At 58.9% G+C, this 53,962-nt stretch carries 65 protein-coding genes, 2 tRNA genes and 1 CRISPR repeat array (1 of these 68 cut by a window edge); of the genes, 31 read left to right on the plus strand and 36 right to left on the minus strand.

Translation table 11 applies throughout. From position 1 onward, the window contains the following. Positions 1–39: 39 nt before the first annotated feature. Positions 40–396: direct repeats of the CRISPR family, unit length 30 nt; unit sequence GCTTCAACCCAACTAGGGTTCGTCTGTAAC. Between the two features lie 401 nt (positions 397–797). Continuing rightward, the gene (locus C440_RS04690) at positions 798–1,316 is read left to right on the plus strand and encodes a hypothetical protein (RefSeq protein WP_008318754.1); all 519 of its coding nucleotides are present in this window, start codon (positions 798–800) and stop codon (positions 1,314–1,316) included. 477 nt (positions 1,317–1,793) lie between these two features. Next, positions 1,794–2,825: a tyrosine-type recombinase/integrase gene (locus tag C440_RS04695; protein ID WP_008318758.1), complete on the plus strand. Its 1,032-nt coding sequence runs from the start codon at positions 1,794–1,796 to the stop codon at positions 2,823–2,825. 49 nt (positions 2,826–2,874) lie between these two features. Here the strand turns inward: C440_RS04695 and C440_RS04700 are convergent, their stop codons facing one another. Further along, on the minus strand, positions 2,875–3,519 hold the full coding sequence (locus C440_RS04700; protein WP_008318761.1) for a hypothetical protein: 645 nt from the start codon (positions 3,517–3,519) through the stop codon (positions 2,875–2,877). 114 nt (positions 3,520–3,633) lie between these two features. Further along, the gene (locus C440_RS04705; RefSeq protein WP_008318763.1) at positions 3,634–3,891 is read right to left on the minus strand and encodes a hypothetical protein; all 258 of its coding nucleotides are present in this window, start codon (positions 3,889–3,891) and stop codon (positions 3,634–3,636) included. Positions 3,892–3,992: 101 nt separating this feature from the next. On the opposite strand from C440_RS04705, the gene C440_RS04710 reads away from it, so the two are divergent. Beyond that, positions 3,993–4,619 (plus strand): BglII/BstYI family type II restriction endonuclease, encoded by a 627-nt coding sequence (locus C440_RS04710; RefSeq protein WP_008318765.1) that lies wholly within the window; start codon positions 3,993–3,995, stop codon positions 4,617–4,619. Positions 4,620–4,631: 12 nt separating this feature from the next. Here C440_RS04710 and C440_RS04715 read toward each other — a convergent pair whose 3' ends face one another. Next, positions 4,632–5,378, minus strand: a complete 747-nt coding sequence (locus C440_RS04715; protein WP_152417825.1) for a BglII/BstYI family type II restriction endonuclease — start codon at positions 5,376–5,378, stop codon at positions 4,632–4,634. 141 nt (positions 5,379–5,519) lie between these two features. Here C440_RS04715 and C440_RS16985 point away from each other — a divergent pair, with 141 nt between their 5' ends. After that, positions 5,520–7,706 carry a pentapeptide repeat-containing protein gene (locus tag C440_RS16985; protein WP_083893988.1) on the plus strand — a complete coding sequence of 729 codons (2,187 nt, stop codon included), beginning with the start codon at positions 5,520–5,522 and terminating at the stop codon, positions 7,704–7,706. Positions 7,707–7,708: 2 nt separating this feature from the next. Here C440_RS16985 and C440_RS04725 read toward each other — a convergent pair whose 3' ends face one another. The 6 genes from C440_RS04725 to C440_RS04760 all read right to left on the minus strand — a co-directional run bounded on the left by C440_RS04725 (position 7,709) and on the right by C440_RS04760 (position 13,897). Then, complete coding sequence (locus C440_RS04725) at positions 7,709–9,304, minus strand: ATP-binding protein (protein WP_161605911.1); 1,596 nt, start codon at positions 9,302–9,304, stop codon at positions 7,709–7,711. Between the two features lie 166 nt (positions 9,305–9,470). After that, a complete protein-coding gene (locus C440_RS04735) occupies positions 9,471–11,099 on the minus strand; it encodes a DNA-methyltransferase (protein ID WP_008318773.1) in 1,629 nt (542 codons plus the stop codon). 94 nt (positions 11,100–11,193) lie between these two features. Next, on the minus strand, positions 11,194–11,385 hold the full coding sequence (locus C440_RS04740; RefSeq protein WP_008318774.1) for a hypothetical protein: 192 nt from the start codon (positions 11,383–11,385) through the stop codon (positions 11,194–11,196). Then, on the minus strand, positions 11,385–11,597 hold the full coding sequence (locus C440_RS04745; RefSeq protein ID WP_049915347.1) for a hypothetical protein: 213 nt from the start codon (positions 11,595–11,597) through the stop codon (positions 11,385–11,387). The genes C440_RS04740 and C440_RS04745 overlap by 1 nt, the downstream gene beginning before the upstream one ends. A gap of 196 nt (positions 11,598–11,793) precedes the next feature. Then, the gene (locus C440_RS04750) at positions 11,794–12,636 is read right to left on the minus strand and encodes a hypothetical protein (protein ID WP_008318776.1); all 843 of its coding nucleotides are present in this window, start codon (positions 12,634–12,636) and stop codon (positions 11,794–11,796) included. Between the two features lie 751 nt (positions 12,637–13,387). Continuing rightward, entirely contained in the window at positions 13,388–13,897 is a 510-nt protein-coding gene (locus C440_RS04760) for a hypothetical protein (protein WP_008318777.1), read from the minus strand. 652 nt (positions 13,898–14,549) lie between these two features. Here C440_RS04760 and C440_RS17255 point away from each other — a divergent pair. Together C440_RS17255 and C440_RS04765 are read left to right on the plus strand one after the other, a co-directional pair. Beyond that, a complete protein-coding gene (locus tag C440_RS17255) occupies positions 14,550–14,747 on the plus strand; it encodes a hypothetical protein (protein WP_152417826.1) in 198 nt (65 codons plus the stop codon). 145 nt (positions 14,748–14,892) lie between these two features. Beyond that, complete coding sequence (locus C440_RS04765) at positions 14,893–15,141, plus strand: hypothetical protein (RefSeq protein WP_008318778.1); 249 nt, start codon at positions 14,893–14,895, stop codon at positions 15,139–15,141. Between the two features lie 2 nt (positions 15,142–15,143). On the opposite strand, the gene C440_RS04770 is transcribed toward C440_RS04765, so the two are convergent. From C440_RS04770 to C440_RS04780, 3 genes are all read right to left on the minus strand, one after another. Then, positions 15,144–15,377 carry a hypothetical protein gene (locus C440_RS04770; RefSeq protein ID WP_008318779.1) on the minus strand — a complete coding sequence of 78 codons (234 nt, stop codon included), beginning with the start codon at positions 15,375–15,377 and terminating at the stop codon, positions 15,144–15,146. 5 nt (positions 15,378–15,382) lie between these two features. Further along, a tRNA-OTHER gene (locus tag C440_RS04775) sits at positions 15,383–15,493 on the minus strand. Positions 15,494–15,678: 185 nt separating this feature from the next. After that, a complete protein-coding gene (locus C440_RS04780; protein ID WP_008318780.1) occupies positions 15,679–16,290 on the minus strand; it encodes a site-specific integrase in 612 nt (203 codons plus the stop codon). A gap of 270 nt (positions 16,291–16,560) precedes the next feature. Between C440_RS04780 and C440_RS04785 the strand changes: the two genes are divergently transcribed. Further along, positions 16,561–16,857: a hypothetical protein gene (locus C440_RS04785; protein ID WP_008318782.1), complete on the plus strand. Its 297-nt coding sequence runs from the start codon at positions 16,561–16,563 to the stop codon at positions 16,855–16,857. Between the two features lie 196 nt (positions 16,858–17,053). Here the strand turns inward: C440_RS04785 and C440_RS04790 are convergent, their stop codons facing one another. Next, a complete protein-coding gene (locus C440_RS04790; protein ID WP_008318785.1) occupies positions 17,054–17,269 on the minus strand; it encodes a hypothetical protein in 216 nt (71 codons plus the stop codon). Between the two features lie 188 nt (positions 17,270–17,457). Here C440_RS04790 and C440_RS04795 point away from each other — a divergent pair, with 188 nt between their 5' ends. Beyond that, entirely contained in the window at positions 17,458–17,790 is a 333-nt protein-coding gene (locus tag C440_RS04795; RefSeq protein ID WP_049915352.1) for a hypothetical protein, read from the plus strand. Between the two features lie 27 nt (positions 17,791–17,817). Here C440_RS04795 and C440_RS04800 read toward each other — a convergent pair whose 3' ends face one another. The 3 genes from C440_RS04800 to C440_RS04810 form a co-directional block, all read right to left on the minus strand. Beyond that, complete coding sequence (locus tag C440_RS04800) at positions 17,818–18,342, minus strand: S26 family signal peptidase (RefSeq protein ID WP_008318789.1); 525 nt, start codon at positions 18,340–18,342, stop codon at positions 17,818–17,820. Between the two features lie 177 nt (positions 18,343–18,519). Further along, positions 18,520–19,125 carry an SHOCT domain-containing protein gene (locus tag C440_RS17260; protein ID WP_152417827.1) on the minus strand — a complete coding sequence of 202 codons (606 nt, stop codon included), beginning with the start codon at positions 19,123–19,125 and terminating at the stop codon, positions 18,520–18,522. A gap of 406 nt (positions 19,126–19,531) precedes the next feature. Then, positions 19,532–19,747 (minus strand): hypothetical protein, encoded by a 216-nt coding sequence (locus C440_RS04810; protein WP_008318793.1) that lies wholly within the window; start codon positions 19,745–19,747, stop codon positions 19,532–19,534. 251 nt (positions 19,748–19,998) lie between these two features. Here C440_RS04810 and C440_RS04815 point away from each other — a divergent pair, with 251 nt between their 5' ends. The 4 genes from C440_RS04815 (at position 19,999) to C440_RS04830 (ending at position 21,917) form a co-directional block, all read left to right on the plus strand. Then, complete coding sequence (locus C440_RS04815) at positions 19,999–20,394, plus strand: hypothetical protein (protein WP_008318795.1); 396 nt, start codon at positions 19,999–20,001, stop codon at positions 20,392–20,394. Positions 20,395–20,499: 105 nt separating this feature from the next. Next, positions 20,500–20,790: a hypothetical protein gene (locus tag C440_RS04820; protein WP_004516819.1), complete on the plus strand. Its 291-nt coding sequence runs from the start codon at positions 20,500–20,502 to the stop codon at positions 20,788–20,790. Beyond that, positions 20,783–21,181 (plus strand): hypothetical protein, encoded by a 399-nt coding sequence (locus C440_RS04825; RefSeq protein ID WP_008318797.1) that lies wholly within the window; start codon positions 20,783–20,785, stop codon positions 21,179–21,181. Before C440_RS04820 ends, C440_RS04825 begins: the two co-directional genes overlap by 8 nt. A gap of 133 nt (positions 21,182–21,314) precedes the next feature. Beyond that, entirely contained in the window at positions 21,315–21,917 is a 603-nt protein-coding gene (locus C440_RS04830) for a hypothetical protein (protein ID WP_008318799.1), read from the plus strand. A 186-nt stretch (positions 21,918–22,103) separates the two neighbouring features. Here C440_RS04830 and tatA read toward each other — a convergent pair whose 3' ends face one another. From tatA to trmY, 10 genes are all read right to left on the minus strand, one after another. Next, positions 22,104–22,337, minus strand: coding sequence for a twin-arginine translocase TatA/TatE family subunit (gene tatA / locus C440_RS04835; RefSeq protein ID WP_008318801.1), 234 nt, complete (start codon positions 22,335–22,337; stop codon positions 22,104–22,106). A gap of 48 nt (positions 22,338–22,385) precedes the next feature. After that, positions 22,386–22,940, minus strand: coding sequence for a hypothetical protein (locus C440_RS04840; protein WP_008318803.1), 555 nt, complete (start codon positions 22,938–22,940; stop codon positions 22,386–22,388). A gap of 112 nt (positions 22,941–23,052) precedes the next feature. Then, on the minus strand, positions 23,053–24,066 hold the full coding sequence (locus C440_RS04845; protein WP_152417828.1) for a hypothetical protein: 1,014 nt from the start codon (positions 24,064–24,066) through the stop codon (positions 23,053–23,055). Beyond that, entirely contained in the window at positions 24,059–24,883 is an 825-nt protein-coding gene (locus C440_RS04850) for a hypothetical protein (RefSeq protein WP_008318806.1), read from the minus strand. Before C440_RS04850 ends, C440_RS04845 begins: the two co-directional genes overlap by 8 nt. A gap of 1 nt (position 24,884) precedes the next feature. Next, positions 24,885–25,484 carry a hypothetical protein gene (locus tag C440_RS04855; RefSeq protein WP_008318808.1) on the minus strand — a complete coding sequence of 200 codons (600 nt, stop codon included), beginning with the start codon at positions 25,482–25,484 and terminating at the stop codon, positions 24,885–24,887. Further along, on the minus strand, positions 25,481–25,684 hold the full coding sequence (locus C440_RS04860; protein WP_008318809.1) for a hypothetical protein: 204 nt from the start codon (positions 25,682–25,684) through the stop codon (positions 25,481–25,483). Before C440_RS04860 ends, C440_RS04855 begins: the two co-directional genes overlap by 4 nt. A 49-nt stretch (positions 25,685–25,733) precedes the next feature. Beyond that, positions 25,734–27,557 carry a twin-arginine translocation signal domain-containing protein gene (locus C440_RS04865; RefSeq protein WP_008318811.1) on the minus strand — a complete coding sequence of 608 codons (1,824 nt, stop codon included), beginning with the start codon at positions 27,555–27,557 and terminating at the stop codon, positions 25,734–25,736. A gap of 27 nt (positions 27,558–27,584) precedes the next feature. Then, positions 27,585–27,989, minus strand: coding sequence for a hypothetical protein (locus tag C440_RS04870; protein WP_008318813.1), 405 nt, complete (start codon positions 27,987–27,989; stop codon positions 27,585–27,587). A 489-nt stretch (positions 27,990–28,478) separates the two neighbouring features. After that, positions 28,479–28,551 (minus strand) — tRNA-Pro (locus tag C440_RS04875). 83 nt (positions 28,552–28,634) lie between these two features. Then, positions 28,635–29,231 (minus strand): tRNA (pseudouridine(54)-N(1))-methyltransferase TrmY, encoded by a 597-nt coding sequence (trmY, locus tag C440_RS04880; RefSeq protein ID WP_008318816.1) that lies wholly within the window; start codon positions 29,229–29,231, stop codon positions 28,635–28,637. A gap of 106 nt (positions 29,232–29,337) precedes the next feature. On the opposite strand from trmY, the gene C440_RS04885 reads away from it, so the two are divergent. Further along, a complete protein-coding gene (locus C440_RS04885; protein WP_008318818.1) occupies positions 29,338–30,219 on the plus strand; it encodes a hypothetical protein in 882 nt (293 codons plus the stop codon). A gap of 178 nt (positions 30,220–30,397) precedes the next feature. Further along, positions 30,398–30,811, plus strand: a complete 414-nt coding sequence (locus tag C440_RS16990) for a hypothetical protein (protein WP_083893990.1) — start codon at positions 30,398–30,400, stop codon at positions 30,809–30,811. An 18-nt stretch (positions 30,812–30,829) separates the two neighbouring features. Here C440_RS16990 and C440_RS04895 read toward each other — a convergent pair whose 3' ends face one another. Both C440_RS04895 and C440_RS04900 read right to left on the minus strand, forming a co-directional pair. Further along, positions 30,830–31,606 (minus strand): ABC transporter permease, encoded by a 777-nt coding sequence (locus C440_RS04895; RefSeq protein ID WP_008318823.1) that lies wholly within the window; start codon positions 31,604–31,606, stop codon positions 30,830–30,832. Further along, a complete protein-coding gene (locus tag C440_RS04900) occupies positions 31,603–32,556 on the minus strand; it encodes an ABC transporter ATP-binding protein (RefSeq protein ID WP_008318825.1) in 954 nt (317 codons plus the stop codon). Before C440_RS04900 ends, C440_RS04895 begins: the two co-directional genes overlap by 4 nt. A gap of 335 nt (positions 32,557–32,891) precedes the next feature. Here C440_RS04900 and C440_RS04905 point away from each other — a divergent pair, with 335 nt between their 5' ends. From C440_RS04905 to C440_RS04925, 5 genes are all read left to right on the plus strand, one after another. Beyond that, positions 32,892–33,146 carry a hypothetical protein gene (locus tag C440_RS04905; RefSeq protein WP_008318827.1) on the plus strand — a complete coding sequence of 85 codons (255 nt, stop codon included), beginning with the start codon at positions 32,892–32,894 and terminating at the stop codon, positions 33,144–33,146. Further along, on the plus strand, positions 33,143–34,192 hold the full coding sequence (gene aceA / locus C440_RS04910) for an isocitrate lyase (RefSeq protein ID WP_008318829.1): 1,050 nt from the start codon (positions 33,143–33,145) through the stop codon (positions 34,190–34,192). The genes C440_RS04905 and aceA overlap by 4 nt, the downstream gene beginning before the upstream one ends. After that, positions 34,185–35,486, plus strand: a complete 1,302-nt coding sequence (gene aceB / locus C440_RS04915) for a malate synthase AceB (protein WP_008318830.1) — start codon at positions 34,185–34,187, stop codon at positions 35,484–35,486. The genes aceA and aceB overlap by 8 nt, the downstream gene beginning before the upstream one ends. Before the next feature lie 308 nt (positions 35,487–35,794). After that, entirely contained in the window at positions 35,795–36,397 is a 603-nt protein-coding gene (locus tag C440_RS04920) for a DUF4112 domain-containing protein (RefSeq protein ID WP_049915356.1), read from the plus strand. Positions 36,398–36,496: 99 nt separating this feature from the next. Further along, on the plus strand, positions 36,497–37,087 hold the full coding sequence (locus C440_RS04925; RefSeq protein ID WP_008318835.1) for a twin-arginine translocation signal domain-containing protein: 591 nt from the start codon (positions 36,497–36,499) through the stop codon (positions 37,085–37,087). 160 nt (positions 37,088–37,247) lie between these two features. Here the strand turns inward: C440_RS04925 and C440_RS04930 are convergent, their stop codons facing one another. Further along, a complete protein-coding gene (locus tag C440_RS04930; RefSeq protein WP_008318837.1) occupies positions 37,248–38,225 on the minus strand; it encodes a DMT family transporter in 978 nt (325 codons plus the stop codon). Between the two features lie 200 nt (positions 38,226–38,425). Here C440_RS04930 and C440_RS04935 point away from each other — a divergent pair, with 200 nt between their 5' ends. Both C440_RS04935 and rnhB read left to right on the plus strand, forming a co-directional pair. After that, entirely contained in the window at positions 38,426–39,709 is a 1,284-nt protein-coding gene (locus tag C440_RS04935) for a tRNA pseudouridine(54/55) synthase Pus10 (RefSeq protein WP_008318838.1), read from the plus strand. A 181-nt stretch (positions 39,710–39,890) separates the two neighbouring features. Beyond that, on the plus strand, positions 39,891–40,538 hold the full coding sequence (rnhB, locus tag C440_RS04940) for a ribonuclease HII (protein WP_008318841.1): 648 nt from the start codon (positions 39,891–39,893) through the stop codon (positions 40,536–40,538). 53 nt (positions 40,539–40,591) lie between these two features. Here rnhB and C440_RS04945 read toward each other — a convergent pair whose 3' ends face one another. The 3 genes from C440_RS04945 to secF all read right to left on the minus strand — a co-directional run bounded on the left by C440_RS04945 (position 40,592) and on the right by secF (position 43,525). Then, a complete protein-coding gene (locus tag C440_RS04945; protein ID WP_008318843.1) occupies positions 40,592–40,831 on the minus strand; it encodes a DUF7511 domain-containing protein in 240 nt (79 codons plus the stop codon). Positions 40,832–41,060: 229 nt separating this feature from the next. Then, positions 41,061–42,665 carry a preprotein translocase subunit SecD gene (gene secD / locus C440_RS04950; RefSeq protein WP_008318845.1) on the minus strand — a complete coding sequence of 535 codons (1,605 nt, stop codon included), beginning with the start codon at positions 42,663–42,665 and terminating at the stop codon, positions 41,061–41,063. After that, positions 42,662–43,525 (minus strand): protein translocase subunit SecF, encoded by an 864-nt coding sequence (gene secF, locus C440_RS04955; protein ID WP_008318847.1) that lies wholly within the window; start codon positions 43,523–43,525, stop codon positions 42,662–42,664. Before secF ends, secD begins: the two co-directional genes overlap by 4 nt. Positions 43,526–43,651: 126 nt before the next feature. Here secF and C440_RS04960 point away from each other — a divergent pair, with 126 nt between their 5' ends. Next, positions 43,652–43,993, plus strand: a complete 342-nt coding sequence (locus tag C440_RS04960) for a hypothetical protein (protein WP_008318850.1) — start codon at positions 43,652–43,654, stop codon at positions 43,991–43,993. Positions 43,994–44,020: 27 nt separating this feature from the next. On the opposite strand, the gene C440_RS04965 is transcribed toward C440_RS04960, so the two are convergent. Continuing rightward, positions 44,021–44,494: a DUF5812 family protein gene (locus C440_RS04965; protein ID WP_008318852.1), complete on the minus strand. Its 474-nt coding sequence runs from the start codon at positions 44,492–44,494 to the stop codon at positions 44,021–44,023. A 114-nt stretch (positions 44,495–44,608) separates the two neighbouring features. Between C440_RS04965 and C440_RS04970 the strand changes: the two genes are divergently transcribed. From C440_RS04970 to C440_RS04985, 4 genes are all read left to right on the plus strand, one after another. Continuing rightward, positions 44,609–45,247, plus strand: coding sequence for a GNAT family N-acetyltransferase (locus tag C440_RS04970; RefSeq protein ID WP_008318854.1), 639 nt, complete (start codon positions 44,609–44,611; stop codon positions 45,245–45,247). 178 nt (positions 45,248–45,425) lie between these two features. Next, positions 45,426–46,124: a CDP-alcohol phosphatidyltransferase family protein gene (locus C440_RS04975; RefSeq protein ID WP_008318857.1), complete on the plus strand. Its 699-nt coding sequence runs from the start codon at positions 45,426–45,428 to the stop codon at positions 46,122–46,124. Beyond that, positions 46,121–46,900: a CehA/McbA family metallohydrolase gene (locus tag C440_RS04980; protein WP_008318859.1), complete on the plus strand. Its 780-nt coding sequence runs from the start codon at positions 46,121–46,123 to the stop codon at positions 46,898–46,900. Before C440_RS04975 ends, C440_RS04980 begins: the two co-directional genes overlap by 4 nt. Beyond that, positions 46,897–47,580 (plus strand): VTT domain-containing protein, encoded by a 684-nt coding sequence (locus C440_RS04985; RefSeq protein ID WP_152417829.1) that lies wholly within the window; start codon positions 46,897–46,899, stop codon positions 47,578–47,580. Before C440_RS04980 ends, C440_RS04985 begins: the two co-directional genes overlap by 4 nt. A 15-nt stretch (positions 47,581–47,595) precedes the next feature. On the opposite strand, the gene C440_RS04990 is transcribed toward C440_RS04985, so the two are convergent. Beyond that, a complete protein-coding gene (locus C440_RS04990) occupies positions 47,596–48,183 on the minus strand; it encodes a hypothetical protein (RefSeq protein ID WP_008318862.1) in 588 nt (195 codons plus the stop codon). A 72-nt stretch (positions 48,184–48,255) separates the two neighbouring features. Between C440_RS04990 and C440_RS04995 the strand changes: the two genes are divergently transcribed. The 3 genes from C440_RS04995 to C440_RS05005 all read left to right on the plus strand — a co-directional run bounded on the left by C440_RS04995 (position 48,256) and on the right by C440_RS05005 (position 51,045). After that, a complete protein-coding gene (locus tag C440_RS04995; RefSeq protein WP_008318863.1) occupies positions 48,256–49,548 on the plus strand; it encodes a hypothetical protein in 1,293 nt (430 codons plus the stop codon). 311 nt (positions 49,549–49,859) lie between these two features. Beyond that, positions 49,860–50,201 carry a DUF6176 family protein gene (locus C440_RS05000; protein ID WP_008318865.1) on the plus strand — a complete coding sequence of 114 codons (342 nt, stop codon included), beginning with the start codon at positions 49,860–49,862 and terminating at the stop codon, positions 50,199–50,201. Positions 50,202–50,307: 106 nt separating this feature from the next. Continuing rightward, positions 50,308–51,045, plus strand: coding sequence for a CPBP family intramembrane glutamic endopeptidase (locus tag C440_RS05005; RefSeq protein ID WP_008318867.1), 738 nt, complete (start codon positions 50,308–50,310; stop codon positions 51,043–51,045). Between the two features lie 27 nt (positions 51,046–51,072). Here C440_RS05005 and C440_RS05010 read toward each other — a convergent pair whose 3' ends face one another. Together C440_RS05010 and C440_RS05015 are read right to left on the minus strand one after the other, a co-directional pair. After that, positions 51,073–51,531 carry an NOB1 family endonuclease gene (locus C440_RS05010; RefSeq protein ID WP_008318868.1) on the minus strand — a complete coding sequence of 153 codons (459 nt, stop codon included), beginning with the start codon at positions 51,529–51,531 and terminating at the stop codon, positions 51,073–51,075. A gap of 7 nt (positions 51,532–51,538) precedes the next feature. Further along, the gene (locus C440_RS05015; RefSeq protein WP_008318870.1) at positions 51,539–51,784 is read right to left on the minus strand and encodes a PRC-barrel domain-containing protein; all 246 of its coding nucleotides are present in this window, start codon (positions 51,782–51,784) and stop codon (positions 51,539–51,541) included. Between the two features lie 191 nt (positions 51,785–51,975). Between C440_RS05015 and infB the strand changes: the two genes are divergently transcribed. Continuing rightward, positions 51,976–53,778, plus strand: a complete 1,803-nt coding sequence (infB, locus tag C440_RS05020) for a translation initiation factor IF-2 (protein WP_008318873.1) — start codon at positions 51,976–51,978, stop codon at positions 53,776–53,778. 102 nt (positions 53,779–53,880) lie between these two features. Further along, on the plus strand, positions 53,881–53,962 hold the 5' portion of the coding sequence (locus C440_RS05025; RefSeq protein ID WP_008318875.1) for a hypothetical protein. The gene runs 224 nt beyond the window's last position; the window shows 82 of its 306 coding nt (coding positions 1–82); its start codon is at positions 53,881–53,883; its stop codon lies off the right edge, out of view.

The raw sequence follows: 53,962 nt of genomic DNA on the forward strand, positions 1-53,962 counted from the left end.
TTCGGTGAGATGCACCCGGCGTCGTTCGACCCGGAGGAAGCTTCAACCCAACTAGGGTTCGTCTGTAACAACACGGATAGGCTTGACGACCTATTCTCTGGGAACGCTTCAACCCAACTAGGGTTCGTCTGTAACGGACGTCCGCATCTCCGGCTTCGAGTTCGCCACCGAGCTTCAACCCAACTAGGGTTCGTCTGTAACCACGAGAACTCAGCGCCTTGAACTTCGTGGCAAGGCCGCTTCAACCCAACTAGGGTTCGTCTGTAACCGCTAAATTACTCGTTTCCTCAAAACACTCGGTGCTTCAACCCAACTAGGGTTCGTCTGTAACCGGCAGTGCTCAACACACTCCTGAGTGCGTTTGAGGCTTCAACCCAACTAGGGTTCGTCTGTAACCATGCCCAGTTCAGGGGCACACAGCCTTCTACGCACTGCCCACACTCAACAGTTTCCGTCGACCTCCAATAACCCTCAAACCCCCGGGGGTCGATGGAAATTCAGGAAGAACCCTCGAAACGAACTTCTGTGAGCCGGGTTTTTTGCGGAAGTTGAGTCAGATCCAGCCGAGCCTCACCTGACGAGTATTCTACTGGACCGCTATCGAATTATCCGATGAGTGGGTGCACGTAGTCTGCAATCGTTCCGGTAGCAGTACGCTCCCACAAAATTTTCAACCCGATATATCAACCTTCCAATATGAAAAACTCGCCCTCGTTGCCCTCCTTGCTGGACTAGTATTCCTTGCCGGGTGTTCCGGTGGTGCCGATACGTCCCCAACTGAAACCGAGAGTCCCACAATGACACCGACTGCGAGTCCAACCACCACAGTTGAGTCCACCAAGGTCGTCAAGTACAGTAAACTTAACAGCGGACAGCAAGCCGCGTTCGAGGACGCCATTCGAGATGAGGCACACTTTGTCCCGGATTCACCGTACATAAACGACTCTGCCGGATACGCCAACGTGGATTCCGACCCGTTTCGGGAACATGACTATGTCCGCTACAAGGGAGTGATATACCGGACTTCCGTCACTTGGGGCGACTTGTATGCCACCTACACGATTCGAGCATCAGTTGGCTCACCCGGTGACGACGACACCGTCGTGACATTCGAAAGCCTGCCGGCCGACATTCAGGATGAAGTCAAGACAGCTCTCACAGAGGGCGAGTACTTCGCACCAGTTGGCAAGTGGGACGTGCTTCCTGAGGTGTTACAAGACGTTGACTACGTCCGCTACGAAAACCAAACGTACGAGATGAGCCATATCGTCGGTGACGCGCCGAGCGAGGTGCTGACTGCTGAAAAAGTGGGGTGATTGCGTGGAACGAATCATCAATTCGTATATTTAGTTGCCGTTCGAATCTTTGGTTGCCCATGCAACTCGTTCAGGGGGACTCGCACGCGATACGCGGTTGCTGATCGAAATGCTCGATGACATTGAAAGTGGTAGAGAGTAGAGATGGGCCACTGTGGCTCGCTTCGCACGCCACAAGCATCTTGCTCACACCGTTCGCGGGGACGGCTCAGATTCGAACCCGACGAGACTCCGTCTCGCATCTTTACCAAGTGAAATCTCCCACACCTCTCAGACCGCTCGCTGTCGCTCGTGGTCTGTGAAAGGTGGGGAAAATATGGGCCGGCTCAGATTCGAACTTCGTTCGCTCGCTGTGCTCGCTCTCTAATCGCGCTCCCGACGGTCGCGCGATTGAGGTTACGGCCACCAACTTCCTGAAAGAAAGTTGGCTACCCAACCACCGTGTGCCGCCCATCACGCCGCAACTGGTGCCTCAGAATGACGGAACCCCAGAACCCACTCGAACCACTCGAACCCAGAACCGCCGTCGAAATGTACCTTAACGACCGACGCGGCGAAGTCTCCTCGGCGACACACCAAAGTCACGGCTACCGACTCGAACGCTTCGTCGAATGGTGTGACGAGAACGCCATCGAGAACCTGAACCCGCTCACTGGACGCGACATCCAGTCGTACAAGATCAGTCGGAAGCGAGATGGACTTGTTCCGACATCGCTGAAAGGCCAGCTCGACACGCTCAGGGTCTTTCTCCGGTTCTGCGCGTCCATCAACGGCGTCCACCCGGAACTCCCAGAAACGGTCAACAGCCCATCTCTAACCGATGACGAAAAGCGTGGAACGGACGTGATTCGTAACAGACGTGCTGACCGGATCCTCGCCCACCGTTCAAAATACGACTACGCCAGTCGCAAGCACGCCCAGTTCCGACTCCTCTGGGCGACGGGAATGCGGATGGGTGCCGCCCGGAGTATCGACCTCACAGACCTCAATATCAAGAACCAGTACGTCGATCTCCACCACCGACCCGAGACCGAAACCCCCCTGAAGAACAACGTCCGCGGGGAACGTGAGATCGCGCTCGACACGCAGACGGTCAACGTGCTCCGGGACTACATCGACGAGAACCGTGAGAACTCGACCGACGACTACGGCCGCGAACCATTGTTGACGACGGAGTTTGGCCGGGCGTCGGACAACTCAGTGCGGGCGTGGACGTACCAAATGACGCGCCCCTGTATGGCTGGGATGGAGTGTCCACACGGCCGCAAACCAGAGACGTGCGAAGCCGTCGACGGCGTCTCTCGGATGTCGGCGAGTAAGTGTCCCGACTCGGTTGCACCTCACGCGATCCGTCGAGGAGCGATCACCCACCATCTCGCCCAAGACACGCCCACGAAGGTGGTTTCCGACCGAATGAACGTCGGAATGGACGTGCTGGAAGAACACTACGACGCCCGTTCAGAGCACGAGAAAATGGAGCAGAGACGCAACCATCTCCCCGACATCTGACCGGGTGGTTCGGCACCCACCACCCAACGAGTAATCAGCAAACTGCCAGTCAGTCGGCGGTTGTCTTCTGCTCTTCCGATGGTTTCTGCCACTGTGTGACCGCTCTTGAGGCGTGGAAGGACACGTAGAGAAGGAAGAAGCCGAACAGAAGGATGATACCCTTCTCGATGAGCGAGAACGAGGAGAGCTGCGTGCCTGACCAGATGTAGAGCGACACCGAGTACTGGACTATAACGACGAATATCAGGCCACCACGGGAGACGTCGCGGGCGAGGGCGTCAAACGCGTCTCGGATGTCGGCGTGAGAATCCACAATTGACGACACGTTCATCGCTAGTGCGAACAGGACGGCGAATGCCAGCACAAGTCCCAACGGCTGAACTTGAATCGACACCACCGTGAGGACGAGAAGGGCAAGGAACGCCCCGACGTGGAACGCGACGATGCCTGAGTTGTTCTGCCGGAGAGCGTCGCCCAAGTAGTACCCCGTACCGAGTCCAATCAGGGCGATTCGGACGGGTGTGACAATCTCCTTTCCAACAACGGCAAGTCCGATGGATGTCCGCATTCCCCGGTTCAGAACGACGAGGAGCAGAATCAGGGCTACGCCGGCGACGAATGCCGGTAGGTGGTACTGCTGCAGTTTTTGAAGGATTTCGGTCTCGTCGCGTTCGTCCACCTCTTCACCTTCCATATCTTCTGAAAACGGAATGTCTTCACTTAAAACATCTTCCCGGGGTAGTACGTCGCCATCTCGATGCCGACCTTCCACGAGAAGACCGCGAGCACGTCCTCGACAGGATGTATCTCACTCAGGTCGAATCTTGACAAAGCCCGACGAAGGGGACATCTCTCCGTCGATATCGTTTAGGGAGAGGTAAAACGAATTGTACCCTTCCAACTCTCCATCGATCAGCTCGGCGATCTCTTCCGCAGTCTCACGCGACAATGCATCAGCCTCACCACCAGCGGTCACAGTAATTCCATCCGTCGGTCGGTGATGGACTGATGCGTCGTACTCGTCGATTATGTCCTCAACAGTCTCAATGGCACTATTGTCATTCATACTGTCACACCGCGGCGGGAGTACCATAAACGAACTTACTGGAGGTCACTCAGGTCTACCGATTCAGTGGTTTTATCGCGGATACATGAGGAGTGCGGCTTATGGATATTGTTCACACCTACTCACATTTTGGCGGAGCCGAAATCCTCGAAGCCCGGCACCCGACTTTGAACGATGAGATCAACGAGACGATTGAAGCGGTCGCCAACCCCGGCCGAGGGAAGATTAGTCAGGAGGCGACGAATAAGGGCGAGAAACTTTTTTCGCCGAAAGAGCTGAACACCGCGTTCGAGAAAGAGTTCGAATCGAGGGGCTGGGAGGAGGTCAGAGAGAACTTCACTATCTCCATCCCAGATTACGAACACGAGGTTAGTGGTTCGTACTTTCAGGTTGACTTCGAGAAGGATGGTATCTTCGTTGAGGTTCAAAAAGGCAAGTACTTTGCAATGTACTACGACCTTGCCAAATTCCAGTTCTTGTACAACAGAGGTGATCTGGAGGTCGGCATTGAAATCGTTCCCTCTCACTTCCTCTACAGGCAGATGTCCTCGGGGGTATCGTACGGTGAGAAACTCGTCCACGACTTAGAGCGCATCGGGGGGAATTTCCCACTGGTACCCCTGAAGGTGATTCTGATCGATATGCCTCTCGAAGGTACGGACTATATGATGAACGAGCGCAAGAAGGTTCGTGGACTCAACGGGGAAGACAGCCAACAGCGGAAATGAAGATTGTCGCAGTCAGAAGTCGGCGACGGTCTGTTGGCTGGTCACTCCGACTTCGGCTTCAAGGTTGTTGTGGTCGATACTCGGACGTTCAAACCCAACACCAATACCGACCACCGGAATCCGGTACTCCTCGTTCACGTAATCCGTTGGTAAGTGGCTAATCTCGGCCTCCAACTGCTCGTAGTACCCGACGCCAGTCGACATATCCTGAACGAGATTGTTGGACGGCAGCACCTCGATACCGAGACCAATCTTGTCGTGTTGCTGGAAGTGGCCAAATTTCGCCAGCACGTCGTAGATCATAAACGCGTACTTGCCGAACTGAATCTCTACGCAGCAACTGTTCTTCCATCCGTCTACGGTACGTTTCCCGTACCGTTCACCGGGAGAAATGTCGACTTCACACTCAGGGTCGCCGATTGACCGTGGTTCCTTTCCAATTTCCTCGATCTCGGATTTGTTGCGGCCCGCGGAGTGGTCAACAGCCCACCCATAGGTGTCGTGGAGTTGTTCGATGAGGATGTTGTGGTTCATCGTACCGGGGGAAGCGAGGAATTTCCCCGACTTCGATGCCTCCTTCGTCCGCTTGACGAAGACCTCGTCTGCCGTGTTAGATTCAATCGCTTTGACCAACTCGTCGTACTCGTCGCGGTAATCAGACTGGAGCGTTTCGAGGCCGCCACCGAAAGAGAAGATGTCCGTGACCCGCATTTGGGCATCTTCTGGTACGGGAACGATAGGGTCAGATCCGCTTGACATACCCGAGCCGACGAATTCGGCTCAGATAAAGGCAATGACCAATGAGGAAGTCAATCAATTGGCTCACGGTGAATTTAAACGGTTACCCATCTTTGTTAAACTAACCCGAAAATGACGCGCTTCCGAGGACTTCAATAAATTATGAGTGGTGAGATATGTGGTACTATTGTTGAGGCAGAATATTTGCCTAACAAGTCAGATTGGGTTTGTAAAAGAAAGCCTCAAGATGATTTCGACAAATGTGTCTGGCATCGTCGGCCCTCTGAGAAAGATGTATCAGACATTGAGAAGGCGCTTGAAGAAGATGAGGAGCCTCTGTACGGTGCAGACCTTTCGTCTATGGACATTTCAAGTTTGAAATTCGACAATTGTGACCTATCTAACGCTGATTTTTATAATTCGCAGCTACGGGATGTTCAATTTGAATCTTCACGTTTAGCACACTCAACCTTTGATAAATGTCGAATGTCGAGGGTGAAATTCATAGACAGTAACCTCAATAATGCGAAATTCAATACACCAGATACCGAATTAATAGAGTGCAGATTTGAGGGGGGAGAGCAGATTGGCGTAGAGTTCAAAAATACAGACATCGCCAAATCAACATTTTCTGACCTTTTGGTGAAAGATTCATCTCTATTTGACGCTAGCTTCAAAAGGTGTACCCTGTCTGGGTTGAGTATCTATGATAGCGTTCTAAATCTATTGTCTATCAAGTATTCTGAATTGTTTAATGTTAGAATACAAAATTCAAAATGCGAGGAATTAACGATTGATTCTGGAGAGATACAGAGCACATCATTTGACAAACTTGGCCGATCTTCAACTGTTTCGATTCAAGGAACTTCAAAAACAGATATTGAATTTGGAGGTGACAAAGTTGACGAGATTACGTTCACAGGATGTTATGATGCCGACTTTAATATTAACTTGAAGCACATTGGGTCGTTAGATTTTAATAATGTTGAAGCGGGTAGTTGCAAATTCCACATAAATAAAGTCGATGCATTTGTTGCAGATGACATATCAGTTGATAACCTTCAACTTAATATCAAAAATATAGCTCATTCTGAGATAACTGGTCTAACTGTTAACGAAGTTGGAGAACTACACGACGCGACGATTGAAGGAGGCGAGTTTAAACACGTCTCAGTCTCTGGTGGATATATTTCGGACTTCGAATTTTTGGATATAGATATTACCAAGTTAGATATAGATGGTGGAGAAATATCCGGAACTATCTTTGAGTCGGGTACATTGGCTGGTTCAAATTTCAGTGGAGCCACCATCAGTAATTCCAAGTTTAGAGAGATCAATCTTTGCCGTGTCAATCTTTCAAATGCTGTTCTTTCAGGAGAAGTCGAATTTAAAGAGGTTGATGCTACGTCTGCAAATCTGACACAGGCGAAAATGAACGGTAGATCATTTCAAGGTGCCAATCTGGAAGAGTCTGTGATGAGAGATACCGACCTCAGAGGAACTGATTTGAAAGGCGCAAGGCTGTTTGACGCTGATTTCAATACGATACGGATTAACGACCAGACCGACCTCGGTGACCGGTGTCATTATGAATATTTAGCAGATCTCGATGCAGAATGTAATGGCCCTGAACAGTCCGATTCGGTCGAAAATAATGATTTGGAATACGAAATTGATGACCTTGTAAGGAACTCGTCCTTTCTTAGTCGGCTAACTCCGACACCCATACGAACGTGCAAGCGATTTTGGAATAGATTTCGGTCAGATAGTACGGACGGCTGGGCAAAACAAAATGCTGAATTATTAAAATCATCTGCTCGTGTATATCGAGCATATCAACAGCTTTTGAGGGCAAATTCATTGCCAAGTCGAGTTAGGCATTTTCGGATTAGAGAGAAAGAAGCACGACGAAAGCAAGCATTTGTAGAGGGCGATATTATCGCGTGGATGCGTCTGTCTGCTCTCAGATGGTTCATCCAATATGGGGAACGGTACCGGAATGTATTGATCAACTCCATATTTGTTATTCTTCTCTGGGGTATCCTGTACTTACATACGGGCGGCATCAGGAACTCTACCTCCAGTGGTGATCCAATCCAAAGAGGTTCGGTTGCATTTATTCGTACAGTTGCTCGATGGATAGTCGAGATATTACCGGGAACATATGACCAGACAATACAGCTCCTGACTAGTATGTATTTCAGTGTAGTTACGTTCACTACACTTGGTTACGGCGACTTTCAGCCCGCTTCCGACTTTACTCGCCTTTTAGCTGGCGTGGAGTCATTAATTGGCGCCGGCCTCACCGCAGTTTTCATATTTATTCTCAGTCGCAGGGCCACTTGGTGACGCTATGGTTCAATAAATTCGTCATCACCTTCGTAGAATTCCTGAATAAACGAAGTCCAATGTCTTCTTTGTCTTTCATAGAACTTCTTAATCCGTTCATTTTGATAGGAAACGTCCTCAGCTTTCGCCATTGACATTAATAGCAGATCAACGTATTTTTTCACGTCTGTTGCATCCAATTCAGGATCAGATCCATCAATTCCGTTATCAAGGTGTTTGTAGAATTTCTCGTAGAACAGATGATTGGGATTAATCAAAACTCTAATCTCCTTTCCAAACCACATAACGTCGTAGAAATTTCCGCTCCTAGGCGGTTCAATGTTGATTTTGAAGAATTGGTCACCGTCAATGATCTGTGTTAATTCGTCCTCAAGTTGGCTCTTTTGCTCGTCTGTCAAATCGTCTCGATCAGATAGCTTTTCGAGTTGTCTTTCTGCCTCATCTATCTGTTCCTGTACTTCCGATTCGTCAGGATCATAACTACTCCGGGGGAGTACAGAATTCCTATTAGACGCCGTTTTTTCAGCTTGGGTTTGTCCCACGTTTTTTTCACGGTAGCGAGTGATCGCTGATTGTCTCTCACTTGAGATTGTATCCCTCAACTGTCGAAACTGAGGCGCCAATGCTTCTTCTAGTTGGCTCCGAAGCTCGTTGTCAAGAGAAAACCTGCTTTTATTCGTTTGTACCCCAAATAGATGATCAAGTTCGGATGGGAAATGGATTCTAGCTCTAAAGTAATTGAGATCGTTGTGTTTGGTGAATAAACTGAGACTAAGAGCGGATCCGATCTCACGGTTTTCACGGACAATATAGAACCCTTGCTTCTGCTGACCTATCTCTAACTTGTCTTCTGCATTACGCCGAATAATCTCGTCTATAGGTAATTTGAAAAGTTCAACAGTGACTTTTGGTGGCTCACTCCCCTTATGCTCCACCTCTGGGAATTCAAAAACAAACGGGTCTCCCCAATTCTCCGATTTTTCTCCGAGAAGGTTCACTTCTTCTGAGTTATCGATTCTGATCGTTGGGTCGTGTACTTGAACTAACTCATCATTAAGATATATCTCTCTACCGTCTGCAAGAATTTCACGTTGTACTTGTGACACATTGTTTTCAATGTACTCCACCAGTGAATCTGGGCGTTTTCTATCCGGACTTCGTAGGTGTGGGATAAGAATGATCGTTCCACTTTCGGTTTGTTCATCAAGGTGGAAATCAAAATCTTTGGAGGGTGGTTGGCGCTGCTGTTCATCCGGAATCAAGACATCATCCATACGTCCTAACTCGTCCACATCCAATCTGTTGAAATAAAACGGCTGTCCTTCAACCTTAGAATATATTTCAGTCCTATCAGCTTGACAAAATGCGGAAGATGGAAGACCGAAACCAAATTTCCCTGTTGTTTCGCGATCTCGATCAACCTTTCCTCCAAACTTGAGTACTTCAACAAGGTCATCAGGTTGTATTCCCTCTCCGTCATCCTCAACGATTAGAGTTAGCCCACCTCGATCATTTTTTTGAACCGTAATCCAGATATTGTCTGCATTTGCATCAAAACTATTATCTATAAATTCATTAATTGCATCCGTTGTATCCAAGCCCAAATCACGAACACTACGTACAAATAACTTAGGCGATATCAGACTGTTAGATTGCTGATCTGAAGCCATTATTGAGAATGTATTTTCCCTATTGACTTATCAAACCTTGCAGAACTACACCACCGAAATAGGGAACAGATACGGGACTATTCCTTGGTGTAAACTAAAAATCGCTCAAGCTTGAATTGCGCCCTGATGAAGACCCGCTATTCCCGTTCTTCTCACGCCACTCATCCTTAGGTTCCTCAACATCACATTCGAGATTCGAGATGATGGCTGGGTAGTGGTTCTTCGACGTGTTATCACGCCATTTCCCGGTTGAACGAACACTCTGTGCCCATTCCTCGACGCTTATCTTTCGTTCGTAGATGTTCTGGGTGTCGTTACTGTAGAGATACAGACTGGACGGCCAGTCCCACGCATCTGAATCGATGAGTGCGACCATCTCGGAGACCCTCTTCACCTTGATGTTGGCAACGATACCGAACTTCGAACAGGGTGCCTCGTCGGCCACCTTCTCCGCCGCCTCAGTGATCTCTCGAATCTCCTCGTCAGAGAGTTCGTCGTCCACCACCCAGTACAGGTCGTCCTCCATGAAGAGGTGGTCTTTGTCGAACTTCTCGTGATCAACGACCTCGTGAGACATCTGGAACGCCGTGTTAATACCCAACTCGTCAAGAGAGTCCGCACCAACCTCCTTACGGATCCGCCGAGTCATTTCCCGCGGATAGTTCAGTTGACGGAGCGTGCAGATGGTTTGCTCCAGCAGCTCCTGCCGGCGTTCAAGCGTGTCGCCCGCATCCATCCGCTCTTGCCAGTCATCGAGCAAGTCCTCACGGAGGCTCTCGTACATCTCTGGGTAGACTTCGCTCAGTTCGACACCGAGTGGTTTCCGCCCCATCGCCTCAGCCTGCGCGAGCACAGTACCAGATCCAGCGAACGGGTCGAACACTACATCTCCCCCGTCGGTCGTGAGGTTGGTAATTCGCTCAACCATCTCGGGTGGGAACGGAGCGGGGTGGTCGATGTTCCCATCGCCCCACGAACCCTGTGTCGGAGTCACCATCCGCCAAATGTTCGACGGCACCTTCCCACGCGGGTTGTACCGCTCGGGGTAGCCAACCCACCACTGTTTGAACTCGTCCGGGTCAGCGATGCGGATGTTGTCGAGATTGAACTTGAAATCCTTCGTCTTCGAGAAGCATAGGATGTACTCGAAGACGTTTCGGAACTGCCCCTTCCTACTCCACGGACGAGCACGCTTCTTGTCCCAGACGACGACCTCCTGCAGACGCCACGAGTTCTCCAGCGGGTCGTGCGTCCAGCCGCATTGTTCACACTCCAATTCACCCGTTTCTCGGTTCTTCACGAGGCGGTCATTACACTCCTCACACCGTTCGACGCCTTCGAGGTTCTCGCAAAGGTCGGCGATATCGAACGGGATTCGCACCATCCGCTGGTCTTTCTTGATGGTGTTGACGACCACCCAGAGCGTCCCCGTATCCTTCGTGACGTCGTACGTCTGCCTGTAAACGTCACGGAGGTCTTCGAGGTAGTCGTCGTAGGTCTGGCCGAGACCGATCTGGAGTTCCTCGTCAGCCTCGTAGTTCTTCTTGTCGGCGTACGGTGGTGACGTGACCGTTGTGTCGACAAGGTTGCCGTCCAATTCCTCCTCAGTGAAGTTCGCCGAGAGAACTTCCTTGAGGAACCTTGTGTCTCCCTGATACATCCCGTAACGCGCGTCATCCGGCAGTCCACCCGCGACTCGTGAGGCCGAATCCTGTGAAGCCATTTAATTAGTACCTCGTTTTTCCGCAGGGCATATTTACCCTACGCATAGCTCTCGACATCCGTCTAGACCCATAAAGGCTGCAATACCCACCCCTTTACTTATCCGAGGGGTGGCTGCCCGGTTCTGATCCCGGCTCAACCTCGGTCACGTCCAGCACGTGCGGGTGAACCATCTCCTCTTCCGACCGGATGACCATCGCGAGCGTGTCGTACTCGCCGTCGAACCCCTTTGCTTCCACGTAGACAGTCTCCAAATCGTCGCGGAAGGTCGATATCTCCTCCAACATCACCTGACGCGTCCACTTGTCCGGTCGCTCACCTGTCTCGATGATATTCGTGACCGTTCCGCGCAGAAGGAACCGTTCGGCGAGCTGGTCAAACGGTGGGGTAGTTCCTTCTCGAACATCTCAAGCGCACAGTCGACTTCGACATAGTCGCCTTCTGCGAGATCGTCAATTGTCTGGGCAGCACTCTCGACATCCTGCTCGGCGTCGCTCATACACGCCTCGCTACCGATTAGAAGTCCGTAAAAGGTGGTTATCTCCGCGCCGGCACCATCCGCGACCAACGCACCGGAAGCGGGTCGGAAACCCGTTCCACGCCACACTCACACCGCGCTTTGTCGCCGCAGCGGCGCACGCGTTCCCTACACTCGTGGCAGATCAGCCACGTGTCTGTGTGGGCGGTCATCGTCGTCATTCTTCGTCGCCCCCGGACTCGGCGGCCTCCAGCACGTCCCATTCGGCCAGTTCCTCGGTGTCGTCGTCTTTGTTCTCCTGTTCGTCGCCCCCATCGTCCGCCTCAAGTTCCTCGATGTGTGCGACAAGTTCCGACCGGAAGTCTTCAAGCCGCTTCGCACCCGGGTGATGTTCTGGGGCCTCGTTGACGAGCCTGTCGAGAAAGTTGAGCTTTCCTCGGAAGGGCCCGGCGGGGAGGTCGTCTCTGGACATCGCCTTGCGCGTATTCTCGATCCATTCTTCTGCCGTGTCGACGAGGTATTCTTCGTCGTCCGCGAGGATACCATCATAGTCCTCGTTGTACCCCTCTGGGAGATTGTCAGCGTCCTCGGGTGGGTGTTCATCGAGCATATCCACCACATCGGCGAGGTAGTAGTGGATGTTCCTCGGTGCGCGCTTGTCCTTGTTATCTGCACCTGCCGCCTTGCGGACGACGATGGGGTCGCCCTCGCCGAGGTGCTTCTTCAGCTGCCACCGTACACCACCTTTCTTGCTGACGCCCTCGTAGCGGCAGATGGCCGCCAGAACGCGCTTCTTGTCGGGACGGTCACGCGGCCACGAGGCGAGATGGTCGGGATTGATCGCCGGCGCGTCAAACCGCCAGAGGATGTCGCGGATCTCGTCCGTGTCGAGCGGCGTGAATCGCTCCGAGAGCGGGTCGTACGTCGCTTTGTCGTCCAGCCTGTCGTAAGCGTCGTTGATGAGGACACGCACCGCTTGCGCGTCGCTGCCGATGTTCTCTGCCTCTTTGATCGCGTCGAGGCGCTCTTTCTCTTCGTCGCTGAGGTTCCTGCGAACCATCGTTGCACTCGCCTGTAATGTAGGAGAGCTGATAAGTGTTGGTCAACAATGCTCTTTCCTATATGCTGGAAAGGTGACTCCACCCTCACCACGTCGCTGAAACGGCCGAATCTCGCCGTGTCACGACCCGTCCAATCCTCCCCCACTCGATGTTGTACATCTATCCTCTCTTCTATATCGTGAAAAGGTGTGGACTGGTCGTGAAGGCCGGTCGAGAGAGACGCCGACGTCTCGTCCTTTGCCACATAAACCCCCCCTTACCACCCTCCCCAAACCCCCACCACACCCCGTCTACCTACTACTACTTACTAACCATAAGTATTATAATAAATATACAATAGGGGGTAGGGTGGTTGTTGGGGATGGCGTGAAGAGGAGGCGTGGTCTGGGGGCGTGTTGGGCGTGGTTCGACGAGTTCTCTCGACCAACCCACACCTTTCCACGATATAGAAGAAAAAATAGTTGTACACACAGGAATGGGGAGAATCTCAAACCCGTGAAAACGGACGTTTCAGCCGTTCCGGTGGTCTTCAGAGAACCAAGAGACACCTTTTCGTGTTATAGAAGAAAGAATAGTTGTACAAACAGTCCAGAGTCCGACAGCGACCGTGAGAGCGGCGTTCTTCTCCCACGTGACCCAACCGACAGTCTCGACCGTCGAGCGCGACGTGGTGACTGTCTCCCGCCCATACGTCCACATCCGCGACTTGACCGGTCACACGTGCCAGCGTGCAAAGGCGGGAAGTCCGCATCAGTCGTCGCGGAGAATAGCGTCAATGTCCACCGCGTCCGACTTGACGAGAATCTCCTTCACCGAGTCCAACGTCCGCTGCTGCCGTTCGACCCGTGATTCGAGTTCCTGCACGCGTTCTTCGAGACCCGCGACATACGCCTCGTTTCGCTTGACGCGTCCGTCGAGTTCGGTGACCTTGCCGGCGAGTTCGCGTGGTTCGCCGGGGCGAATCACGTCCACGCGTTCACGGCCTTCGTCCGTGATCCACGCAGTCAGCGGATCCGGAAGTGCGCCACGGTCACCGTCGGTCTGGAGCCGGCCAACGTCGACCCACGGTGTCTCGTCGAGGTCGTGGAGGGTGCGTCGGATGGTTCGTCGAGACACGTCCCCACGAACGAGGTCGTGGAAATCTCGCACGGTCAGGTTCTCGTTGTCGTACCGGTCGAGGAGAGTGACGATGGCGCGGGCAGTTCCCGTGAGTTTCGTCCCCTCAACCGTCGTTGAATCGATGTCGTTCACGTCTTTCATCGTGTCTAGTTCTTGACACCGAAGGGGCATAAGCGGACATCCGTCCCGGATGTTGTCCCGGACGGTGTCCCGGCTCGCGACAATAAACACCGGCCAGACCGGGGTTCTCCCGGGCCGTGTGGCCCACCGCGACCGGGGAGAGGAGGGTTCCATCTCCACCACGAGGTTCCCTCTCCTCTCTACCGCCGGCGACGACTGGGGTTCAGGTTCCTCGTCGAACATCTCGATGGCGGTGTGTCTCCGTGCAGGCTGGGTTCCTCGTCTTCGCGCGGTGATCCGCCGAAGTTCATCGGAACCAAGGGGGTAGGGTTCCCGTGCCTCGTCGGGGGGGCTGGGTTCCCGTTTTCATTCAAGACTCGGTGTGGGGGTGGTACCGAGTCAGCTCCTCTCGGCGACGTTCTCGGGGGTTTACATTCACGACGTGGTGTGTCCACCGGCGTCGCCGCCGGCGAGATTTACATCGGAAGTGAGGGGCGGGGGGGACACACCACTTTTTCAAGTCCGGATCGCCCGACGGCGCGGCGTTTTCATCGGAAGTCGAGGGGGTGGGATTCCCGGGTTCTCGACGCGAAGCAAGGGGGTTCACCCCACCCACCTAAGTCTTAGGCTTTATAAGGGGAACGACTATCTGGGCGGCTGAGAACCGTCCCCTATGCCATCTGAATTCGACGCGAACGACCGACACACGCACGCCTACACCCGTCTGCTTCGCGGCTGGATTTCGTGTCCTGAGTGTGGGAGTACGGCGGTTCGTGTGGATCCACATCCGCCGCTGGCGGTCATCTGCGACGACTGCCAGCACGCGTGCTACGACCGGAGCGAGGACACGGAGGTGTACGAGCGTGGATGATGTGTAGAACGGGGCGTTGACGCCTGAAACTCCCGCAAGAAGGCTTTTGACTGATCCGTGCGACAACGAACGTGGGCCGGGAAGGCCCGGTGGACTTGGGGGAGTCATCCCACACTGGGGTGCCAACCCCTTTTCTGGTACGATTATGACTGACGAAGACTGGAATCGACGACGAGAAGCGGCGGAGGCGGCGGTTGACCTGCGCGATGTGATGGTGGAGATCCTCTCCGCCCCCGGCGAAGGCGACGACGACGCTACCGAGGCCAAACGGCACGCTGCGGTGGCGTTGGACGGGATCGAGGCCGCCGAGGAGGCCTTGCGGTTGTGGCGCGACATCGACGAGGAGGCGGTCGAGCTGCTTGGCGAGGAACCGTTCGAAGTCAGCGAGGAGTAGGGTCAGTCGATCACGTCGATGTGGGTGACGACCCATTCGCGTTCGCACGTGTGACAGTAGTACAGACGGGATGGGTTGATCTCGCCACGCGTTCCGATGAACTCCATCTCGTTGAGGCACAGGCTGCACCCCGGTCGGGACTTCTCCACGGCGGCGTAGCCGCATTCGGGGCAGTAGTCGTAATATTCGGCGAACCACGAGTCGCAGTTCCCGCACTGGTGGGTTGGTTCGTCCACAGGAAGGAGACGGGTGGGATTCGAACCCACGCAGGGCGTGTTATCCCGAATCTCGCGGGAGCCTCTTTTTGCCCTATGATAGGGGTACAGGCCTTTCCAGACTCGGCCACCGTCCCGAAAGCGGATTGGCCGGGTAGGGTAGTACCATACCACGTGACCACCGCGAGGGCCACGTGGCCACGGCAGAGGCGGGTGAGGCCTCACCCGTGACCCGGCTTTGGTCGGTGACGCCGGTATCGTCGGCGCTTCCGTACCAGATGGATCCGGGTTGCTGTGGTAAAAACGGCTCCCCGAAGGGGGGTCAGTCCCAGCCGGCGGAGACCATCTCGTCGCGGATCTGCTCGTCGGTGGGGCGTGTGAGATAGGGCGTCAACGCGTCAAGACTGCTCCATCCGCCAACTGTCATCACCACGTGGGGGTTGATGTCCTGACGGACGAGGAGGGTCTGTGCGTAGTAGCGGCGGAGGTCGTGCGACGACAGCCGCGACCAGTCAGGGTTCCCGGTCTTCTCTGCGAGTTCGTCGCCGAGTTCGCCGACCATCTGGCGCACGCGTCGTTGCTTGACGCCGAGTAGGGGTTCGTCGTCCTTGGCGTCGAGTTCGAACCGGATACGGAGCAGCTCCCGCTCGGCGTCGGACGGAACCCACGCGTCTCGTGCCTTGCCACCAGTTCCCGTCGTGTCTTTCCCCGACTCCTCGGGCACGCGAAGACGATAGTGGCCATCTTCGTCGCGGAGGTGGTCGTACCGCATCGCTGCGATTTCGCCGGCACGGAGGCCGACCCGTCCACCGAGAAGGGTGGTTGCGTAGTGCTTTGGACTTCGTTCCTTGGCGTGTTCGGCGAGGTGGTCGAGTTCGTCAGATGTGAGCCAGACCTTCCATTCGTTCTCTGCGGACGTGCTTTCAATCTGCATTGCTGCCGGATATCAGAGTTTCCGGCACTTATGCTCGACTCGACAGGGGGCAAACGGGGCTGCTGTCCATCCGAGGTGTCCGAAAACCGGCGTCTCGGCGGGTTCGGTTCTCTGGAACTGCCGATAATTGGGACAAGTCGGCAGCCGGTCTCCTCGCTGACGACCCACCCCCTTCGGTTCCGATGAACCGTAGATCCCTAAGTACCAAGTAGAGGCCCCAAGGTGCCCAGACAGTGCGCTTATCCGATCGACGGCCCAAGGTGTAGGTGGATGGCAAGAAAGCCCTCCCGAAACCGAAGACAGGCAGACAAGAAGCTACTCGCGGCCCACAAACAAGTCCTCGCGTTGTGGAGCGAGCGCACCCTGAAGGAACTCGACCCGCTCGTGATTCACGACCCGTTCGGCAAGCCGGAGACGCTCGGTGACCTCGAAGAGGAGTTCTACGAGGCCCGCCGACGGGAACTGGAGCGCGTCCATCTGGAACCCATCAGTTGGATTGCAACGAGTGAGTTCCGCACAAACGTCCCCGACGACTGGGAAGCGATAGTCGTCTCACGCGGCGAATAGGCCGCCCTTCTCCCCGTTTTTCATCGGAAGTTGAGGGGGTGTCACTCGGTCTCGACGTGCAGCACCTCGTCACAGCGAGGGTCGACCGCGACCTCGCACCCGCAGGCCGCGCAGTCGCGCAGTTCGCCATCATCGTCGACTCCTGTGTACACGACCCGACGGCCACCACGTCGTTCACACGTCGCTTTGACGACGCTCACGACTCCATCACCTCGTCGAGCGGTTCGAGGTCTTTCCACCGCTCTCGTCGTTCGTCGAACGACTTCTCGGGGTGCGTGAACGCCTCACGCTCACCCACCGAGATGATGTGCCGCGCTCCACAGTGGGGGCACCAGTCGTGCTGTAGGTCTTGTTCGATGTTCCATTCGACTTCATTTTCGCACGCGTCGCACGTGTCGTTGATCGTCACCATACAGGTTCGATGTCAACAGCTACACAAAAGGGCCCGCGTCGGGCTGCTCACTCGTCTACCCATCGCCTGCTCGACACCCCCTCCGGTTCCGATGAATGGTGGAACCCTAAGTATCAAGTATGGCCCGTAGAGGTCGTGAGGTGCCCATTCAGTGCCCTTTTCTGAGTGCCACCCCTACACCGAGGTGGATGGCAAGAAAGCCCTCCCGAAACCGAAGACAGGCAGACAAGAAGCTACTCGCGGCCCACAAGCAAGTGTGTGCGGTGTGGGACGAACGCACGCTGAAGGAACTAGACCCACTCGTGGTTCACTGTCCGCTCTACAGACCCGAGGCACCCAGTGACCTCGAAGAGGAGTTCTACGAGACCCGCAGGCGAGAACTCGACGCGCCCGGCGCGGAGCGTGAGATTCTCCACGAAGCGCGTCGCACTCGCAGAGAGATGGTGGCGGAGTTAGACGCGTCCTCGGGGCAGCGAAACCGGCACTGGCGGGAATTCGTTCCGAAGGCACCGCGGCGCTAACCCCTACAGAAGGAATCTGTGGGCTGCTCACGCACCTAACCACGTGATGTCCAGCCCATCATCGTCGACGATGGCCACCACGCGTCCTTCGACCCACTCCTCTCGGACGGGGCCATGGCGACCTGCGGCTTGGTCAATCCGGGGATTGTTGTCGCCCTTCGTGATCCACCCGGCGTTCGGCGCGGGGCAGTTGGCTAGTTCCTCGCAACCCGTCGCGTCGCCGAGGAACTGTGGGTCGGCGCGGTCGTACCAGTTCTCGCCGGCCTCAACGTGGAACAGGACTCGGAGACCCGTCCGGGGCGCGTCTGGTGCGTCGTAGATGACCACGTCACCACGGGAGATGTCGCCGAACCCTTCGTCGTGGACGAGTCGGTCTCCACCGTCGATGAGCGGCTGCATACTGCCGGTCGGGGCCGCGACACCCACAGGGAGTACGAGAGCAAGGAGTTGCATTCCGACGAACGCGTGGGGTGCGAACCAGCCGAGGAAGTCGTACAACGAGACGAAGCCGACGCCGGCGGCGACGGCCTGCAGGGTTCGGTCACTGATCATCGTTCTCGGAGAGAAGGCCGCCAGCAACTTCGAATCCGGCGAGTACCGCGATGGTGCTTGCTACGCCGGCAACGAGGAACAGTGGGGCTGGTAGGAGCGACTGTAAACCGAGTATGACGGCAGCCCAGACGAGGGACACTGGCGGGACTACGACGGTCACCCACACCAAGACCCGAATCATCGATCCATCACCCGCTCTTCGGCGGTCTCTTCGTGTTCCTCGTCAGCGAACTCGTCGTCAACTCTCTCCTCGAACTCGACCTCGTCGATCTCGCCGCGGATGTACGCTTCGCGGGCCTCGTCGAACGGATCATCATCGTCGGACTCGTCGGCCAGCACGGGCGTCACGTCCCACTGACGCTTCCACCCGGGTTTCTGCCGTTCGCGGATTCGGGTGATCTGCTCGTACTCGCCAGCTGCTAACGCGGCCATCGCAACTGCAGCCAATGTGATGGTCGCGATCTGGATTGTGGTTGCCCCACCGCTAGGTAGCACGGTTGCAGCACCGCTTACCAGCGCGAAGAAGCCACTCTGAATCAGGTGGTACCAATGTGGTTCTTCCGATGGTGAGGCTGGTGTTTCTGGCGGTTCGCAGTCCTTACACGTCGGGTAGTGGAGCGTGTGCCCACCACCCCTGAATCTATCCCGTATTGCGGCGACCGAGAATCTGTTGACGTAACCGCTCTCGACCGGGTTCCTGACGTGGTAGGTCTCGACCTCGTACCCGTCTCGGAGATCCGTGCCACACTCGCTGCACGTCGTCGGGATAATTCGGTCACTCACAGTCACCACCCGCCTGAGTCGACGGTATGCGCCCGCGAGTCGTTCGCGTACAGACGGGGTGCCTGCGAGGCGTGGGCACCACGAGTTGTGCTGACCGTTCCGAAGCCGACCGCACCACGGACACGTCATTCACCCCCACCACCCGCGAAGTCTCGCGCTACCCTGATCTGCTGCTGGTACACCAGCTCCAACCGGTCACGACCCGCAAGGTCGACGTCAACACCAGCCACCGCGATGGCGATGGCGGACATCTCGTGGGGTTCGATGGGGTCTTCCCCGGGGGTGGCAGCGGCGACGAGTTGGGACGCGTAGATCCGTTTCAGGGCCGTCTAGTCACGGATGTCCGACTGGGCGTGGTCACGGACGGCGGCGACGAACTCAGAGGGTTTGAGGGGTCTCTCGCCGCTCATCGGGGATCACCGCCGTGTTCGACGAGTTCGTACAGTCCGACGTTCACTTTCTCGACCCGACCATCGAGTCGGAGTTCGCGGAGGTGGTGCTGGGCGGCGTGTTTGCTGGGGAGGGATGTTTGATCTACGATGTGCTTCGGGGTCGCGCGTCCTTCACGAAGGACGGAAACGACCTCGCTTTGCTTGGGGGACAGGGCGTTCTCGTTTGCCATTCTATCCACTTACTGATACGTTGTAGTGCCACTTAGTCGTCTCGCCCGTGAGGGTGCGCAAACGTGTTATTGGGGCCTGAAAAGTGTGTTGACTGGCCACCTCGGAAACCCCCTATACGTCGTAGCCCGTCGAGGGAGAGGTTTATATGTAGGACTACCTGACATACAGATGACGACGATGATGACGACGCAAGACGGAGGTGATGACGGGGGACAGACCACGAGATAGCCGCGATACACACAGCACCACAATGACCGACGAAGAACTCAACGGCGACGAACAGGACAAGAACAAAGACGACGAGAAGTCCAAAGGCGGAATCGGTGCGGAACTCCTCGACCCCGGCGACGTGGACAGGTGCTCCCACCCGTACACCCGCGAAAACCCACTCTGGTGGGCTGACCTTGACGACTCCGGCGACCCCCGCGAGTACATCGCCGAACTCGCGCGGTCAATCCGCGAGCGGAACAACGACCCCGAGATGGTGGCTCGTCGCGTGTCCATCATCCTCGGCGTCGGGTACCACGTAGACGAGTACACCGCCGGCGTTCCCCCGAGGAATGCGTGTCAAATCCGAGATGGAATAATCGAACTGCCTGACGGGTACGACGACATCCGCGTCAAGCTCGGGGGCGTGCAGCTCTAACGCACCCGACCAACCCTCCTCGTTCGCCAACGGTCGAAACGCCCACACGGGCGTCGGCACGTGATTGGCCCCCGTGCCCTGACGAGACCGGCCAAACCTCCAGAAATGAGAGAATTCAGAACCACCGACGAGGGCGAACTCGTCGGCCCGCAAATGCACAGCGCACTCGAAAAACTCGATAACGGCGCGTACGCGTCGATGAACCAACTCGCAATCGCCGTCGGGCCGAACGGTAGCCAAGACTACGGTTACCGTGTCGTCCACCGCGTCCTCCGCAAAGGTTTCGCGGAACTCGACCCTGACCACGAGAAGGCGACGCCGAACGGCAAAGGCGCGGTCGTGCTGACGACGAAAGGCGAAGCATACCTCGACGAAGAGGGTGATTCCGATGAGTGACACCACCCACCCACCGACGTGGGAAGAGGGGGTCGTCGAGGAGACGTGCCACCCATCACACGCCCGCGAAGAGTGGGTCGCTTACATCGACGATGTGTACGCCGCCATCGCCGAGAACATCAACATCGAGGAGATGATCGCCAGCGACGAGGCGGAGGTCATTGTCCAGCCTGAGGCGGTCGTCGTGGTGGCACGCAACGACCCAATCTGGTACGACGACGTGGTTGGCGCCGTGTCGTGGGAGATGGACTACGACGAGGCGTACGCCGTGGTGGACGCGGCCTACACCGCAATCACGATGGACGCGTGTTCCCGTGTTGGTGGGGACGAGAAGTACCCGTTCGGATGGTCGAACGCGTTCGCCCTCTCGCACGAGGACGTCGACCTCTAGTTCCAGAACCAACCCCCGTTCCCATAGAACGGCCGAAACGCGGCACCGAGCCGCGTCGCGCCCACACTGGCCCGTGGGTGCCTGACGATGACCGTGGCCCGACGACGACTGGAGAACAGGCCAACGACTACCAATGTCAAGCAAGCACCCATCCACATCGACGACAGACGACAAACCAACCGTTCCCCACTGGACGCACGACTACGAACTAGTCCGGATCGGTGGTGACGACGCGGAGATCGTCGAGCTGATCTCGGGCGCGAGAGCGCAGTCCTACACCGAGAACCGAACGCGAGAGGTCATCCACGATCCTTCCCACCGAGACGCCCGAGACACGTTCAGTGTGGGCGACCGTGCCGAGGTGGCCGTCGCTCTCGCACTCAACCGGAATCCACTCGAAGCCCTTGATCTTCGGAAGAGCGAGACCGGAGATGATGGTTCCGACCTCACCCTCGGATGTGGTGCAGCGGTGGACGTGAAGGGTCACGAGAACCTTCCCATCGGTGACCCACCGAAGCTCCTCGTTGAGGAAGAGAAGGTGGAGCGAGGCGACGCTGACGTGTACGTACTCGCCCAAGTCTGGGACTCGGAATGGGCGGTCGTCCACGGCTGGACGATTCGCAAGGAACTGATGTGGCTCGGTCACGTTGAGCGTGAATGGTGGAACGAGGACAACTGGGAACTCGACGCCGAGAAACTCCGTTCCGTTGACCGACTTCGAAACTGGGACTTCTAACCGGAACCATACCCTCGCGGGCGTGCAACTTTTGTTTTCTAACCGACAAGTAGAGAACGCCGTCGTGCGACTATGCGGCGGTCGTGTTGCGTATCGCGTTCAGAAGACACCAATGCGCCATTGCAGACGGGTTCCACTCCCCGTCACCTTCGTCGCTCTGTACCCAAGAAAGAGGTTGGTTAGTCGTCAGTCCGCCGGTTCGAGGTCTTCATCGTCCACGTCTCCACCGTCTTCTGCTGCACCCTGAAGGGCTTCCTTACTCTCCTCAGCACCGCGTTTGAACTCACCGAGAGCCTGACCACTGGCCCGGGCGAGTTCGGGGATCTTGTTCGCGCCAAATAACAGCACTGCGATGAGCAACACGACCAGCAGCTCGACGCCGCCGGGAATTCCAATCTGTGCGATCGTTGGGTCAATCACGTGCGTATGTCAGTTCTGGAACAAGAAAAGCCGCGGGTGCGAACGGGTTCACATCATCTCCTCGAACTCTTCCGCGAACTCATCTGGGATGTCGAATGGGGTAGGTGATTGACTCTGGGCAAGTTCGAACTGCAAATCCATCTCGTCTAGAGCCATCGGAATCGCACTCACGACCGACATAATCTCACTTTCATCGGTGCTGTCTATTCGGAGAACCGAGTGAACAGTTTGCGCACCAGACACCTCCATAGTACCCAAATATTCCACTTCCGGGAACGCGGTTTTCGCAGGGTCGAACAGCTCTTCAATAGCGTCCCACACCTCCTCGTCAAGAGACGCGTTCATCTCCACCTTGACCTCGACACTACTGTTGATCCCTCGCCCCAAGTACCACTTCAGCTTGGCCACCCGCGACAGCTCGTAAATACGGATCTCGTCGACTGTGGCCGCAACCCTTCCGACTGTGTTTCCACGGCCCTTCATCCGCTCACGTAGCCGGTTCTCGAGTTCTACACGTGTGTCTCGAAACGAGAGCCAGTTCTGCCAGATGATGACGAACGTCCCCATCGCACCTGCGAAAAGAACCAACTCGTACGGTGTCATACCTCATCGTTACTGTCAGGATGTATGGCCGTTGTGTTCCACACCCCCTCCCCCCTCTGTGGGGGTCAAGGCGCGAGCGCGTCGCCCACGTGCGTGTGCTCGCGAAGGGTGGTCAATCCTCGTCGACGAGGTGGCGGTGGTTGTAGCAGTACCTCGACGCGTCGGGTGGATATTCCGCATCGGCTGGGCACGGGTTGCCGGCGTTCGTCTCGGCCTCGCACATCGGAGCCTCGTCGGCCTCGTCGCCGACGACGTCTTCACCGTCTTCCACGTCGAACTCGAAGTCCGCAGTGTCCATCGTGTCCCACTCGACGTTCGTGCGTGGGATCCCGTCGAGGCGCATACACACGTCTGCGACGCGGATCTCCTCGTTCTCTTCTTTCAGGCCGGTGCCGACGGTCGCCTTCTTCTTCGAGTCCTTGCGACAGACGAGGAGTTGTCGGCGAACGTCTCGCGGCACGTCGCGGCCCGTGTGGCCGATCAGGATGATGTTCCCCTCGTACTTGCGGATCAGCTTCAGAAGCTTCGAGAGAACCTTTCCCTCGTTCATATCGGCAAATTGCAAGACCTGAGCCGCCTCGTCGAGGATGAACAGCTTGCGACCGTTCGTGGTCTTCAGCCAGTGTTCGACTTCAGACCACTTCTGGAACGTCTGGAACTCGTCCTCGGTCGCGTTCGACGCGATGGAGGGGTCGGGGTAGACACGCCGGCCGATTTCCGCACCGAGGAAGTACGCGAAGTCCGACTTTCCCACGCCAACCGGGCCTTCCGGTGGTGTCGGGGCGTAGACGTACAGCGCGAACGCTGGATAGTCCCGCCAGAGGCTCTCGAGTTCCTCAATGGTGCGGTACCCTTCGAGACCGGAACGGTTCTTGCTGAGGCCCGTGAGGTGGTTGAGCGTGGGCGTGTGGCCACGGACGACACCCTCGCGGATGTTCTCCGAGACCTCTTTCTCCAAGATCCGCTGGTAACGCTCGTCGTCCGCTCCATCGGGCGAGTGTCGTTTGATCCGTAGGAGGATGTCGTGGGCGTCAGAGCCAACGAGACCCGCCTCACGAAGCGCAGGGAGGCCTACGTCAGCCTCGTCAAGGAGTTCTCGGGCTTCGCCGAAGACATAGTCACTCATCGCTCTCACCGCCGTGTTCGGCATTCTCGTCGCCTGTGTCGAGCCGTTCAAAGTCAGATGGGTCGGCGCCCGGGTTGTCTCGGAGGATCTCACGAGCCGCCTGTTCCTGCGGTGTCAGGTCATCCTGACGGACGTTCTGACGGACTTCCTGTACGCGCTGGTCAACAGGCCCGAACACAACCTCGGCGTCGTGTTCTCCCTTCTCTTCCAACTCACGCGTCTCGTTGGAGTAGTAGTCCGCCGCCATCTCGTCGCGGATCTCGGGGAGAGACTTGACCACCTCGGCGTACTCGAACGTCTTGTCGCGGAAGTGGCCACGTTGTCGCCAGATGGCGTCGGTGAACGTCTCGACCTCCACATCGGTCAGTTCTCCGATCTTGGATCGGGCGGGGGCCTGCTCAATGACAGCGACTTCCTCTTCGTCGTCCCAGTCGAGTTCGCGCACCACGTGATTCTTCGAGCCTTCCATCAGGTACGCACCGCTGGTGGCCATCGACTCGTTCCGGCGGTTCTCCCACCCGTCTCGTGGGACGAACCACGTCTGGAAGGTCTCGCGCTCGGAGTCGGCCACGGCGACCTCCTCGTACTCGGGTGGGGTCGAGAAGATATCTGCGAGCTTCATCCCGCCAATGTACCCGATGACGCCGGCGATAGTTGCCCCAATGAGAACGTCGATGAGCACCGGAGGCACCGTGAGTTCGCCACTCATCACACCGGCGGTGAGACCACCGAGGACGAGAGCGGTAACTGCCGACGAAGGGACTGCTTGCTTGAGGCGGTTCAGAGGGTCTTGAGTGTCGTCCTGTTCTTCTTCCATTTCACTTGCGCCGCCAGACCTCGTGGGCCTTGACGGGTTCTTCGAGTTCTTTGGTTCTAGATCTGTACGCGACGAGTCCGGTCACTGCGACGCCACCAATCGCGCCAAGAATCAGTGCCGGCGTGGGTTCGATGGTCGAGAGAACGTCTCCACCACCCGTACCCTCCCCCTCGATGACAACCGGCTGCCCATCGACGGAGATCTGGGTGATCTGACCGGCAGGGCCGTCCGTCGCGGGGTAGCGCGTCGTCACCTCACCCGTGCGCAGGATTGCGTCCGTCTGTACGGCGGGTGTCCTGACACCGGGTTCTCCCCGGACGGTACCACCCACGTCGGCGTACTGCACGCTCACGGGCGCAGCGTCCGGAGATATCCACCACGTCACCGCTACCTCGTCGTCGCCGACGAACTGGTAGTCGACAATGTAGACGCCGTCGTCGATCTCTGCGAGGTACTTGTCGGGGGCGCCCTCGGCGGTCGCGGTCGTGTTCGCCGAGGAATCCGAATCGGTCTCGTCGCTCTGTGCGGCCACGATACCGATACCACCGAGGGAGACGGTGGCGACGAATGCGGCCAGCAGCAGCGCGAACGCGCGATTCATACTATCACTCCAAGCACGTCCGTGAGGAGGCTCGGATCTAGATACTGGTTGAACAGGTCGTTCAGAATCGCGGCCACGTCAATCACGCCGTAGCGGTCAGCGAGATAGACGGCACTCGCAAGGCCGATGAGCGGAACTGCGAAGTCACTCACGAAGCCTACGATGGCCTTTGCAATTGGGTACAGTAGCGGAATCACCACTACCTGAATGTCAACGCCCAAATAGGAAAAGCCGCACGCGACGCCGGGTCTACTGGTCTTCCGACAGGTAGTACGCGATGGCGGCGAGGATGAACCCACCGGGAACCCACATCGGAATGTTCCCATCGGCGAATACATCGCCAACGAGTCCCCCGCTGGACTGCGCGTTCTCGTACTTCTCGATGAGTTCCTCCTGCCTCGTCCGCATTTCGATCCACTGCTCCACCGTGATGTAGTTAGTGTCGTTTTGCGGCGTAGTTGGTGTATCTACTGTCGCCGAATCCTTGGACTCTCCCGTCGAAGTGTCGGTGAAAGAGTCAATCGTGAACGAGTCGCGGAGTTGGACGGTCTCAAACTGCGTCTCGTCCGTCGGGGATCGGTACTCCACCGACTCGATGTTCGCGATGGTTGTCTCCAGCTGACTCGAAAGGTCGACCGTCCATCGCTGCTGACTGTCCACCTTTGAGAAGTCGCTGGCAAGAACCGTGGCAGTTTCGTCCGCGGTCGTGTGAACGACGTACTCGTGCCCGTCGTACGGTTCGCTCGTGAACGCGATCACTCCACCGTCGACACCTTTCACGTCGTCGTACGCGTCCCAAGTCCCGCTCGACTCGGAAACATCGTACGTGATGTAGTAGTCCTCGCTCGCGGTCGAAGGGTCGATAGTGTCTCCAGCGGTCAGGGTCGTGCCAGATGTGACGTGCAACTGTCCGCTCAGTGTCGCACCCACGGAAGGCACGGTGATTGTCGCTTCCCGCTTGAGGTCAGTGGGGATGTTGAGCGCGCGAAGATCTGCGACGGCTTGGTCGAAGGAATCCTCTTCACTCGCGGTCAGTTCAGCGAGTTCGCGCGGCGTAAGCAGATCCGCGGTGTCGAGATCGCCTGACTGAACATCCCCGTAGATGTTGCTGACCCACGTCAGAAGCCCGTCACGGGCGTTCGTGAACGCGGTTTCAACCTTCGTGAGGATACTGTTCCAGTCGTTGTAACTGAGGTAGTATCCTACATTCTCCCCGGTACCGTGCAATCCCTGCACTGAGACGGCAGCATTTGTCTCTGACGTAGTCTGCGCGTCATTGAGGTTATGCGGCGTCCACGACAGTTCGTTCGCACTCTCCTGTATCTCCTTGACGGTGATCGACGTTCCCGCTCCATTCGTAGTGTACGTCACGTCATTGACTGCCCCGAGAGTGTCCTGATTGATAAGCGCCCCATTGTCGCTATCGATTTTCCCAGTCTGGATGTAACTGGCATTAACCGAGCTGTGATCTGCTGCTGCTTGTGCCAACCCTTGGAACTCGAGGACAGACTCATTCCACGTCGAGAGTAGATTTCCGATGACGGTGTCCTCGTATGCGTTCACTGCAGCTGTTGCCGCGTCCTTGATCGACTGCTCACTCTCGCCGTTGTTCAGCGACTCAATGGCAGCAATCTTCCCATCCGCGTATGCGGAGTGGGTGAGGCCGCTCTCGACGAGGTTCTGATTGTCCACGAACGTGGATGCGTTCGTCGACTCTCGCGTACGAACCGTCGAGTCAATGTCTTCGCGGAGGGCGTCCGCCGAGAGTCCGGTGTCAGTAGTTTGGGCGGGGTCTGCCGTCTGCTCGCGTAACATCCATCCGACTGCGGCGCCACCACCAGCAACGGCGACAGCCGCGCCGGCAACCACTACTGGAGCGATTGCCTCGGACTCTTGCACAGGGCTGTAGCCCATCTGGGTCGCGGTGCCACCAGCGACGGTGACACCAACACCCTTCAGGAACGTCCTGCGGTCGATGTCGGGGCCAATTGCTTCGCGGTTCTGTTCCTCGGCGTTCTCGTCACTGCAAGCGTCTGCGTCTTCGATTCCGTTCTGGAGGTTTGCGTCAGTCATTGTTGGAGGGCAAAGGGGTGAGGGTCGTCAGTAGTGCGCGACGAGTGCGTACGCACCGACGAAGAGGAGCGCGGCGAACGTCGCGACGAACGTGTTGGACGTGACGAGGTCGTTCAGCGCAGGAACAAACTCGTGGAGACCCATCAGCACGGGGGCCGCAAGGACGAGGAGACGTTTGAGATCTGCGTCATCTCCACGGCTGGAGAAGTCGTCGAGCGATCGTCCGTTCGTGATCCACGCAACCGCGATTGATACGATGTACAGCACAGCGGCAATGGAAACACCAATGTCCGTCGAGACTGCCGACGCGAGATCGTGTCCATAGAGCGTCACGCTACCGATCTCGGTAGCAACTACTGCACCGACCGCAGCCAACGGGAAGCCAGCTGCGTCGTTGATCGAAACCGATTCGGGTAGGTCGAATACCGTCATCTACACACATACGTACTCTGTCAAGTCTGAAAAGTGACACGCTCTCGGGGGTTGGCAGCCTCTCGTGTGAACATTCAAGGCCGATGTTGCTCTTCGGTAGAAGTGCGTCCCGCACACGGTGGATGGGACACCACCGTCGCAAGGGAGAGGGACGCGTCACGGTTGGTCGGGGTCTCGGGAGGACTCCACTCTACGGATTCACCACCCCCTTCGGTTCCGATGAAAAACCGCCAGACATCAGTGCCGACAGACACCTGACTTCGGGTTATTCGACGGTGGGGAGACACCCTTTTCGAAATGAAATCGGGAGTAGCGAGACCCCACACCGGATCTTGAATGAAAACACGTATCGGATTCAAAAAATCGCCCGACGGGAGGGATGTGGACGTCACTCCGAGTCGAATCAACGCCGCGAGTACCACTGAGAATATCCTGAACCCCAAGCTATCTTGCGGTTAGTATCGAACCCAAAGTAGTTGCGGGCAGATATGGGCCGGCTCAGATTCGAACTGAGGTTACGGCCACCCGAAGGCCGAAGGATACCAAGCTACCCCACCGGCCCGCATTCTGAGGCAAGCCACCGTCGCGTTTAACAGTTGTGATTATCGTGCACCGTCAGATGCAATGACACACGGCTATCGCCGCTCAGTACTGCGAATACCCCACAGTATCGAGGTAGTTGTGTGCGACCGTAATCGAGTGGTCGGCGTGGATGATTTCCGGTCCGAGCCGGACCCGCTCGTCAGCCGCATCGGCCAGCAGGTCGGCCTCCTCGTCGGTGAAATCATTGTGGTCCGAGAGAACGAACAGCGGATTTTCGGGTGGTTCGACCTCAACCACGGCGTCGCCGTCTTCGTGGAGTTCGACGACGGTCGCGTCGCGGGCGGCGTCTTCGAGCGTCGCCTCGAAGCCCATCCGCCGGATGGAGACACCGGGCGACGACTCGGCGGGCATGTGTCCGATGGCTTCGTCGCGTTTTTCCAGCGCGTTGCGAACCAGCGCGGCGGTCGAGCGTTCGTCTGGGTTGAGTCGCCGCAACTCCGAGCCTTCGAAGCGGACGGTGTACTCGTCGCCGAGGACGAGATGGACGCGAACGTCCTTGCGGATATCATGTGAGAGGAAAAACGCGGAGTTGACACAGCGACAAAGTACGTCGAGGCGGCCGGCACCGCCCGCGATGTCGTCGAGCGAGAAGTCGGGCGTCGTCGGCGCGTCGTGGCCGAGGACGATGAAGTGGCGCATAGAGAGACTCGTGCGGAGAGGGTCTTAGGGCTGTTTACTCACTGTGTGGGTGAATGGAGTGGCAGTAAGGTAAACAACTTCAGACAGTGTTAAAATCTCCACCAAAATGACAGGGAAAAATATATTCATCCCCACAATCATATTCAGGATGCAGATGCGACCAGATAAGACACAGACCCGGCGTTCCGTACTGAAAGCTGGCCTCGCTACCGCCACTGCAGGGTTCTTAAGTGTCGGGAGCGTAACTGCATCTAGTTCAGAAGGTCCGATTAGTGCCGAAGAAGCAGGTGTTAAAAAAGAGATCAATAGACGATTGAACGAAGGTAAGACACTAGAAGTACTCAAACTCCTAGAAAAGTACGGCGTTGATTACACTGCCACGTATAATTCACTCGGGGGGAGTGAGCGGGATGACGCGATTAGTGCCCTCTCGTCAAGCAGAACAGATGAGGATTCCTCCGGAGATGTCTCCACGGAGGATTTCTTTACGAAGAGCGATTCGAACGTAACCGTCTACGCGTTCAATCTGTCAGGAGACCTCTATCGTGCTCGGATCGATTTCACCGTAAAGGCGTTTGATGACGCTATCGACCCGGATATGCCCAGTACGAAAGACCTGATAGCACTTGGATACAGCCAACCGAACGAGGCAATGGGTGATTCGCTTGACTACGGTATGGACAACTTTAATGATAGTATTCTTTCAGTCCAGGAAAAGCCCGTTATCGACGGGCCTGGTGCAGTAATTAGCTTATCAGATGGACAGACAAAGACGAGTCAGAACACGTATCGAGGCTATCTCGCCTACGACCTCGACAAAGACAGTTCAGACGAAGAAACAATTGCAGGAGAATATGTTCACACATGGAGTGCAGGGAATATCGGCTCAGGACCCACATCCAGCTATAGCTGGAGTGGTCTGAGTATCGATGTTGACCCTGGACATCTAAATGATAAGTGGGAACTCTCCGGGAGTGACCGTTTCTAAAAGAGAACGGAAAGAGTAAAATTTCGTTGTCCAATATTTTCCCGAAGATAGTAGAATTCCGCAGTTACGCTATTTTTGTGCATACTGAATCACTCAACTGACTCATCCTAACGTGAGGTATGAATCATATAGACATACAACATAAGACATAACAGTATAAATATACAACACCTCAAATATGTCAGTCAAAAAGTCCCAATCATCCCTTCGAGAAGTCGGCTACAGACTGCCCATACTTCTCCTTGGCGCAGTTTGGGGCGCTGTTCCAGCACTCAGTTATAGCTTCAACGAGCTTCCTGGTTCACATGAGTCATTAATAATTGGCCTACTCCTGACACTTTTACTCGGGATCCTCTATGAACTGGACAGCCGTCAACTCAACCAGGTCGGTGAGGGCGTTCCGATGCCATGGGCCTACGCACTCGTTGCTCCGCTCTCGTTTGTCGTCTGGTGGTTCTTTGCGTCTATTCTCGCGTGGATTCCAGGTGTCTCGTTATTCGGTGTCTTCGTCGGACCACCGGTGTCAGCAGTGCTGTACGTCTGGCAGCGCGGCCGTGTCGCAACCGTCGCCGAACCACCGTCAGAGTCGTAGGGGCAGAGAACACGAAAGTCACTCCGTCAGCCCGTACCCGCGGCGGAACAGGACGATGTTGACCGCGACGACGGCGAGCGTCAAGAGTGAGAGGACGGCGAGCGAGATGTTCGGGTTGACCTCACTCACACCCAAAAAGCCGTATCGGACGCCGTTGACCATGTAGACCATCGGATTGGCGAGCGATGCCTGCCGGAAGATACCGGGAATCTCGTTGAGCGAGTAGAAGACGCCGCCGAAAAAGACGAGCGGTCGGAGGATGAACTGGTTCATCATCGTCAGGTCGTCGAAGTCGTCGGCCCAGAGACCGCCGATGACGCCGAACCCGGCGAAAAGCAAGGTAATAACGAGCATGAAGGCGACCAGATAGAAGGGGTGGGCGACGCCGACGGTGGTGAAGACCATCCCGATGATGGCGACGAGCACGCCGACGAGAACCCCACGCATCGCACTGGAGAGAACGTACGCGCCGACCATCGACGTGTAGGAGAGCGGCGACGTGAGCGCCTCCTCGATGTAGCGGTTCCAGCGGCCGTGGAAGATGGAAAACGACGCGTTCTCGAAGGCGTTCGAGACCGCGCCGAGGACGATGAGTCCGGGGAGGATGAAGAGGATGTACGGGACGCCCGCGATTTCGTTGATGCGTTCGCCGAGGATGACGCCGAAGACCGAAAAGTACAGCACGTTCGTGATAAACGGCGGGACGAACGTGTTGCGCGGGCGGCGGACGAATCGGAGGATTTCGCGGCGAAGCAGGGCGTAAAAGCCGGTCGCGTCGAAGCTCGTGAGGCTCATTGCTGGACCTCCGCGGTGGCGCGGTCTTCGCCCTGTCGCGTCATCTCGACGAAGACCTCTTCGAGTGACGTGCGCGAGATTTCGAGATCGACAATTTCGTGGCCGTCGCGGTCGAGCGCCTGCACCACGTCGGGGGCGACGAGACCGCCCTGCTGTGCCGTTACGACGAGGCGCGCTCCGTCCAGTTCGACGGTCTCGACGCGGTCGTTGTCGGCCGCGAAGTCGGGGACTGCGGTCGGCGAATCGCGGAGTTGAATCACGATGTCGTCGGTGCCGCGGTCCATCAGTTCGTCGGGGCTGGCAACTTCGAGGACGCGCCCCGAGTCGAGGATTGCAACCTCGTCACAGAGGCGTTCGGCCTCCTCGATGTAGTGGGTCGTCAGGAGGATGGTCGTCCCCTGTTCGTTGAGGTCGATGATGGTCTCCCACAACTCGTGGCGGAGTTGCACGTCCACGCCGGCGGTCGGTTCGTCGAGGATGAGCAGGTCGGGGTCGGTGATGAGCGCCCGCGCGAGCATGAAGCGGCGTTTCATCCCGCCCGAGAGCCAGTCGAACCGCGTGTCGCGTTTGTCGTAGATACCGACGCGTTTGAGCACATCGTCGGCGCGCTCGCGGGCCTCGTCGTGGGGGATGCCGTGGTAGCCCGCCTTGTGTTCGAGAACTTCTCGGATCGGAAAAAAGCGGTCCACGTTGAACTCTTGTGGAGCGAGACCGATTCGGTCGCGCGCCTCGCGGTAGTCGGCTTCCACGTCGTATCCGAAGACGCTCGCCGTCCCGCCGGATTTGCGCACGAGACCGACGAGGATGTTGATGAACGTCGTTTTCCCGGCACCGTTCGGTCCCAACAGCCCGAAAAACGACCCTTCGGGCACGTCGAGGTCGATGCCGTCGAGCGCCGTGACGTCGCCATAGGATTTCGTCAGGCCGCGTATCTCAATCGCAGATGCCATTCGATGGTGCGTCGTCGGGTGTGGAGGCGATTAAGCGTAGTGCACGCGGAATGCGGCGTTAATGCATGCCATAGTCGGTTGCGGACGCGAGTTTTCGCCGACCGAGCCGGAAGAGGATTTGGTATGAAATAACATAACAAATTAGGACCTAGTAGGTGCCCGTACTAAAGTAAATCATTAATGAATATTATCATTATAAATGATTAACTTTTAGTGATGCTCTCGACTCAGGCCATGTGAGGCAACGCACAATGGTAGTATCCGACGCATCCGCCCTCACATCGACCGCTACGCAACTTGACTGCTATCGACCACCCACACCACCGACGTAACCAATGACAAACCGAACGAACGCGACCCGAACCGACACGACCCGAGCCGAGACAACCCGAACCGACACGACGACTCGTCCGCCCACGCCTCGACGCTATCCCAACAACGAGGAGAACATGGACGCGCCGCTCGTCCCGTTCATCCAGCAACCGGGTGACGAAGACGAGATGACGAATATTCGCCGCGAACTCGCCGCGCTCCGTGCGCAGTTGAACCGCATCGAGCGAGCGATGCAAACGACCGACGATACCCAATGAATCCGACCGAACTCGACAGCGACGTTTTTACCCGCGATATCGACAACCCGAAGGGCCGCGAACTCCGCGAGATGCTGAACACGCAGGACTTCGTGTTCGCACCGGGTATGTACCACGCACTCGACGCCCGCCTCGCTGAGATGACCGGCCACGATGCCGCCTACATGTCCGGCTATTCGACCGTCCTCGGACAGTTCGGCTTCCCAGACCTGGAGATGGTCACGATGACCGAGATGGTCGAAAACGCGAAGCGAATGGTCGAGGCGACGAACCTCCCCATCATCGCCGACTGCGACACCGGTTACGGCGGTCTCCACAACGTCCGTCGAGCCGTCCGCGAATACGAGAAAGCCGGCGTCGCCGCTGTCCACATCGAAGACCAGACGACGCCCAAGCGCTGTGGGCACATCGCGGGCAAGCAAATCGTCTCCCGCGAGAAGGCCCGCGCTCGGTTCGAAGCCGCCGTCGATGCGAAGCAGTGCGACGATACGGTCGTCATCGCCCGTACCGACGCGTATGGCTCTGCCAACGGTGATTGGGACGAACACCTCGAACGCGGCCGCATCTACGCCGACGCCGGCGTCGATCTCGTCTGGCCCGAGATGCCCAACCCGAGCCGCGAAGACGCCGTCAACTACGCCGAGACCATCCACGAAACGCACCCAGACCTAAAGCTCGCGTTCAACTACTCGTCGTCGTTCGCGTGGTCCGAAGAGGAAGACCCACTGACGTTCCAAGAACTCGGCGACCTCGGCTACAAATACATCTTCATCACGCTGTTCGGCCTGCACTCGGGTGCGCACGCGGTCTACGAGGACTTCAAGAAACTCGCTGAAGCGGACGAACAGGGGCAGTTCGACCTCGAACAGCGGTATCTCGGCCACCCGACCGAGAGTCACCACGAACTCTCGTTCGTCTCGCGGTACCAAGACATCGAGACACAGTTCGACTCCGAGGCGCGCCGGCGCATCGAGGAATCGGAAGGCTTCAGCGAAGACGAAGCCGACCCCATTACGAGCAACGCCAGAGCCAACGACGATGACTGAGCGACGACACGACCGCGAGTTCGTGCGGACGTTCTTCACCTCGCCGACGGCCGTCGAGGGCGAAGCCGACTCCGCGAAGATGCTCCGGCGGGCCGCGCAACTCCGCGGCATGCAAGCGCCGGACGTGTGGGTTCCGGACAACGAAGACGCGACAGCACCATCGATGCGCGACGAGGGCGCAGAGAACATCGTCGAAGTCGTCGTCGAGCACGGAGCCGACTTCCCCGGCGAGATTCACCCGCGGATGGTCTGGCACCGCGATAGCCCGACGACCCGGTATCAGGGCTTCCAGCACATGCTCGAAATCGCCGACCCCGAACGCGGAGCCATCGAGCACATCGACGGCTTCGTCATCCCCGAGGTCGGCGACATCGACGACTGGAAGAAGGCCGACGAGTTCTTCACCATCGTCGAAAACGAGCACGACCTCGAAGAGGGAAGCCTCAAAATGTCCGTCATCATCGAGAGTGGACAGGCCGAACTCGCCATGGGAACGCTCCGCGAGGAGATGGGCAAGCCGACGAACAACCTCGAACGCCTGTTCCTCCTCGTTGACGGCGAGGTCGATTACACGAAGGACATGCGGGCGATGACGCCGACCGGCGAACTTCCCGAGTGGCCGGAACTCCGGCACAACACGTCTCGGGGGGCGAGCGCCGCGGGTCTCATCGCGGTCGATGGTCCCTACGACGACATCCGAAACGTGGAAGGGTACCACGAGCGCATGGCCGAAAACCGAGCGAAAGGGATGCTCGGCATCTGGTCGCTCACGCCCGGACAGGTCGTGGAGGCGAACACGTCGCCGCTCCCGCCGAAGACCGGCAGTTGGCTCCTCGACATCGACGGCGAGCAGGTCGAACTCGAAGCCGAAGACGGCGCAGAAGTCTACGACGGCGACCACCTCTCGCTCGAAGCGACCGATGGCGGGTACCAACTGCACATCGACGGCACGACTCGCACCCTCGACGCGGACGAACTGCGCGAGGAACTCCACGGGATGACGTCGTACGTCCCGAGCATGGACGACATCGTGGACTCGATGGAGGAATTCGAGGCGGCCAAGGAGGCCGGGCGGGGCGCGATTGCCATGGAGCAGTCGGCAACACTCCGAATCGGCGGCACGGAAATCGACATCTCCAAAGACCGCATGTGGGACGAAGCGACCTATCAGGCCGCGATGACCCCCATCAACCTGTTCCAAGATGTCTACGAAAACCGGCCCGACCAACACGAGGAATTGAACGAGCGATACGGCGCGGACGTCGTGTCGCGCGCGATGGAGGTGGGTCTCTGAGCACGGCCACCGACCGCTGAGTCGCCGCCGTCGAAGCGCTCGGCAATCGCGTTCCGACGGCGCACACTGGTTGTAGCTCCTCTCTTGTGGGCCACCCGATACCGTGGGGGTAGCCCACCGTATCTCGTTTTGACGGTGAACGACTTCGATAGCCCCCGAGCCGCTGCTATCGACGCGGTAGCGTGCTGTCCTACCGACGCTATGTGTCTCCCTCCGGCGACCCGGTGTCTCGGTCGTTGGTATTCGTTCCGTGTCCTGTCTCCACTTCCGACGCCACGCTCAAGGTCAAGCCACGCGAGTCGTCGCACGTGAACGATTCGACGGATTCGACCGGGGCGAGCGCCGTGGCCGACGACGGCGAGCCGCTGGAACCCGACGCAATCGTCGATTTCGACGACTCGGAGGCCGCGGTTCGCGGGCGCGGTGATATCGACTCTGCGGCCGCGCCAGAGGCGACGCTCGACCGACTCCACACGGTGAGTTTCTATCTCGACGAGGCGTTCGAGATTCCGGGGACGAACTACCGCATCGGGATAGACCCGCTTTTAGGACTGCTTCCGGGCATCGGCGACGCGACGGCGTCGGCGCTGTCCGCGTACATTCTCGTCGAGGCCGCGATGCTCGGCGTGCCGCGGGCGACGCTCGCCCGGATGTTCGGAAACGTCCTCCTCGACGCGACGGTCGGTTCGTTGCCGGTCGTCGGCGACGTCTTCGACGCCGCGTGGAAGGCGAACGTGCGGAACGTCCGACTGCTCGAAGCGCGCTACGAGGACCCGCCGCGCGAGGCGGTCGAAGCAGACCGACGATTTCTCGTCGTCGCGGTCGTCGCGGTTATGCTTCTGTTAGTCGCACTGGGCGTGGTCACGACACTCGCCGTGGTGTGGCTCCTCGGACAGGTGGGACTCCTCTAAGCATCCAATTTTCGATATTGAGAAATGCATGTGGTGATGGTTATCATCAAGCAAAGTATAAAGTAGAAGACATTTATACATCCTCGAAAGAGGGACAGTATGGAACGACGGACTTTCCTTAAGAGTGCCACTGCCGCAGGAGCCCTTCTCACCACCGCCGGATGTCTCGGCGGCGGCTCCGGATCTGACACGGCGAATAACTCCACGACTGGTAACTCCTCGGCGACGCAGACCGAAGAACCAGCACCAGTCCCGGAACCCGACCTCACGTTCAAGAACAAAAGTGGCGTGCTCCGCGTCGTCCACATGGGCGGCGACAAAATCAAAAATGAGACCACGACGGAAGTGTACGTGACCGTCGATGACGAGCGCGCCCAGACGTGGGTCGCAGACGATAAGGAAACGCAGGCGTACCCCCTCTCGGTCGGTAACTTCCTCAAGCTCGAATCCGCCACGGCTGGTTCGACCGTGGAAGTCGTCTGGGTCGGCCGCGCCGGTACCGAGTCCGTCCTCGCCTCGCACGACGTTCCCGCCGAAGAGACGGCGATGAACGAGACGGCAACCAACGAAACGGCAACCAACGAAACGGCCATGAACGAGACCGTGACGAACGAAACGGCCATGAACGAGACGAACACGACGTCCACCAACGAGACGAACACGACGTCGAACACGACCGACAGCGAATAACCGACGTTCGCCGCCGATACGAGATATTTTTCTGCGAAGCAACTGCCCGAGAGAGGGTACTACGGACTGCTCGCCCGAGTAGCGGTCGGCCAGTAGCGTGCCGGAGGTGACGCCGAAGAAAACGAATTCGACCGCGGCCGAGAGCACGGACCGTCGTCGCTCAGTCGTCGGCCGGAACGCCGTCGGCGTTGACGACCGACTCGGGTGCGATGATGCCCGCGCGGACGCCGAAGCGGTAGACGACGGGTTGGAGGGCGTCGCGTTTCATGAACGCGAATCCAGCGAGGATAAGCAGGAATCCGGAGACGGTGGCAGGACCGATGTGCTCGTCGAGGAACGCCCAGCCGCTGACGGCGGCGACGATGGGAACGGCGTAGTTGACGAGGCTGATTTCCACCGCGCCGATGCGGTCTAAGAGAACGAAGTAGATGATGAACCCGACGGCACTACACAGCACCGCGAGAAAGAGGAGCGCGGCGACGACGAGCGGCGACCACTCGATGGTCGCAAGACCGGGTTCACCGAGCACCGGGCTGGCGACGTGAAGCATCGCAGACCCGAGAAGCATCATCCACGCCTGCATCGGAACGACCGGTGGGTTCCCGGGAAGGCGCTTGATGAGAACCGAGCCGAACGCCCAACTCGCCGCGGCGAGAAAGAGCAAGACGACGCCGATGAGTTGCCCGCCGACAGAACCGGACGCGAGAGCGATGACGACGGTTCCGGCGAGTCCCAAGAAGACGCCGAGGAAGCCGAAGGCGTCGAGTCGCTCTTCGGGAAGCATCGAGAAGGCGAAAAGTGGCGTCAAGACCGGTGACAGACTCAGAACGATGGCGGCGACGCCGCTCGTCACGTAGTTTTGCCCCGTAAACAGGAGCGAAAAGTGCGCGCCGATGAGTAACGCGCCGCCGACGGCGACGACGACCCACTCGTCGCGGCCGCGGGGCCGCCAGTCTTCAGCGGCGAGAAGTCCGTAGACGAAGAGAACAATGCCTGCAACGTCGTACCGAAGCGCGGCGAAGAGCGCGGGCGGAAGGACTTCGAGACCGACTTCGATGGCCATGAACGAAGTGCCCCAGAGAACCGCGAGCGTAGCGAACAGTGCGAGGTTTCGATGTGTTTGAGTTCCGATAGACACGAGATATCGACCTTGGTCCCAGGTGTTGAAGCGCCTACCACCTCTCCGTACATGAATTTTCTCGGAGTCGAGATAGCATCTGTCTCGGGTGTCGTTCACAAACCTCTCAGTGCCTGGACAATACATCAATCGGTTGATGATTGTCGCGTCGGCAAGCGAACAAAGTAAGGTAGTTACGCGCGCTCCGATAGACACAGAACATGAGTATCTTCGAGGACGTGCGAGCGCTGGCCGAGAGCGGGCCGGTCTGCGACGCCTGTCTGGGCAGGGCGTTCGCCGACCGCAGTTTCGGACTGACGAACGCCGAGCGGGGGAAGTCGCTTCGAATCGCCGCCGCCCTCGACGCGGACGAGCCGTACGAGGCCGTCGAGACCGAAGACTGCTGGGTCTGCGAGGGTGCGTGTGCGCACTTCGACGAGTGGGCCGCGCGCTGTGCCGCGGCCATCGAAGACGTCGAGGTCGAGACGTACCAAGTCGGCACCAGAGCGCCGCCGCTGGTCGAAGAAAACGAGATTCTCCTGCGCGAGGGTGCCGGACTCCCCGACGACGCCGGCGAACTGTTTAAATCCGAGTTCAACCGCGAAGTCGGAAAACGTGTCGGCCGACTCACGGGAACTGAAGTGGACTTCACTCGCCCGGACGTGCAGTTCCTCCTCGACATCGAAGCCGACACCATCGAAGCGCAGATCAACTCGGCGTTCATCTACGGTCGCTACCGCAAGCTCGAACGCGATATCCCGCAGACCGAGTGGCCCTGCCGCGAGTGCGACGGCTCGGGCTATCAGGGCAAAGAGCCGTGTGACTACTGCGGTGGCTCGGGATACCTCTACGAAGACAGCGTCGAAGGTTTCGTCGCTCCCGTCGTGATGGACGTAATGGACGGCGTGGACGCGAAGTTCCACGGCGCTGGCCGCGAGGACGTTGACGCGCTGATGCTCGGGACGGGTCGCCCCTTCGTCGTCGAAATCATGGAACCCCGACGTCGAAACGTCGATGTCGAGCAACTCGAAGGCGACATCAACGCGATGGCCGACGGCGAAATCGAAGTCGAAGGGCTTCGTCTCGCCACCTACGACATGGTCGAGCGCGTGAAGAAACTCGACGCGAGCAAACAGTACCGCGCCGCCGTCGAGTTCGACGCCGACGTGACCGACGAAGCCCTCCAGGCCGCCTTGGACGAACTCACCGGCGTGACGGTCGAGCAGTACACCCCCCACCGCGTTGACCACCGTCGCGCGAGCATCACGCGCACGCGACACGTCTACGACGCCACCGGAGAACTCGAAGACGCTCGGCACGGGACCGTCGAAATCCACGGCGAAGGCGGTCTCTACATCAAGGAACTCATCTCCGGCGACGAAGGTCGGACGAACCCCAGTCTCGCTGGCATCCTCGACACCGGCGCGGTCGTCACCGCCCTCGACGTGATTGCGGTGGAAGGCGAGGACGAACCTTTCGAGGACGACGAATTCTTCAAGAACTGAATCGCACCCACCGGATTCCGGTTCGGAAGGCGGTGCGCAGTATTCTCAGCGCTTCAACGGAGTCTTCCACAGGAGGCCGCCGTACTGCTTCGGAGGGAGACGGGCAGTGTTCTCTTCTTTCGGTTCGTGTCTCGGGACCGAATCGGTACGTTCAATCCGCCGCTACGATACCCGACGAAGTATGCGAATCGGCGTTGATGAGGCCGGAAAGGGTCCCGTGTTGGGACCGATGGTCGCCGCGGCGGTCCGAGCGGAGTCGGAGACGCTTCCCGACGGAATCGCCGACTCGAAGCGACTCTCCGCCGCCCGGCGCGAGGAACTCAACGAAACACTCCGCGAGCGAGACGACGTCGCGGTCGGCGTCGCGTTCGTCGAACCCGCGACTATCGACGACCCCGAGACCGACATGAACCGCCTTACCGTCCGGGCGCAGGTCGAAGCGGCCGCCGCGGTCGCGGCCGACGACGACCAACTCGTCTGCGACGCGGGCGACGTGAGCGAATCGCGCTTCGGGCGGCGCGTCCGCGACGGACTGGCAGAGACAGGACTCAGCGTGGACGTGCACGCACAGCACCGCGCCGACGACGAACACGCAATCGTCGGCGCCGCGAGTATCGTTGCGAAAGTCGAACGGGACCGCCGAGTTGAGGCCATCGCCGACGAGTACGGCGCGGTCGGAAGCGGCTATCCGAGCGACCAGACGACGCGGGACTTCCTGCGCGAGTTCGTCCGCGAACACGGTATTCTCCCCGACTGCGCCAGAAAATCGTGGGCCACGTGCGCCGACCTGTTGGCCGCCCACGAACAGTCGTCACTTGGCGATTTCTGAACTCGGGTCGAAAAATAAACCGGCTGTACCGCACGAAAGTGAGTGCGCGGTAGTTATCGCATCTCTGTGAGAGAGACGTAGCCGCCTTCCTGTGCGGAAATCCACGTCGTCATCATCTCGGTCTCGGAGAGTCCTGCGGGGAAGATGGTACATTCGTCCGGCGCATCGTCGTACGGAGCAACGATTGCCGTATACTCTGCGTCGTCTGTCGGGGTTCGAGACCCCATCGTCTCCGTCCGCATCGTCGTCGTTGTCGCGTCCGAGTCGCCGTGCCGAAGTGGAGTGTCTTCCATGGTTGGAGCGTGCGCACCGTGATTACCGACGGGCGGCGGTGTCTCAGTGCCCGCTTCAATCAATAGTTTAGACACAGTCTATATTATTCTATCGGAGAGTATACTGTAGTTAGAATAATCAACAGTAAGTACCCATGCAGAATCAGTATGTTACCAGATGTCTCATAGTTCGTACGTAGTGTGAATCGAGAGAGACGAACCGTCGAAAAACGAGACCGCGTTCAGGCGGTTAGCGGTCCTCGGTCAGGAGGAGACGGAGGATGTCACCGTAGGCAGGACGCGTGACGAGCACGCCGACGATGACGCCGAGGATGGTGAAGATAGCGAAGCCTTGGAGGTCGCCGAGCGAGAGCACCGCGAGCGGACTCATCGCGATGATGGTCGTCGCGGCGGCCGCGCCGATAACCCAGAATGCGCGTCGGAAGCGCGACTGGAAGACCTTCCGTGATTTCACGGAGCCTTCCGCCATCACCTCGTCGGCGATGATGATGAGGTCGTCCACACCGGTCCCGATGACGGCGATAAAGCCGGCGATGACCGAGAGGTCGAGCGGATAGCCGATTGCCGCGGCGAACCCGAGGAGGATATACACCTCCGAGAGACCGGTGACGATCATCGGGAGTGCGACCTGCGGTTTCCCGTACCGGAGGAAGACCACGCCGGCGACGGCGAGGACCGCGATGATACCCGTGAGAAGCGAGTCTATCTTGAACCTCTCACCCTGGCTCGGGGAGATGTACGACGACGTGCCGCCGTCCGACCCCGAGAGGTCGAGTTTGGCCGGGAGCGCACCGGCGCGGAGGTTGATGGCAATCTCCTGTGCCTCGGAGATGTTGCGCGTCGAGAGCCGGAAGCCAGGTGCTTTTGCCCACTCACCAGAGCGCATCCCGTCGGCGAGGCTGGGTTGCATCCCGAACGCGTTGACGACTTCACCGTTGACGACGAGAAGCAGACACGGATCAGTCGAGTTCTTCCCGCCGTCTTCCATGTAGGTACACCGCGACCCGCCGGGTTGTGCGACGCCGGTCTCGACGACTGCCTGCTGGAAGGCCGGAGCGGATTCTTCACGAACGGAGACGGGGACGAACCCGCCATCGCCACCGGTCTGTGGCTCCTGTGCGGTCCCGATAGAGGTGAAGTCAGACTGTGTCAACACGGCCTCGCGCGTCTCGTAGACCCGCGAGCCGTTCTGTGTGGTCGGGTAGTAGATGTCGATTTGGACGGTCCCGCGTTCGCCGACGAGGTCGAGGACGTCCTGCCGGTCACGGTTCGGAACCTCGACGAGGATGAAGTGCTCGCCTGTCGCCGTGGTCACCTGCTGGACCGTCCCGCCGGAGAGTCCGGCTTCGTTTATTTTCGACTGGAGGACGCGAACCGTCTCGGTACGTGTCGTCTCTGTGACGCCGTCTCTGACGTTGCCGTGGGCGTATCCCGCGGCGTCGAGCGCGGTGCGCAACTCGTCGTCAGAGACGTTTTCGATAGTCACCTCGACGGTGTTGGACTGTGCACCGAAACGGGCGATAACGTCGGCCGCGTCGGCACCGTCCAACTGCGCGGCGACCTGCTGTTCGACGACGCGTTGTGATTCGTTGTTGAACTCGACTTCTTCGGCCGTGATACCGACGAGCGGGGCGCGGATACGCGTCCCACCATCGAGTTGCAGACCGTATTTGAGGTTGATCATGCTGTTGTCCTCGCCGACGGCGGGTTGGGAGCTGTTGTCCTCACCGATGGGTGACTGCGAGCCGACCGTCGGCGAGAACAGGGCGAACGTCGAAACCAAGATGGCGACGACGAGGAAAATAACCCGCCAGTTGTCGCGGAGGGTGCTCATCGGGCCACCCCCTCGAACTTGTACCAGCGAAGGAGCGTCACGTTGAGCATGTAGGTGTTCATCAGGTCGGCGGTGAGACCGAAGACGAGCACCGTCCCGATGGCGGTGAGAAGCTGAATGCCGAACAGCGTCGCCGTGATGGTCATGACGACCATCGCCGCGATGGACGTGAGCGTCATGGTCACACCGGTCCGCATCGCGCGGGCGGTGGACTCGTAGAAGTCACCGGACCGACGAAGGATGTGGTTGTTTAGGAGGATGTCCGAGTCAACCGAATATCCGATGAGCATGAGAAGCGCCGCGACGGTCCCGAGAGACAGTTCGATGCCGAGGAGGTTCATCAGCGCCACCGGAATGACGATGTCGGAGAACGCCGAGATGACGACGGCGATAGAAGGGACGAACGACCGGAACATCGCAAACACGAGGATGCTCATGCCGACGAAGGCGACGCCGACGCCGCCGAGCGCGAGCAGTTGCGTGTCGGACCCGAAGTTCGCTGAAACGGCGTCGATAGAGCGAACCTCGTAGCCTGCGGCCTCGGCTTGCTGTTCGAGTTCAGTCGTCGATATGCTTCCGGCTTGGAAGGTCACGACGTACGTCCCGTCGGCCGCGACGGAACGAATCGACTCGGGAGAGCTATCGAAGGCCGCCGCAACTTGGTCTTGCGGGGCATCGGTTGCGATACGGAGTTCAGTGCCGCCAGTGAAATCGACGCCCGGGTTCACCGGCGCACCAGTCGCAGCGTACCACCCTCCGATGACCAGCAAGGCCACCGCGAGTACCGCGAGGGGGACTGCCGCGAGTTGGCGATTCGTGTACCGGGTGTAGTCTACCTCCGGTACCGTAAACTCAACCATGGGTTGCGGTCCTGAGCGATGCCGAATAAGGTTTCTTATCCATACCCGGATTCCCCAAGGGACGGTCTGACGGACGGCCGACGAATCCGCGACAAGCCCATAGTCGGTGGCCAACAATCGTGATGTATGGCGACCGAATCGACGGCGACGAGCGTCGTCGTCTCCTTTCCGGACGAGCTCAGCGCGTGGGGCTACGACCAACTGACCGCAGACCGGTTCGTGAACTACCTCCGCCGAGTACACGGCGACGCGACGCCGGGAGACGAGTGGGAGGAGTTCCTCGACGTCGGCTGTTGCGGCGATGCGCTGACGCTGACGCTCCGCGTCGAACGACTCGACCCCGAGGGGGCGACGGCGCTCGGCGAGGAGACCGAAATCGAGTTCGTCGAGCGCGAAGGCACCGTCCACGGTGGCTGGTGCGTCCAGAGCGCCGACGGGCCAAAATCCTCGACTGCGAATCAACGATAGCGAAGCGGGCGCGGAGGAACCCGAAGACTACGGCATGTACCGAACCGCGACGACGCCCGGGTGAGAACGGATTTCGACGCGGTTGACTTCGAGTCTGGCGGCCCGCGAGAGCAATCCTTCGCGGTCGTCGAGGATGTCTTCGACGGTCTGGTCTGTCATGTCGTCGGGGACGGAGAGAACGTGAATTTCGCCCGTCCCCGCTCGCTCTTTGCGGACGAGTTCGCTGTCGGGGTTGTCGGCGGCGATGGATTTCGAGTGGCTCGTCGGTGACTCAGACGACTGTTCGACGGAGAGCGTCCAGCGGGATTCGACTTCGACGAGTTGCCACGAGACGTTCATCGGCGGGTCGGGCGCGACGGTGCCGCGGACGGCTTCGTCCTCGGAGACACCGGGGTTCGAAGAGAGCGCGTGAACCTGCCCGGAGTGAACGTCTTTCAACACTGCCGACCCCTCGTCGGCGGCGGTTACGAGGAACGTTCCCGTTCGTTCGGACTCGGTCATCACACGGTGTATGCCACCGCGCCTTTTCCCCGTTTCGGGCGCTGACGACGACGGACGAGACGGTCCCTTCGGACGGCGGTGTGTTTTTCTCGCCGGACTTCGACCCGACGAACGATGCCCGCGCTCTGGCGGTTGACCCGAACCGAGACGGCCCACCGCGTCTACGACGCGCTGAAAGCACGCGGGGTGACGGGGACGCAGATGGACGAGTACGTCGCTCGGACGGCGGGCGTAGAGACCCGAAACCCGCCATCCGGCGTCGAAGTTCGCGCGCTCGACCCCGAAGACGCGCGCGTGTACGAACAGACCCACGAGGCGTTCGCCGAACTCCGCGACGACGAACGAGCAGTGTGCGCGTTCGACGCCGATACCGACCCGACCGGAGATGCGTCCGACGGCGACACCCGCGCGGACGCCGCGCCCGTCGGTTACCTCTTTCTCGGCGACCCCGGGTTGACGTACCGCATCCACCCGCTGGAGACGGACGTGACGTTTCCTGGAGGCTACATCCGCCGCGTGTTCGTCGCACCGTCGGCGCGGAACCGCGGTATCGCCACGACGCTCGTCTCACGAGCGGTCTCGTTGGCCGACAAGCAAGACGCAGGCACCGTTCACGCGCTCGTCGCCCGCGACAATCGACCGTCGCAGTGGACCTTCGAGGCCAACGACTTCCGCGTGGAGCGAACGCGGTCGTACTACCGCGTCGGACCATGGTCCCGGCGGTCAAGCACCGAACACGGACCACCAGTATAGGAGTACTAACGACCGATATAGAGTGGTCTGTGCAGGATAGAGTGGTCTGTGCGAGACAGACCGGTCTATGCGTCACAGATAACTCTATCCGGGAACGTTCGTATATAGAATTTAGAATTATATATACTATAGCGATTAAATTTATACTTTACTGGTCGAGTTGGTCAGGCAGACAGGCATGACGGACGAACTCAGGTCAGCGCTCCGCGGTGGACTGGACGCGGTCGATTCGCGGGCGAGCGAGGTCGTGCGGTCCTCGACGGGAGAGAACATGATTTCGCGGCTCGGCACCGCGGACTGGTTGAGTTTGGGCGCGCTCTTTTGGGCGTGGGTCGGCGCGATTCTGTTCGTCTCGAACGAACCGAACTGGGCAATCGTGGCCGTCCTCGTCGGATTCGTCTTCGACAAAGCCGACGGCTACTACGCCCGAAAGACGGGCACCACGTCGGCGTTCGGCCGCCAAATTGACTCGTTTATCGACATCTTCACCTACCTCGTGTCGGCGGCGCTTCTGTACCACATCGCGCTCGCACCGAACGCGGTCGTGAGCGCCGTCGTCGGCTTCGTCGTCCTCACCTTCGGTGGGCTTCGACTCATCCGCCACAACAGCGAAGGCTTCGGTGACGAGTCGGGAACGTCGTACTACCACGGCACGACTGTCGTCCACACGCATCTCGTCGTGCTGGCGAACTACTTCTTCTTTCAGTTCGTTCCCATATGGAACGGCTGGGTCGCGGGCGCGACCATCGTCGCCGTCTGCCCGCTCATGACCTCCGACTACAAGGCGTACAAGACCGACGCCGGACACTTCATCGTCGGCGTCGCCGGTGCCATCGCGGTCGCAGGCTGTCTCGCACTCGAATTCGGCGTCCTATGACGGACGGCGGAAGCGAGACGATAGGCAGACACACGCCGGACAGGAACACGGAAGAAATAGAGAATCTGACCGCCACCAGCATCAAGGATACGTACACCGCAACGACCCTCACGGTCGATTTACATGTCCATACGGACGCTTCCTACGACTGTGAGACCGCTATCGAAGCGGTTCTCGCTCGGGCCTCGGCGGTCGGACTCGACGCCGTCGCCATCACCGACCACGACTCCGTCGGGTCGCTCCCACGGGCGTTCGAAATCGCCCACGAGTACGGCGTTCGAGTGGTTCCGGGTGTCGAAGTCAGCACGGCCGACGGTCACTTGCTCGCGCTCGGCATCGACGACCCGCCGGAGCGCGGCAGGCAACTCGCCGAAACGGCGCGGGAGGTGCGCGAGTCGGGGGGACTCGCCGTCGTCCCGCATCCGTTTCAGACGTTCCGACACGGGGCGTCTCGTCGGCGTATCCGCGACGTGGACGCTATCGAAGTGTACAACGCGCACACGCTCACCGGTTTCAGAAACGGGCAAGCACGGCGCTACGCCCGACGGCAGGGACTTCCGGGTACGGCCGGGAGCGATGCGCACAGAGCGTCGTTGGTCGGGCAAGCACACACGGTGGTCTCGGTTGAGTCATCGGACGGCCCGATTTCGACCGCCGACATCTTGGACGCGATTCGCGCCGGACGAACCGTCGCCCGAGGAACGCGAACGTCCGCGCGCCAGTACCTGAAAAAGTACGCGGCCAACGCCCGCCTCAAGACGACGTCGTTCCTGTGATGCCGCGTCTGTTCGACTCGTCGGCGGCGCGAAACGCTACGCTCGTTCGACTCGGCGCAGGTGCGCTACTGTTCGGCACTGTCGCTGTCGCACTCGTCACGGTCGCACCGTCTGTCACCGACCCGGCGTGGATTCGGTCGGTCGTCACCGCGGCTGGGCCGTTCGCGCCGCTGGTGTTCGTCGGCGTCCAGACGGTGCAGGTGATAGTCGCACCCGTCCCCGGGCAAGCGCTCGCCGCCGTCGGCGGCTATCTCTTCGGCACGGTCGTCGGAACCGCCTACAGCATGGTCGGCGTCGTACTCGGAAGCGTCGTCGTCTTCCTTCTTGCGCGCCGGTTCGGCCGCCCGTACGTCGAGCGCGTCGTCGATGCCGACGTACTGGCGCGCTTCGACGAGTTCGCCGACCGGCGCGGTGCCGCCGGGCTATTTATCCTCTTTCTCCTGCCGACGTTTCCCGACGACGGGTTGTGTGCGCTCGCCGGACTCTCGCCGCTCAGACTGCGGACGCTCGTCGTGCTCGTTGCCGTCGGTCGCCTGCCGACGTTCGCGTTAGCGGCCGCCGCGGGCCAAAGCGCGGAAGCGTCGAACTACGGGACGACGGCCGCGCTCGTCGTCGTGGGACTCGGTGCATCCGCGGTCGTCTACCACTACCGTGACGAACTGGCGGCCGTCGCCGGGTGAAAAAGAAACCGGGGGTCAGCGAAGCAGTCGATGGACGCCGTAAATTCCGGCCGCGCACGCGAGCGGCGGGACGAGACCGTAGAGTGCCGGCAAGTCGTAGAGGAACCCGACGACCGGGACGAGAAACGAGATAGTGAGCGGGCCAAACACGAGCGGCCCAAACGAGAGTGGTCCGAAGCCCGAGATAATAATCGGGCCGAGTGTAATTGGACGCGGTGGCGTCTGCAACTCGGGTGGAACGGACGCGACGAGACCGACGTAGACGGACGCCATGAACACGAATCCCGAGAGCGCGAGCGCCAGGTCGTATCGGCGGTCGGAACCGGTTTTTCGGTGTCGCCGCGCGACGAACAGTATCGGAGCGACGAGCGGCGCGACGATGAACAGTCCGACGAGAACGTAAAACGACCGCGAGAGCGTGAGCGACCCGCCGGGGACACCAGCGGTCGCGCCGATAAGAACGACGAGTCCGAAGACGACGAACAACGAGACGATGCCGGTCGCGGCGGCACCGACGAGCACGTAGAACTTGAACAGCCACGACTCGCTGTGCCGGAACGCGTACGGAAACGCGCCGAAGACGCCGCCGTAGTCGTCTGCCATTAGTCGCCCTTAGAAGGCCCGTCGATTAAACCGACCGGTGTCGTTTTCACGCCGGACGACGCGCGATGTGACATGCAGGTAGACCTCGGGAACGTCCTCGACACCGCGTCGGTCCACGGTGTCTCGCGTGACACACTCGAACGACTCGACTCGCGCGTCGCGGACGCCCACAACCGGATCGAACGTGGCCGCGAGGCGAACGAACACGGCTACGAAGCGCTGAACCTCCCGAGACGAACCGACCCCGACGCGATTCGAGATGCAGTGAGCCGATTCGACGACCCCTCCGCGGTCGTCACCGTCGGCATCGGCGGGAGCGCCCTCGGCGCGGCCACGCTGACCGAGTCCCTCGAAAGCGACGTTGACGCCTACTATCTCGACAACGTTGACCCCGAAGCGGTCGAACGCCTCCTCGACTCGCTGGACCTCGCTTCGACCGTCGTCAACGTCGTTTCCCGCTCCGGAACGACCGCCGAGACGCTGGCGAACTTCCTCGTCGTCCGAGAAGCGATGGCCGACGCCGGCGTCGATTGGGCCGACCGAACCTTCGTCACGACCGGCGAAGAAGGCAACCTCCGTGACCTCGCCGAAAAACACGACCTGCCGTCGCTTCCCGTTCCCGACGGCGTGCCGGGTCGCTTCTCGGTGCTCTCGACGGTCGGTCTCGCCGCCGCGGCCATCTGCGGTCACGATATCGACGCGATTCTGGACGGCGCGGCCGCACAGGAATCTCGCCTCTCCGACTCACTTTTCGACTCGCCGGCGTACGCCTACGGAGCCGTTTCGTACGCCCTCGCCGAGCGTGGAATGCGCCAGAACGCGATGATGCCCTACGCGGAATCGCTCGAAACGTTCTCCGAGTGGTTCGCGCAACTGTGGGCTGAATCGCTCGGCAAGGACGGTCTCGGCCAGACGCCGCTTCGCGCGCTCGGCGCGACCGACCAGCACTCGCAACTCCAACTATACCGCGCCGGCCCACGCGACAAACTCGTGACGCTCGTCCGCGCGACCGACCGCGACGACGTTTCTATCCCGGAGACCGACCTCGACGGTCTCGCGTACCTCGGCGGCTCCTCGCTCGGCGAACTCCTCGACGCCGAGTTCGAAGCGACCGAAGCAAGTCTCGCCGCCGCTGGCCGACCGAACGTCCGCATCGAAATCGACCGCGTGGACGAATACGGTCTCGGTGAACTCCTCTACGCGATGGAGGCCGCCTGCGTCATCTACGGCGAACTCGCCAACGTGGACACCTTCGTCCAGCCGGCCGTCGAGTGGGGTAAACGCGCCGCCCGTGGTCTTCTCGGCGGCGGCGACTTCGAGGAAGCCGACGCAGTTGCCGAAAAAGAGCGACTCGTCGTCGAGTAGACGAAACCACCGGACGCGACATCGACGGGGTATTTTTCGGTGACGGCCGCCAGCCAATCCACGAGCGACGACTGCCAGCTACGCTACGAGTAACGACGGCCGAGTATTCTACCAGCGGCGACTAACCGAGGAGCCACGGGGAAAGACTGAAAGAGACTGCGACGAGCGCTCGTCGCGGGATTTTTGAGCGATGAACATCTGTCATCCCTGCATTATGCATCCGGTTCGGTTGGTCATAAAACAGTATCGAGGAGGCACAACTCACTGACAGATATGAGTCGTTATTCGTTTCTACGTACACGTCAGTAGACGTGGCAGACATTGTATTGACCAGACAGAAGGTTTCGGACGGGAAAGTCCCACGACTCAAAGAGTGGATGTCCGAGATTCAAAATCGTGAGGACGAGGCGATTGAAACTCTGAAAGGAGGGATGCACGCCGAGACGGCCTTCCTCGAACACACTGAGGACGGCGACTTCTTAGTGTACTACATGAAAGCAGACGACATCGAACAGGCCTACAAGGCATTCGAAGACTCGCCGCACGAGATCGACAAAGAGCACAAAGCGGTGATGCGAGACGTACTCGAAACCGGGGAGAACGTGGGCGATTTCGAACTGCTGTATCATCTCTCAAACCCAGAACAACGGTAGCGGACCCAGCCGACACACTGCTTTTGGCTCGTTTCGGTTCCAGTGGAACCATCGAGAACGAATCGACCCGAACCGGTTATCCACGCGGGTTCCCAAACAGCACCCAATGGCACACGACTCCGCACGTGCGTCCGGGTCCCCCGGAGACCACTTCCAAGCGTACGGTGGCATCATCATCGTCGTCACCCTCGCGCTCATCGTCGGCGGAACGTTCGGAAACCTCACGAGAGGGCTCGTCACCGGCTTCCTCCCGGCGACGAACCCACTCGTCGGGGCGCTCTCCAGCGCCGCGCAGTTCGTCGGCTTCGGCGTCGTCGGCTTCGGCTACCTCTCGGCGCGAAACGACTGGGACCTCGTTCGCTTCGACTGGCCGACCCGCGGCGACCTAGTCTGGATTGTCGGTGGTATCGTCGCCCTCTTCGGCGTCTACTTCGGCGCGACGATACTGATGAACGTCCTCAACGTCCAAGGCGGGAACAGCGTCATCAACCAGCAGGGCCAGCGGAATCCGGCGTACTTCCTCTATCTCACCGTCGTCACTATCGTCCTCGTCGGCCCGATGGAGGAACTCATCTTCCGCGGCATCGTCTTCGGCGAACTCCGACGGCTCTGGGGACCGGTTCCGGGGATTGTCCTCTCCAGTTTGGTGTTCGCGTCGATTCACCTCTGGTCGTTTTCGGGCGACGGCATGTACGTCTCGCTCGGGTTGGTGTTCGTCCTCGGCGGCGTACTTGCTGTCCTCTACGAGAAAAGTGGGAACCTGCTCGTGGCCGCGGTCGTCCACGGCCTGTTCAACGCGGTGCAGTTCGTCGTCAGCTATCTGCAGGCGACCGGAATGGTCTAATCGACCGCGAACGCAGGTTACACCGGGTTACGCCGGATTCTTCCGCGACAACCCCATCCCGCAGATGGGACAGCGGTCTTTGTTTTCGTCGAACTCGCGTCCACAGCCCTGACACTGGAACTTCCAGTCGCGCTGTTCGTTGATGCCGTCTTGTGCGATGACTTCGACGGCGACGTTGAGCCGTTCGGCGACGTTTTGCATCGCGTAGTCGTCGGTGACAAGCGTCGCGTCGAGTTCGAATGCGGCGGCGATGAGACGCGAGTCAGTCTCGGAGAGCACGTCTCTGTCGCCGGTTTCGCCGGCGGCGCGAAGCACCTTATCGACGGTACCCTGTCCGGGAATGTGGACGTACATGCCGGCACCTTCGAGCGCATCGAAACGGAAGGCGTGTTCGCCAGTTAGTTCCTCTTTGACGAGCGGAATCGAGGCCGTCTCGTCTTCGGTATGGTACTCGTTGATGAAAGCAGAAGCGTCGAGAATCCGCATTGAGAATCTATCGTTGGACGACGATGTAGTCTTTGACTGCCTGCACGCGGCTCACCGGGATGCGGAAGCGGCCATTTTCGTCTTGGTCGAATGCGACGCGACTGGGGGCGACTTCCTCGTTCGGGCGGACGAGTAGGTCGTTGAGTTCGCCCGACTTCATGTTCATCGTGATGTTGTACAGCATCCCGAGTTCCGTTCCGTCCGACCCCATGACGGCCTTTCCGGAGAGGTTCTCGGCGAGTATGTCGGCCATACACACCCCTTCCTCGCCGGTTCACATAAACGACACGGGCACGTCTGACGGGCGGCCGACGCGAAACACGCCGATATTACGACAACAATTGTCACACTAGAATTTGGTTTCCATGCGTACGGGCGTGACGATGGACTTAACTTGAGTCACCGACTCGATTCCGGTAAGAGCTTTCTCCGGGGCGATTCTCCATGTCCGACACTGATTCGACATCACAATCCGATACGCTTCGCACACCCATCGTGGCCGTCCTCGGCCACGTGGACCACGGGAAGACGAGTCTTCTCGACAAAATTCGCGGGTCCGCCGTCAGCGACGGTGAAGCCGGTGCCATCACCCAACACATCGGCGCGACCGCGGTCCCGTTAGAGACAGTTTCGCAAATGGCAGGGAGCCTCGTCAAGCCCGAGGACTTCGACCTGCCGGGACTGTTGTTCATCGACACGCCGGGACACCACTCGTTCAGCACGCTCCGTTCGCGCGGTGGTGCGCTCGCCGACATCGCCATTCTCGTGGTAGACGTAAACGACAGTTTCCAGCCACAGACCGAGGAGGCAATCGACATCCTCAAACGAACGGGAACGCCGTTCATCGTGGCCGCGAACAAGATCGATACCACACCGGGATGGAACCCACAGGAGGGCGAACCCATCCAGAAGAGCTACGAGGCGCAATCGAAACGCGCTCGGTCGAAACTCGACGAGAAACTGTACGAGATTATCGGCGAACTCTCCGATATGGGCTTTTCTTCCGATTTCTACTGGCGCGTTCAAAACTTCCAGTCGAACATCGGCGTCGTCCCCGTCTCCGCGCTGACTGGGGAGGGTATCCCGGACCTCCTCGGCGTTCTCATGGGTCTCTCGCAACGCTACATGAAAGACGAGATGGCCATCGACGTGGCCGGACCCGGCTCGGGAACGGTCCTCGAAGTCAAGGAAGAACGCGGCTTCGGCGCGACCCTCGACGTCGTCCTCTACGACGGGACGATTCGCGCGGGGGACACCGTCGTCGTCGGCGGCGCGAACGACCCCATCGTGACCGAAGTGCGCGCGCTCCTCCAGCCCCGTCCGAACGCGGAGATTCGCACCGAAAAGCGGTTCGACAAGGTCGATTCGGTCCGCGCCGCGGCCGGTGTCAAAATCGCGGCGCCCGACCTCGAAGACGCGATGGCCGGCGCACCGGTTCGCGTCGTCGGCGACCGCGACATCGACGAAGTCATCCGCGAAGTCGAAGCCGAACTCGCGGACATCGAAGTCACCACCGAAGAAGAGGGCGTCGTCGTCAAGGCCGACACGCTCGGCAGTCTCGAAGCGATGGCGAACGCGCTCCAAGAGGCCGAAGTCCCCATCCTCCGCGCCGAAGTCGGCGACATCGCCCCGCGCGACGTCGCCGTCGCCTCCACCGCCCGCGAACCCGAACACAAGGTCATCCTCGGTTTCAACGTGGACGTACTCTCGAACGCCGAAGACGAACTCGACAAAAACGACGTCAAACTGTTCGAAGACGACGTCATCTACCAACTCGTCGATGAGTACGAGGAGTTCGTCGACGAGATGAAGCGCGCTCAACAGGAGACGATTCTCGACAAAATCGTCCGCCCGTGTCGCTTCCGCATCCTCAAAGACCACGTCTTCCGCCAAAACAATCCCGCCGTCGTCGGCGTCGAAATCATGGCCGGGACGCTGAAGAACAACATGAACGTCATGAAGTGGGAAGACGGCGAGCCGACCCGCGTCGGCCAACTCTCCGGGATTCAAGAGCAGGGTGAAGACGTATCGAGCGCCCGCGCCGGCTCTCGTGTCAGCGTCGCCATCGACGGCCCGACCGTCGGCCGCCAAATCGAAGAGGGCGACGAACTCTGGATCGACCTCCCCGAAAAGCACGCGAAGATTCTCGAACAGGAACTCCGCGACGACATCCCGGTTGACGAACTCGAAGCGCTGTCCGGCTATCTCGAAAAACACCGCCGCCGCGACCCCTTCTGGGGGAAATAAGTTCGTTCGAAGCCGACGAAACGTCCCAGAACCCACCGAATCCTCCGCCCGCGCCGTAACAAATTTGTCCTATTATCTAATAGGGTACAGTGAGGTAGAATCATGCGCAAACGAACATCCCATAGCGACAGCATCGTCTCAGAGACACGGTACGACGCCATCCTCGTGGCGCTCCCGGTTCCGC

It is taken from the genome of Haloferax mucosum ATCC BAA-1512 (assembly GCF_000337815.1).
In the GTDB taxonomy this organism is placed as follows: domain Archaea; phylum Halobacteriota; class Halobacteria; order Halobacteriales; family Haloferacaceae; genus Haloferax; species Haloferax mucosum.

Bases quoted from the DNA above. Each gene is read 5' to 3' on its own strand.
- infB (WP_008318873.1), top strand. From the start codon at position 51,976: ATGTCCGACACTGATTCGACATCACAATCCGATACGCTTCGCACACCC.
- C440_RS04990 (WP_008318862.1), bottom strand. From the start codon at position 48,183: ATGGCAGACGACTACGGCGGCGTCTTCGGCGCGTTTCCGTACGCGTTC.
- C440_RS04795 (WP_049915352.1), top strand. From the start codon at position 17,458: ATGGCAAGAAAGCCCTCCCGAAACCGAAGACAGGCAGACAAGAAGCTA.
- aceA (WP_008318829.1), top strand. From the start codon at position 33,143: ATGAATCCGACCGAACTCGACAGCGACGTTTTTACCCGCGATATCGAC.
- C440_RS04690 (WP_008318754.1), top strand. From the start codon at position 798: ATGACACCGACTGCGAGTCCAACCACCACAGTTGAGTCCACCAAGGTC.
- C440_RS04695 (WP_008318758.1), top strand. From the start codon at position 1,794: ATGACGGAACCCCAGAACCCACTCGAACCACTCGAACCCAGAACCGCC.
- C440_RS04750 (WP_008318776.1), bottom strand. From the start codon at position 12,636: ATGGTTCGCAGGAACCTCAGCGACGAAGAGAAAGAGCGCCTCGACGCG.
- aceB (WP_008318830.1), top strand. From the start codon at position 34,185: ATGACTGAGCGACGACACGACCGCGAGTTCGTGCGGACGTTCTTCACC.
- C440_RS04995 (WP_008318863.1), top strand. From the start codon at position 48,256: ATGCAGGTAGACCTCGGGAACGTCCTCGACACCGCGTCGGTCCACGGT.
- C440_RS04785 (WP_008318782.1), top strand. From the start codon at position 16,561: ATGGCAAGAAAGCCCTCCCGAAACCGAAGACAGGCAGACAAGAAGCTA.
- C440_RS04900 (WP_008318825.1), bottom strand. From the start codon at position 32,556: ATGGCATCTGCGATTGAGATACGCGGCCTGACGAAATCCTATGGCGAC.
- C440_RS04960 (WP_008318850.1), top strand. From the start codon at position 43,652: ATGGCGACCGAATCGACGGCGACGAGCGTCGTCGTCTCCTTTCCGGAC.
- C440_RS05015 (WP_008318870.1), bottom strand. From the start codon at position 51,784: ATGGCCGACATACTCGCCGAGAACCTCTCCGGAAAGGCCGTCATGGGG.
- C440_RS04825 (WP_008318797.1), top strand. From the start codon at position 20,783: ATGAGTGACACCACCCACCCACCGACGTGGGAAGAGGGGGTCGTCGAG.
- C440_RS05005 (WP_008318867.1), top strand. From the start codon at position 50,308: ATGGCACACGACTCCGCACGTGCGTCCGGGTCCCCCGGAGACCACTTC.
- C440_RS04705 (WP_008318763.1), bottom strand. From the start codon at position 3,891: ATGAATGACAATAGTGCCATTGAGACTGTTGAGGACATAATCGACGAG.
- trmY (WP_008318816.1), bottom strand. From the start codon at position 29,231: ATGCGCCACTTCATCGTCCTCGGCCACGACGCGCCGACGACGCCCGAC.
- C440_RS04740 (WP_008318774.1), bottom strand. From the start codon at position 11,385: ATGTTGGAGGAGATATCGACCTTCCGCGACGATTTGGAGACTGTCTAC.
- rnhB (WP_008318841.1), top strand. From the start codon at position 39,891: ATGCGAATCGGCGTTGATGAGGCCGGAAAGGGTCCCGTGTTGGGACCG.
- C440_RS04970 (WP_008318854.1), top strand. From the start codon at position 44,609: ATGCCCGCGCTCTGGCGGTTGACCCGAACCGAGACGGCCCACCGCGTC.
- C440_RS04760 (WP_008318777.1), bottom strand. From the start codon at position 13,897: ATGAAAGACGTGAACGACATCGATTCAACGACGGTTGAGGGGACGAAA.
- C440_RS04820 (WP_004516819.1), top strand. From the start codon at position 20,500: ATGAGAGAATTCAGAACCACCGACGAGGGCGAACTCGTCGGCCCGCAA.
- C440_RS16985 (WP_083893988.1), top strand. From the start codon at position 5,520: ATGAGTGGTGAGATATGTGGTACTATTGTTGAGGCAGAATATTTGCCT.
- C440_RS04840 (WP_008318803.1), bottom strand. From the start codon at position 22,940: ATGACACCGTACGAGTTGGTTCTTTTCGCAGGTGCGATGGGGACGTTC.
- C440_RS04745 (WP_049915347.1), bottom strand. From the start codon at position 11,597: ATGAGCGACGCCGAGCAGGATGTCGAGAGTGCTGCCCAGACAATTGAC.
- C440_RS04810 (WP_008318793.1), bottom strand. From the start codon at position 19,747: ATGGCAAACGAGAACGCCCTGTCCCCCAAGCAAAGCGAGGTCGTTTCC.
- C440_RS04735 (WP_008318773.1), bottom strand. From the start codon at position 11,099: ATGGCTTCACAGGATTCGGCCTCACGAGTCGCGGGTGGACTGCCGGAT.
- C440_RS04765 (WP_008318778.1), top strand. From the start codon at position 14,893: ATGACTGACGAAGACTGGAATCGACGACGAGAAGCGGCGGAGGCGGCG.
- C440_RS04895 (WP_008318823.1), bottom strand. From the start codon at position 31,606: ATGAGCCTCACGAGCTTCGACGCGACCGGCTTTTACGCCCTGCTTCGC.
- C440_RS04830 (WP_008318799.1), top strand. From the start codon at position 21,315: ATGTCAAGCAAGCACCCATCCACATCGACGACAGACGACAAACCAACC.
- C440_RS05010 (WP_008318868.1), bottom strand. From the start codon at position 51,531: ATGCGGATTCTCGACGCTTCTGCTTTCATCAACGAGTACCATACCGAA.
- C440_RS04975 (WP_008318857.1), top strand. From the start codon at position 45,426: ATGACGGACGAACTCAGGTCAGCGCTCCGCGGTGGACTGGACGCGGTC.
- C440_RS04980 (WP_008318859.1), top strand. From the start codon at position 46,121: ATGACGGACGGCGGAAGCGAGACGATAGGCAGACACACGCCGGACAGG.
- C440_RS04780 (WP_008318780.1), bottom strand. From the start codon at position 16,290: ATGCAGATTGAAAGCACGTCCGCAGAGAACGAATGGAAGGTCTGGCTC.
- C440_RS04870 (WP_008318813.1), bottom strand. From the start codon at position 27,989: ATGACGGTATTCGACCTACCCGAATCGGTTTCGATCAACGACGCAGCT.
- C440_RS04885 (WP_008318818.1), top strand. From the start codon at position 29,338: ATGACAGGGAAAAATATATTCATCCCCACAATCATATTCAGGATGCAG.
- C440_RS04800 (WP_008318789.1), bottom strand. From the start codon at position 18,342: ATGATCAGTGACCGAACCCTGCAGGCCGTCGCCGCCGGCGTCGGCTTC.
- C440_RS16990 (WP_083893990.1), top strand. From the start codon at position 30,398: ATGTCAGTCAAAAAGTCCCAATCATCCCTTCGAGAAGTCGGCTACAGA.
- C440_RS04865 (WP_008318811.1), bottom strand. From the start codon at position 27,557: ATGACTGACGCAAACCTCCAGAACGGAATCGAAGACGCAGACGCTTGC.
- C440_RS04905 (WP_008318827.1), top strand. From the start codon at position 32,892: ATGACAAACCGAACGAACGCGACCCGAACCGACACGACCCGAGCCGAG.
- C440_RS04715 (WP_152417825.1), bottom strand. From the start codon at position 5,378: ATGTCAAGCGGATCTGACCCTATCGTTCCCGTACCAGAAGATGCCCAA.
- C440_RS17255 (WP_152417826.1), top strand. From the start codon at position 14,550: ATGCCATCTGAATTCGACGCGAACGACCGACACACGCACGCCTACACC.
- C440_RS04945 (WP_008318843.1), bottom strand. From the start codon at position 40,831: ATGGAAGACACTCCACTTCGGCACGGCGACTCGGACGCGACAACGACG.
- C440_RS04925 (WP_008318835.1), top strand. From the start codon at position 36,497: ATGGAACGACGGACTTTCCTTAAGAGTGCCACTGCCGCAGGAGCCCTT.
- C440_RS04855 (WP_008318808.1), bottom strand. From the start codon at position 25,484: ATGAATCGCGCGTTCGCGCTGCTGCTGGCCGCATTCGTCGCCACCGTC.
- C440_RS04850 (WP_008318806.1), bottom strand. From the start codon at position 24,883: ATGGAAGAAGAACAGGACGACACTCAAGACCCTCTGAACCGCCTCAAG.
- C440_RS04700 (WP_008318761.1), bottom strand. From the start codon at position 3,519: ATGGAAGGTGAAGAGGTGGACGAACGCGACGAGACCGAAATCCTTCAA.
- C440_RS04935 (WP_008318838.1), top strand. From the start codon at position 38,426: ATGAGTATCTTCGAGGACGTGCGAGCGCTGGCCGAGAGCGGGCCGGTC.
- C440_RS04845 (WP_152417828.1), bottom strand. From the start codon at position 24,066: ATGAGTGACTATGTCTTCGGCGAAGCCCGAGAACTCCTTGACGAGGCT.
- C440_RS04710 (WP_008318765.1), top strand. From the start codon at position 3,993: ATGGATATTGTTCACACCTACTCACATTTTGGCGGAGCCGAAATCCTC.
- secD (WP_008318845.1), bottom strand. From the start codon at position 42,665: ATGAGCACCCTCCGCGACAACTGGCGGGTTATTTTCCTCGTCGTCGCC.
- secF (WP_008318847.1), bottom strand. From the start codon at position 43,525: ATGGTTGAGTTTACGGTACCGGAGGTAGACTACACCCGGTACACGAAT.
- C440_RS04815 (WP_008318795.1), top strand. From the start codon at position 19,999: ATGACCGACGAAGAACTCAACGGCGACGAACAGGACAAGAACAAAGAC.
- C440_RS04790 (WP_008318785.1), bottom strand. From the start codon at position 17,269: ATGGTGACGATCAACGACACGTGCGACGCGTGCGAAAATGAAGTCGAA.
- C440_RS04965 (WP_008318852.1), bottom strand. From the start codon at position 44,494: ATGACCGAGTCCGAACGAACGGGAACGTTCCTCGTAACCGCCGCCGAC.